This window comes from Persicobacter psychrovividus (assembly GCF_036492425.1).
GTDB lineage: Bacteria > Bacteroidota > Bacteroidia > Cytophagales > Cyclobacteriaceae > Persicobacter > Persicobacter psychrovividus.
Genome location: NZ_AP025297.1, coordinates 57,672 through 115,342 on the forward strand (window position 1 = coordinate 57,672; position 57,671 = coordinate 115,342).

Consider the following 57,671-nt stretch of genomic DNA (forward strand, 5'->3'; position numbering starts at 1 on the left):
ACGGATTGAACCTTGGCGCGGCTTACAAAAACTGGGATATGAATGCTTTCTTCCAGGGAGCAGGCGGGCATAAAATCTATTCTCAGATTAATACCGACATTGAAGGTTTTTACCGTCCGTTTAACGTTACCAAGCGCTATTACGACGAGCGATGGACTGGCGAAGGCACAAGCAACACCCAGCCAAGAGCCTCATGGAAAGGCAAAGCCAACAATACTTTACCTTCGACAAGATTCCTTGAGGATGGCGATTATTTAAGACTGAAAAACATTCAAATCGGCTATACTTTCCCTAAAGCAACATGTGAGAAAATGCACATCAGCCGCCTGAGAGTATATGCTTCTGCCAATAACCTTTTCACCATCACAAAATACTCAGGGCTTGATCCTGAAATGACCGTGAGCAGAAACAGTGCTTCGGAAGGCGATATCGCTGCAGGTATCGACTGGGGAACTTATCCTACTGCAAAGTCATTCGTATTTGGTGTTCAACTTGGATTCTAAGAAACTATGAAAAAGGTAATTAAATTATTGATCATTGTTGCGCTGGGATTCGGAGCAACAAGCTGTTCAAACTTTTTAGACAAAAAAATGGAAGGTGTTTATAACTCTGACACCTTCTTCAAAACGCAGGCACATGCCGAAGCCGCTCTGGCTGGAGCATACAATAGCCTGTTGTACAATAACTCCGCGAACGCCCTTTGGGTGTTCGGAGATATTGCCTCTGATGATGCCGTAAAAGGTGGATTACCTGGAGATCAGGCGGATATTGAGTTCATTGAAAAACACCAGGTACTGCCCAATAATGGTTATGTGGAGCTGTACTGGAAACACTGCTATGAAGGTATCGCCCGAGCAAATAATGTGATTGCCCGCACACCTGCGGTAAAAATGGACGATACGGATAAAGCACAGATTATTGCTCAGGCAAAATTCCTGAGGGCTTATCAGTATTTCAATTTGGCTCGGGTTTATGGGGCTGTGCCATTAAAATTGCAACCAGCAGACAATCCCGAGGAAGTGCACACGCCACTAAGTGCTATCGATAAAGTTTATGCGCAAATCGAGCAGGACCTTATGGAAGCCAAGGATGAGCTGCCAGAAAGCTGGCCAGGTGCACAGCTTGGCAAAGTAACCAAAGGTGCTGCATCGGCACTTTTGGCAAGAACATTCCTCTATGAGAAAAAATGGCAACAAGCTTATGATGAAGCCGCTGCCGTTGAAGGAATGGGCTACCAGCTTGAGCAAGTTTATGGTGATAATTTCAAGGTAAGCCACGATAACAATCAGGAATCCATTTTTGAAGTTCAGCAGGTTGCTGGCATGAATCCAATGATGGGAAATATCCTGAATCAGTGGTTCGCCCCTCGCGACGAAAATGGTTACGGTTTCAATACCCCTACCAAGAATTTTGTTGATGAGTTTGAACAAACGCCTGACGGTGTGGCAGACCCTCGCCTTGATTATACCCTTGGTCGTGATGGCCAGAAATGGTTCGATGGCGTGGACTTTGACCCTTCATGGTCGGCTACAGGTTTTGTAGGTAAAAAATTCTTGCAGCCATTGAGTGAAATTCCAAAAGGAACCAAGCAGGACGCTGATCTTGATGTGAAGCTGATCCGTTTGGATGAAGTGATTTTGATCAAAGCCGAAGCGGCAAATGAGCTGGGCAAAATAGCCGAAGCGGCAACGGAATTGAATAAGCTCCGAAAAAGAGCCCGCGAGGCATATTTATTCGATGAGAACCTCCCTAACCATGGCGCGGTACCTTCGAATCTTTTGCCTGATGTGGTAGCTTCTTCACAAGAGCAAATGCGTGAAGCTATTCGCCATGAAAGACGTGTGGAGCTCGGAATGGAGTCGCAGCGTTATTTTGATTTGATGCGCTACGGAAAAGACTATGCAGAAAAAGCCCTTGGCGAAAATCAGTTCAACTTTGAAAAAGACCGCTATATGCCGATTCCACAAAGTGAACGTGATTTTAACAATAATATTTAATTCAATTTTTTTAATTTTAAATAATCAATACAATGAAAAATTTATTTTTCGCTTTTATCGCCCTCATGTTTGTTGTGGCAGGATGTTCAAAGAGTGACGATGCTGCTCCAGCGCCTAAAGCCGACAAAACCGAATTGGCAAAAACCATTGCTACTGCTCAGGACCTTTATGACAATGCCGTTGAAGGAAACAAAGAAGGAGAGTACATGAAAGGATCCAAGGACGAATTGAATGCCGTTTTGGAGCCAGCAAAAGAAATCAATGCCAAAGAAGACGCTACGCAAGCTGCAGTTGATAACATGGACACCAACTTGAAGGCTGCCATCGAGGTTTTCGAAACTAAAAAAGTTCAGCCAATCGCTGCGGAGGATTTGGTAGCTTACTATACTTTCGACCAGGGTGAAGGCACCACGGTAAAAGACATGTCTGGTAACAAACATGACGGTACATTCCAGGTAGGACCAAAAAAATCAGGTGAAGGTACAGTACAATGGGCGGAAGACCACAATGGTGAAGCTGGTAAAGCGGTATCTTTTGATAAAGGTGCCAACATTACAGTTCCTTACAGCACATTGTTGAACCCTAAAGAAATCACAATCTCTATGTGGGTAAAATATACTGAAAGTGCACCAAGTAACTACCTTATTTCTTTGAACCGTTGGAATGGTTACAAATTTCAGTTGCAAGAAGCCAACAAGCCTTTCTTTACACCAGCAATTGAGCCAGAAGGTGCCATTGACAAAGATTCTGAATCTATCACTTTGGAAAAAGATACTTGGTACCAAGTTGCAGTAACTTTCGGCGAGAATGGAATGGTATTCTATGTGAATGGACAGGAAGCTAAAAACTGGACAGATGCTAAAGGTGTTTTGAGAACTTTGAAAGAGCAAAAAGACCTTATCATTGGTCAGGATATGCTTTCAAGTGAAGTTCAGGCAGACGATAACTCTACTGGCGAGGCTTACTTCCGTGGATCTATGGACAATATCCGTATCTACAAAAAAGTATTGACAGCCGCTCAGATCGATCAAATTTACAATACAGAAAAATAAGCATCGCTGATGCTTTAAATATAGCGCAGTCAGTAGAATGGCTGCGCTTTTTTTATTTAAACGGTTAATCAATGAAAAAGCCTGCTCTACTATTTTTTGCGTTGCTCCTGATTTCTTTTTCAGCCATGGCGCAACATGAACCGTGGTGGAAGTCCACTGTTTTTTATGAAATTTATATGCCCAGCTTCAAGGACAGTAACCATGATGGCAAAAGTGATTTTAAAGGCATGACCTCCAAGCTTGACTACCTGCAGTCGTTGGGGATCAAAGGGGTGTGGCTTACCCCATTTCTTAAAAGCCCAAAGGTGGATAATGGCTATGATATTGCAGATTATTACCAGATAGACCCTGATTACGGTGACCTGAAGGACTTCAAAAACTTCATTAACGAAGCACACCGCAGGAATATTAAGGTGATCATGGACATGGTGATCAATCACACCTCAACAGAATGCAAATGGTTTCAGGAATCCCGAAAGTCGAAAACAAACCCCTACAGGGATTACTATATCTGGAGTGATCAGCCCAACAACTGGGACTCCTTTTTTGGAGGCAAGGCATGGGCTTATGATTCCACAACTCAGCAATACTATTATCATAAGTTTGCAAAAAAAATGGTGGATCTGAACTGGGCAAATCCCAAGGTTAAAACCGAGGTGGCCAAGGTTTTGAGGTTTTGGTTAGAGCTGGGGGTAGATGGCTTCCGCATGGATGTTATCAATTTTCTTTCCACTGACCCTGATCGTAAAGATAACCCTGTTAAAAAAGGGCAGCAGGTGCACAAATTCGATGTGGATCAGAAGGGAGTGAAAGAGGCGATCGGCATGATAAAATCGGTATTGAATGAATATCCTGACAAGTTTTTGGTAGGAGAAGTAGGGAGTGATCAGCTAAAAGTCCTCAAACAATACCAGTCGCCGAAAATGCTTGATGTGCCCTTCAATTTCAATTTTGGCAGTATTCCCCACTTTGATGCCCACCGTATATTTCGGGAGCTGAAGGATATGGAACGGCAGATGCCAGGGTACCCCACCTTGTTTTTTGGCAGCCATGATATGCCTCGGTTAATGAGTCGCCTTGCCAATAATGACCCTGACCGTGCGAGTTGCCTTGCCGCTCTGATGCTTACAGCCAAAGGCGTACCCTTTATTTATTATGGTGAGGAAATCGGCATGACCAACATTATCGCCAAGGACACCACGGAAATCAGGGATATTCAGGCCATGACGCACTACCATTTAGCACGCAGCGCAGGTAAAAATGAAAAGGAAGCCATGCAAGTGGCCAACGACAACAACAGGGACAAATCCCGCAGCCCAATGCAATGGAATGATTTTAGCCATGCAGGCTTTTCAGATCATACCCCCTGGATTAAAGTGGGGCAGGATTATCGACACACCAATGTAGCGGAAGAGGAGCGAAATGAGCAGAGTCTCTTGCACCAGTATAGACAATTACTTCAACTGAGGAGTAATCATAAAGCATTACAGTTCGGCGAGTATAAATACCTCAAAATGAATGCTGATTGTATTCTTTTTTCAAGAGAATACCAGGGGGAAACCATTCAGGCAATTTTTAACTTTTCTGATCACGCCCAGTCGATCAACATTCATCATCAAAAAGTGCTCATCGGAAAAACTGACCTTCAGCCAAATACTTTTTTAATCATTCAGGGAAATAAAAAAATAAAATTTAATCATGACTAAACGTTTATATTCTACCATCGCTTTGGCTTGCCTTGGGTTTTCCTGTTTTGCTCAACAGATTGATATCAATAGGATTGAACAATTTCCTAAAGCAAAGATGACCCCCTACCTGAGTAGGGACTGGAAGCAGGTGAGCAAAAATTATGACCACCTCGTTTTTGACCTTCAACAGTCGGGCCCATATCTGCCTTTGTCGTCGGTAAAAGGCACAGGTTATAATTTCCCTGATATTTCACCCATTTATTTGGATACTTACGTGGGGTCGAGCCATCAGGGGGAACAGGCCGAAGCCATTAATATTTTACCAGCCGTGGTTGGGGCCTCATTGGTGGGCATCGATAAGTCGGCGAGTAATGGCATAGACTGGGTATCGAAAACCAAAGAGTTTTTTAATGAGAAAAACGGTGAATACGTTTACCTGAATAATTATGCATCAAACAGTGGGCATGATTGGTGGTATGAAACCATGCCCAATGTGTTTTTTTACCAGCTATATGATCTTTACCCTGAAGATCAATCAAAATTCAGCACTCAGTTTACGGATATTGCAGACCAGTGGTGTTCGGCAGTGTCCGCTTTGGGCGGAAAATATCTGCCGCAATATAAAATTCCTGATATGGACTATCGGGCGTATAACCTGAAAACCAAGCAGCCTTTGCACACGGGTGTCAAAGAACCAGAATCAGCAGGGGCAATTGCCTGGATTTTATATAATGCCTATCACCAAACGCATCAGTCAAAATATAAAAATGACGCCATGCTGGCCATGGATTTTTTGAATCAATACAAGGGGAATCCTTCCTATGAAATTCAGTTGCCTTATGGGGTTTATACGGCTGCACGGATGAATGCCGAGGAAGGTACTCATTACGACATTGAAAAGATGGTCAACTGGTGCTTTGATCGGGGACCCTTGCGTGGTTGGGGATGTATCTCGGGTGTTTGGGGCGACTATAATGTTTCTGGATTGATAGGAGAAGCCAACGATGGAGGTGATGACTATGCCTTTGTAATGAATGGTTTTCAACATGCTGCCGCATTGGTGCCCATGGTGCGCTACGACAAACGCTTTGCCAAAGCAATTGGTAAGTGGGTATACCATCTTGCACATGCCTCGGCACTGTTTTACCCGACCATCATGAAGGCACAAAATAATGAATCAGCTTCTTTGGCGTGGTCGAAATCACATGATTTTTCGGCAGCTATTCCATATGAATCTATTAAGGAACAGTGGGGTAGCCAATCGCCACTTGCCATGGGAGATGCCATAAAAGGCGGATGGGCAAAGACCAATTTATCCTTGTACAGTGGGTCAAGTGTTGGCTATTTGGCTGCGGTACTCAGTCCTTCAACTGTTGAGGGAATCAATATCCTGAATTTGAACAAAACGGATTTCTTTACGGATACCAAGTTTGAAAGTCGATTGATTTACAACCCCTTCGGAACAGAACAATCCATCACTGTTAATGTGCCTCAGCCTGGCTCATTTCAGGTTTATGATGCCATTTCGGAAAAGTTCATCGCTAAACAGGTCAGCGGCAACATGCAAATTAACCTTCAGCCGGACCAGGTGGTGCTATTGACTTTTGTACCGAGCAATGAAACACTGAAGGAAAATGGAAATCACCTGCTCGCAGGAAATCAGATCGTTGATTATCAATATAAGGGGTTCCCCGCTGAGACGGCTAAAATAATTACCGTGGCCGTGGACGATCCTGAGTTGGTGATGGGAGAACAGATTAAAGCTACAGCCGTGGTCAAGCACCCTGAAGAGGGGACAACTTTTCATTGGCAATTGGGAGACCTTGCAGCAACAACAGATGAGCCTCAATGGCAGTTTGAAGTGCCAAGAGTGCATGGCCTGCAACATTTACAGGTAAAAATGATGAAAGCCCATACTTTACTTTCTCAAAAGGATTTTTCATTTTCAGCACAGCGAAAACTGATTACGGGTATCGAAAGCAAGCTCGAAAGTCCTGTGGCCGTAGGGACAAAAGGGCATTTTGTGGCTAAAGTTCCCGAGGATTTTAAAGGGGAAGTCCATTGGAGAATTCAGGGAGAGCTATCGTCCCATATCGGTACAGAAATAAATATCGATATGCCAAAAACCGCACAGGTGGTGAAGATTGAGGCGATTGCCAAAGAAGGAGATCAGGAGGCCACAGCGGAAGAGCAATATTTGGTTAAAGGTTTATCGACAGATACTCCAAAGCCCGTCTTATATTACTCTTTCAATAATGGGTCCGTGGAGAATCTCGGCAATGCAGGTTCATCGTTTCAGGGGGAAAAGCATGGACTTTTTGCTTATGTCGATCCAACGGGTAAACCCCGACAGGCCTTTCGCTTTGGGAGTACCGATGATTTTATAAAAATACCCAACGGCTCACCGATAAATTTTGATCAACCATTTGCAGTAAGTTTCTGGATAAAGCCATCGGCGATTAAATCTGAAGAACAGTACATTATTTCCCACGGTGATTACAGCCAGCGGTTTAAGGTGTCCATCATTCCAGGGAATATCCTGCGGTTTACCATAAAAACAGCGAAAGGAATCAGTGATCTCGACAGCAAACAGCCATTGGAAAAAGATCAATATCAACATGTTGTCGTTCAATATACGGGTTCAGCCATGGAAATTTATATCGATGGTAAACTGAATCATTATCAGCCCTTTTCTGGCGCATTGCATTCAAGCAGCTTACCACTAATTATCGGGAAAAGTAATGAGCATGCTGACCGTTACGGACTAAAGGCGGTACTTGACGAGGTCAAAGTTTTCAATCAAAACCTGTCGTTGAAGGCCATAAAATCACTGATGTCATTTGATGAAAAACCACTGGAAGCAAGTCGTCCGACCATGAATATAAAAATGTTTCCTGTCCCAACATCAGGTGAATTGAATATCGTAGCAAAGGATCAAATCCAGCGGGTGACGGTCTTTTCCTTAATGGGTCAAAAGGTTTTTCAGACTGAAACAGCACTCAGCCATGAGGTGACCGTAAACCTTGCCCACCTTTCCACGGGAACCTACTTTGTACAGGTTCATCTAAAAAATGGAACCATCATCAGCAAATCGATGATGAAGGTGTAGGTGACAAAGAAAACTTCAGTTTCAAGCCAAAATTTAATGGGTTTGATGCTGGAGTTTTTTAATACTGATTCCGTGGTGAAGGGTTAGCCCAACAACTAACTGTTTTTCTGAGGTAACAACCTCTCTAACTTATCTTTAGGAGTTGATCGGATATTTTCAAGAACATGGGTAAGCCATTGGGTCGGGTTCACGCCATTGAGTTTACATGTGGCAAAGAAGGAATAGAACATCTCGGCCCATTGTCCATCACTTTCTGAACCTACGAACATATAGTTTTTGCGTCCAATGGCGATTGGTCGAGTTTGATTTTCTATTAAGTTATTGTCAGGCAGCAACAGCCCATCTTGCGCATAGTTGATCATTCGGTCAAACATGTTGAGGAAATATTGAAAAGCATTGCCTAAATCCTTTTTTGGGGTGGTAAATATTCCATTTCCCCTTCATCCTAAGGTAAACAATTTCTGGAAGCTGACCTCAAGGGTAAAGTGAACGGTCTCGCAAGCTCGACAGTCCCTTGACCTCAGCCACCAAAATCGGGATATTCTGCCAAGAGATGAGTGGAAAAAAATAGGGTCATATCAAGCGATTGGTACCAAAAATGTAAACGTATTTTAGTAGATTGCACCTTCACCTCACTCCAAAAACTTTAATTTCAGGATATTTCTTTTGGTACCAAGTCTCATGTACGGGCGAGACATAATTGATGCTTATAATCCTTGCGAACATATAGCGAAATTCGAGCTCCGTCATTTCAACTCCGTTGCCCTGAAAAACCTCCCACTTACATCTATTTCTATCATTAATCATCCGGTAAGGTAAAACTACTTTCTCCTCAAAATCATAATCTGACATTCGTATCCATCGGTCGATATTTTGGTTGTAGGGGATGGTTCCATAACGTAAGGCTCCCTCATTATTATCATAATTTATTCCATTTTCACATTCAGCAAGATATTTGAAATCTTCGCTATCAGGAGGTGTTCCAATATTTGCTTTTGCCTTCTCAATGAGCGGAGTTTTGTAGTCAGTAAAGTTGATCGGTTTATGAAATTCAGCTAAATCCTCGTAAGTGAAGAACCCTTTTTCGGTGGGCGTTATCTTTACGGTGACTGAGGAATTTTGAGTATGATCCGATGGAGGTTCTTTTAAATTTTCAAAAGGGTCAATCTGAACATTGGTGGTATTGTGATTATTTATATCCTTTTGACGATTATTCAGTTTAACTAATTTTGATGGCTTAGTTAAAACACCATTTTTTGACTTTATTTCGGTAGTCCCTTTAGCCTGATAGCTCAGCGTGTTTGGTGATGTAGTAGTCATTTCCAATTCCTCTTTCAAGTTCTGTTTCAGCTGTTGAAGGTGCCTGTTATTTTCATTGACTTGTTGCTCTTCAAGTACTTCTTCGATAATTGCGATGCGTTCATTTAGTAATCCGTTGAACATTACTTCGTGATGGCGAAGGCGTCGGTAGAAGGTGTCTATTTTGACCCCGATTGGAATAACACCTTTTTCGGTCATCCTTTCAAAAAGCTGTTTCCTTTTCAGCTTTCCCTTCCCGTTAAAACACAGATGATAGGTCTCAATATTGATTTGTTCAATGATATTTTTGAGAATTTCTTTCCAGTTGAGCTTCGCCATTCTGATTGGAGGTTGATGTTTGATGGATAATATATGAAAATCAGTATAATTATTCGAATAGTTATAAATTTTTGTTTTTTATTCAGACAGGTGGGCCCCTCAAAAAAGGACATTGAGGGGACATTTTGAGGACAATTTGAGGATGTTTTAGGGACAATATTTTAGGTTAAAGGGACAAATTAAAATTATTACTTAGGTTAAAGGAAGGAAAACACTTTTTGTGATTAATTGGCTAAGTACTATTTATAAATCCATTTTACCCTGATCCTCTTTTTCAACGGATGGAAAAGGCTCTTTTTAATTGTACAGCTAAACGGAAGCCGGTCAGTTTGTTGTAATGTTTAAAGGCTTGCTTGTTATTTAAAAAGATTGTACATTATACTGCAGAGCAGGAGCGAGCCATGTTTAATTCCGGAAAATATATTTCCGGCTTTAAACCACTCGATTTTTTCGGTTCCCTTAAAAATTAAATTCATCGCTTCGCTTTTCATTATAGTGATCGCTTTGCTCAATATTAACCTTATATTTTTATGCCACGAACAAAAACAATTAACAACAAAGAACGCCGGGTAGAGGTGTCATTTTCACCGGAAGAATTCACTCGTTTGGAGGATTATGCCAAGCAGGGAAAATGTAAAAAGCAGGACATCCTACGTGCACTGGTGATGGAGGAAGGAGCCTTGAAAATCGCTAATCATTCTGAGACTATTGCTTTGGCCAGAGAGCTGGTAAGTATCGGTAACAACCTGAATCAGGTCGCAAGAAAACTGAATATGAATGAGTTTTATGCACCCGAAGGAGAGGCATTGAAGACTGTCCGATCAGAACTGATAGAGTTACTTTGTGAAATCCGAAAGCATTTTAAGTTGAGCTGATGATTGCAAAAACGAACTTAGGAACCAACTTTTTGGGAGTCTTCAATTACTGTTTGCAGGAAGGTAAAAATGCCGAAATCCTTTTGGGCTCAGAGCTGGTAGTATTATCTGATATACCAAATGAATTAGCGATGCAATTCAATGCTCATATTGATGGCTTTCAGCATTCGTTGAGCACAAGACTACAAAAAGTGGTGGATCATACCTCTTTGAGTTTTGCTCCTGAAGACGAGGTAAGCAATGAACAAATGGCAGAGATTGCAAAGGCCTTTATTCAGCAAAAAGGGTATAGGGATTGTGACTATGTAGTGATCAAACACAACGATACAGATCATCAGCATGTGCACCTTGTTTTGAGCCGAGTGGATAAAAATGGGAAGGTGGTCAAGGACTCTTTCAACTACCTTGATAACAGCAAAATTACCACGGCATTGGAGCAAGAATTTGGCCTTCACCCTTCGAATGATTTATCGCAGGAAGTGGGTTTTGACTTCGAAGTCCGAGACCGTAATCCTAAGATGATGAAGGCGATGCAATCCATTAAAAGTACAATTGATGGATTAGTTGGTAGTCAGTTGGTAAGGAATGAATTTGAACTGGCAAAAGCACTGAAAGATCAGGGGATTGATGTTCAGCTGAAGCAGGAGGACGGGCAGTTTCAAGGCTTGAGTTTCAAAGTGGACGGCTTCGCTTTTTCGGGCAGTAAAATTGGTTGGTCGGCATCAACGATTGACCACTATTTGCACGGAGGGGCAGAGAAAGGCGAGAGCCTAAAACCATTTTTTGAGCAGGTAAAAAAAGAGATTGTCCCTGAATGTAAAAGTTTGGATGATTTTGTGGCATTGATGAAAATCCGTCATGAAGTTGAGGTAAATATTTTGGTGCAGTCCAAGACCCAAAAGCCTTATGGAATTTCTTTCAAAATGGCAGACGGGACTAAGGTCAAGGGTAGCGAAATGGGATTTAAGATTGGTGAATTAGTCGAGGCAATCCACAAGAACAATGACGGATTGACGGTAGATACAACCAATGCAAAGGAAATTGTTCAGCAGATTTTCAAATCCTCAAAGGATGAACATGATTTTTTTACCCGCTTGCAGGAAGTTGGGATAAAAGGAGAGATTTTAAAGCATTCTAAGACAGGGAAAGATTACGGAGTGCAATTCCTCCTACCGAACAGCGATAAGCCCGTGAAGGGGAGCGCAGTGGGTGTATCGTTCGGAAAACTACGCAAGCAGTTCCCCAAAGTGTCAAAAGAAGAACGGGCGATTAAGGAAGTAATGCGGGAAGCCGAATCGGTGGGGCAAATGGCGCAGGAATTAAATCAAAAATACGGCATTCAGATGAATGCGGTAACCGAAGCGACCACAGGGGAACTGTCAGCCTTTTCATTTACCCTTGCAGACGGCAGTACAATTTCGGATAGCGATATTGGGTTGAATGCACAGCAGATTCAGACAGGGGCGAAACAAACTCAACCGCAGGAGGAATCCCCGCTAAACTCAAAGGTTCAGTTCGAGTTGTTGGTAAGCAATCTAATCAAGGAAGCCGAATCCCTTACCGACTTGCGGGGAGTTCAGACCAAGCTGAAAGATGACTACGGCATTGAAATGAATCTTTCCTATGACCAATATTCAGGACAGCCTGACGGGATAAACTTTGTACTGCCTAACGGTCAAAAATTCCGTGGATCGGACATGGAGGCGACCACTCAAAAAATCCTTAAGGATATGTTCCAATCCCCTATGAGGAAAGCAATTGATTTGGCGATGAAGGCGACGGATAATCTGTATGACTATAATCTCATTTTGGAGAAGGACAATATATTCGTTGGTTATGAAACCCATTCCAGAACACGGGAAATCAATGGACTGAATTACAAAGTCGGGAATACACAATTTAAAGGATCTGATTTACAGGCAAGTTATGGCGTGGTGAATAAGGCTTTGGTTTCCAATGCCACGATGAACCAACTTGTAAAAATAATCCGTGGGGAGAAGAAAGAATGGAACAACACCATTCGGGCAATGGTCATGACCCAATCCTTGGGCAAGCCACATTGGGCGAAGATGATTCCTTTTTTCAGAAAGCGGGGCTTTGAGGTGGAGAAATCAGCAAAAGGGGACTTGAAAATCTCCAACCACACTCAAAGTTTCAAGCTATCTGAATTGATGAATGCCCTTGGTGAAGAGCGTTTCAAACAGGCGGTGAAGGGGCAGAAGCAGGAAATGATTAAGTATGACAAAATGTTTCTCAATACTTTTTTGTGCAGTCAGACCACCAAGGATTTCAATGGAGCATTGGCGCAAACGGGCATTGAACTAAAGCAAAACAAAGTCCTTGGCGATACTGAATTTTGGAAGGATGAAGATAAGCAGATGTTCAATCGGGGGGATTTCAATATTTCCGACAAGCAAATGAAAACCATGTTTGAACATCAATTGCTACGCTTGCAGATCACCAACGCCCTGTATCTGAACCGCAGGTTTGATGGGTTTGAGAAACAGATGCAGATTTATGATGTGAAGGTAGAGCGAACGGAAAAGCAATTAAGTAGCGGGAAGGCAGTCAAGGGGATGAATTTCATCCTTGCGGACGGGCGACAGGTGAGCGCACGGGATTTGGGAATTTCCGACTTTGCCTTTAGCAAGAATCTTCAGTGCAAAAGTGAGCAATTGGGGCAGGTATTTAATGCTTTTGTCAAGGCGGTAGAAGCCACGGACAATTACATGGATATGAAACATTGGCTGATGAACCGACACCATATCAAAATTGGGGTGGACGAAAAGCACGGATTTTCATTGTTTGATGAAGAAAGCAATATCACCGTGCCGTTGGAGGATTGTGGAATAGGCTTGAAGCCGTTGGGCTTTGACAGTTTTGAATTGGCAGTTAGTGAGAGCCGAAGCGAAGAGCAGGAGTATTCATCTGCCTACCCAATGGAATGGAGTGCGGGAGGTGGATCATCGGGAGGCGGTGGCTTTTGGGATGATCTGATGCAGAGTTTGGCAACCTTGACCCAAGGCGGGGGAGGCGGTGGCGCAGGTCATGGCGGTAAACAGCGTGATGACGATGACGATGATGATTTGTTTAAGAAAAAGAAGCGGCGAGGTATGGATTTTGGGATGGAGATGTAGTCTTATGCTGAATTATTTTTGATATAATTAATTAAAACGTGTACTTTTGCGTATGTTAAAGAAGAGAAATAGGATTATTAGTAAAAAGCGGATTCATGATTTCGCACAAGATCATCCGGATAGCTTGGTACCTCTTAAAAAGTGGATGATTACGGTTGAAAGTGGTTCATTCTCTAATTTTCATGATCTAAAAAGTGCATTCAGGGCACCAGATAAAGTGGGAAGGAATGTGGTATTTAATATTGGTGCAAATAAATACCGGTTGGTAGCCAAGGTAGAATTCTATGAAACAGGGGCTACCTTTTTCATTCGTGGTCTGTTTACGCACAAAGAATATGATCAACAAAAAATAGAAAAGCTATGAGAATAAAAAATGACAATGAGCTTGATATTGCGATTGCTCAGCTTGATTTATTTTTGGAAAAAGAGGAGCTCAACACCGTCGAGCATATTTTCAAGGATGCGCTGACCGATGCAATTGAAGCCTATGAAGACGAGCGTTTTTCTGATTTGGGCAAATTGTCTGTTCAGGAATATTTATTATCTGAACTTGAAGAACAAGGCTTACAAAAACAGGATTTGATCCCTTATTTTGGTTCAAAACAAAGCATATCCAACTTTTTTGCAGGAAAGCACCCTTCAAAAGATATTATTGCGAGATTAGTTCAGTACTTCAATGTGCCAGCTACTTTGTTTTTCAATCAGGATAATTACCCGATACAACCTATCACTCCAACAAGTTCTGGGCATTCAAAGGGAATGAATTCCTAAGTTTAATTCGAAGGTATGGAATCACCCAAAATTCAGTATCTTTAACCACCATACAAAAAAATGGACAATCCCATGAGCCAAAGACAAGCATTGCCGATCGGAATACAGACCTTTGAGGACCTTCGAATAGGAGGGGCTGACTACCTATATATAGATAAGACAGCCTATATTCATGAAATGACAAAACTAACAAAAGGTTACTACTTCCTTTCCCGTCCTCGTCGTTTCGGTAAGTCAATGTTGTGCTCAACGATGCAAGCTTTATTTGAAGGAAAGCAAGAGCTGTTTGAAGGTTTGTATATTCATGATAAATGGGATTGGTCAGAGCAATATCCGGTGGTAAGGATTGATTTGGGAGCGACAGAGTATAAGGATATTGATGATGTAGAAGCAAGAATTTGGAAGGTTTTACGAAATAATGCACTATTGTTTGAGATCGAATTGGAACCTCAAACCAGTCTTGGGAGCGCATTAGAAGAGTTAATCTTCAAGATTCATCAAAAGTGCAACTTAAAGGTAGTGGTTTTAATCGATGAATATGATAAGCCTGTTCAGGATACGCTATCGAATGATGATGATTTAGCGGCAAGGTCATTAAGTGTTTTGCGAGGGTTTTACTCAGCCATCAAAGCCTCAGATCAACATATCCGCTTTTGCTTCATGACTGGTATTACCAAGTTCACGGGTGTTGGCTTATTTAGCGGTGCGAATAACTTCAAGGACATTACCCTTAGCCCAAAATATGGGTCGGTTTGTGGTTTTACCCAGCAGGAATTGGATACCTGTTTTGGCGATTATTTTGAAGATATCGATATGGAGGAGGTAAAAGCCTGGTACAACGGGTATAACTATCTTGGAGACCCTGTTTATAATCCATATGATATTTTATTATTCTTGAGTGAAGAGGGTAGGGTGGACAATTACTGGTGGGATTCAGGTCAGCCGAGTTTTATTACCAAGATATTTTCTCAAGGAAAGGTGATGCCCTATCAGATAGATAATTTGGTGTTGCCGTCGGAGGAGTTGAAGCAATTTGATTTGAATCACCTGAATTTGGTTTCGCTATTGTGGCAGGCGGGTTATCTGACGATTGCCGAGCAGATAAAAATTCCGATGCGAGGGTACCGTTACAGAATGGCGATCCCGAATAATGAGGTTCAGGTTTCTTTGAATAAGTTATTTTTCAGTGATTTAACCACCCTAAGACAAAGTAGTCAGCATCATAATTATAAGGCTTATGATGCGATCATTGATAATCAATTAGGTGATTTCGAAAAAGCCATCAAAGCGATGTTTGCATCGATTCCATATAACAATTATGTGCAAAACAATATCAATAAATTTGAGGGGTATTATGCTTCTGTTATTTATGCTTATCTGATGGCATTGGGTTTAAAGACCCGAACCGAAGAAGCTATTTCCTCAGGTCGGATCGATATGGTGCTGGAAACTTTCACTCATATTTATGTAGTGGAATTTAAGGTGAATGCTCCGAAGCCTAAAGACGGCGAAAGAGGCGAGGCATTAGATCAGATTCATGAGAAAAAATACTATAAGCCGTATTTGAATGACGGTCGGAAGATTGTACTGATTGGGATGCATTTTAGTGATGAGGAGAAGAATTTGAATTGGTTTAAGCCGGAGGAGTTGAAAATCGATTAGAGAGGTATTGAGTGAACCCTCTCGAAAATATGATAATGGTTTTTGGATGAGTAAGCCGAAAACCTTTTTGGTAGTGGGTCAATTCGGTTGATCCACCCTTTTTATTCTAAGCTGATGCGGAGTATTTACCATGTTTGAAATAATACCGCTCAATATACATACTAATCACCTTGTCATGAATATCTTCCCTCTTTGAAAAGCATATAGTTCTGCGAGCCAGACGTTTAATGTGTTGTCTGAAGTTGAGATTCTTGCGTTCTATTCTCCAAGTTTCATCCTTACCAATTAAGTGCAGATACTCTTCAGGGAAAAGTCTTTGGTAGGCTCCCCAGTCATCGGTATAGCATATCTTGATAGGGAATTTAGCAACCTTGAGTAATAGCTCTTTTAGAACGGAGTCTTTGCGCCTTCCATTTTCCCAAGCAATGATTATTCCCGACTTTTTCTCAATCAAATACCAAGTCCAACGTTGATTCGCTTTATTCCCTACATAGCTCCAAAACTCGTCCCATTCGGTTGAATAGCCTATTTCTACTTCCAATTCACTCAGAGTATCTCGCTCCAACTGATCTAATAAATAAGGGTTTATTTTGCAGACGTTTTTTTTAGATGACTCATAACTTTATACTTACTTATTTTGAGAACTCTAGCAATATCTCGCACACCAGAGGAATTAAGAGTCATTTCATCAATTTTATCTTCAACGCCTGGCTGATAAGCATTTGAACGATAAGTTACCTGAAAACTTTTCTTGCAACTTTTACATCTCCACCTTTGGTCTCCATTAGGACGGTGCCCATTTTTCACAATATCATTGCTTTGACAATGCTTACAAGTAATTTCGGTATAATGTCTCATGACATGTAAACCATGCTGCAGCGACGATGTTATAAATATACCCTAATCAACCTGTTTAGCCCACTACCACCTTTTTTTGTCAAAAGGTGTAACTTATTCAAATTTTGACAGGTTATGTGTGCCATAGATAAAGCTACAAGTTAAGTTACACTTTTAAGAAATTTTGCAAGTAGAAATAGGAGTGTTGTACAAACCATCGTTTAATTGACACATAAACCCTTGACCTAAATGCACTAAAATGCACTTTTTGGTAATGCTTGCTTTGTGTAAGCATCATTTTATAACATATAGATTGCCACATACCTAAAAGAAGAAAAAATATGCAAATCGCTTATATACGTGTATCCAAGGCAGATGGGGAGCAGTCGCTCGACCTGCAAATTGATGCCATGAAAGAAATTGGGATTGGTGAAGATCAAATTTATACCGATAAAGCTTCTGGAGCCAAAGAGGATCGGCCAGGGCTGCAGGCTTGCATGAAGGCCCTGCGTGATGGGGACACCCTTGTGGTTTGGAAACTCGATCGGCTTGGTCGGTCACTGAGGCACTTGGTTGAAATTGTACAAAACCTATCCGACCGAGGTATTGGCCTGAAGGTACTTACCGGGAAAGGAGCCAGTATTGACACCACTACCGCCAGTGGAAAGTTCGTCTTCAGTATTTTCGCTTCCTTGGCAGAATTTGAGCGCGAACTTATCCGTGAGCGCACCATTGCTGGCTTGGAATCTGCCAGAGCCCGAGGGCGAAAAGGTGGACGGAAGTTTGCCTTAACCCGTCATCAAGTACACTTGGCTTGTGCGGCGATGAAAGATAAATCTACCAAAGTGAGTGAATTGTGTAAAGAATTAGGCGTTTGTCGTCAGACCTTATATCGCTACGTGGGGCCGAATGGTGAACTGAGAAATGCTGGCCGAAGAGTGTTGAGTGGCAAGAAATGAGTTTGTTGCAAAGTGTATTTTACAATATATGATATGTTTTGTGAAATTAATTTTACAATTTTTACTATATTTGTGAAATTAAATTCACAAATTAAACCATGCAGACGCTCAGAAATAAGATGATGCTCCTGTTAAGAGGAGTAAACAGCGACTTTATTCGTTATTTGGATCAGGAAATTAACTGGGAAAACCAAATGACAGCCATTGTTGGAGCAAGGGGGGTGGGAAAAACAACCTTGCTTTTACAGAAAATTTTGCAGCATGCCGAGCTTAAAGAAGTCTTGTATGTAAAGGTGGATGACTTATATTTTGCTGAAAATAAATTATTGGACTTGGCTATTCAATTTGAGGCTAAGGGTGGGAAGTATTTGTTTATTGATGAGGTGCATAAATATCAAAATTGGTCACAGGAACTGAAGGATATTTATGATTACATTCCATCACTGAAGGTGGTGTTTACAGGTTCTTCAATATTGGATATTTACAAGGGAAATGCTGACCTCAGCCGTCGGGTGATTACCTATCATATGCATGGTTTATCGTTCCGAGAGTACCTAAGTATGGTCACCAAAGAAACGGTACCTACTTTTACATTGGATGATATTTTGAACCATCGATATCAGGCCTGGCTACTCAAATCAAAGGTTCGACCTTTAAACTATTATCATGATTATCTTGCACATGGCTACTACCCATTTTTCAAGGAAAATCAATTTTCTGATCGGTTAAGTAATGTAACCAACTTGATCATGGAAGTGGACATTCCCCAGTTTGCTGGCTTACAGGTAGGTACCATTCATAAATTAAAATCCCTGCTTTACATTATTTCCAAGAGCGTGCCGTTCAAACCGAACGTTTCCAAGCTATCAGAGTTGATTGGTGTAAGCCGACCAGTTTTTTCTGATTTGATGATCTACCTTGAGAAAGCAGGCCTAATCATGAGTCTGAAAAATCCAGCAGAAGGAATTAAAACCCTTCGAAAAGTAGAAAAAGTGTACCTTCAAAACCCGAGTCTGATGAACGTAATAGCCGAACAATCACCAGATGTTGGCAATCTGAGAGAAACGTTCATTATGAATCAGCTTCAGGTAAAACACCAAGTAGAAGCCTCCTCCAAAGCAGATTTTTTGATCGATGGAAAATGGACTTTTGAGGTCGGTGGGAAAAATAAGAAAATGAAACAAATCCAAGGTTTAGAAGATGCCTTTGTCGTCAAGGATGACATCGAATATGGTGAAGGTCAGGTGATTCCCTTGTGGGTTTTTGGATTGACCTATTGATGACTGGGGGCGTAGTTCCGATTGTTTCAGTTTGAGAAATGGTAAAAGAGATAAGATGATCTGAGAATTCCTATCCACGGAAGTGAATAGAAGCAAGGGGGGACAGGGTGAAATATTTTGAAAAGTCATACTAAAACGTCACGCCTATAATATACCTTATCGGGTATAAACACTCCTTTTAATTTCATATTATACCCTAAAGGGTGTATATTGAATTCAGTTGATGTTTTTACACCTTATCGGGTATAATATGAAAGATTTGATCAGTTTTGTAAAAGGCAAGCGGAAAGAGCTTGGTTTAACACAGGAGGACCTTGCGCTGAAAGCGGGAGTGGGTTTGCGATTCGTTCGTGAAATGGAACAGGGAAAAGCTACTTTGCGGATGGACAAGGTTAATGAAGTTTTGGCTTTGTTTGATCATCAAATGGCTCCTGTACCTCAAAAAATGATTGGTAATGAATAGGTCGGCGAAGGTATTATATCACAAAACCGAGGTCGGGTTATTGAGTGAAACAGATGATGGTTATCTGTTCCAATATCATGAGGCCTATTGTGAATCCAACACATGGGGGCCAATCAGTCTGAGTTTGCCTGTTCAAAAAGCCCCATATCACGCTAAAACCCTTTTTCCATTTTTTGATGGATTGATTCCTGAGGAACTGGCGGATGTCTTAGCCTATGCCTTTTATTGGCTGAGAAAAATGACCTTGACATTGAGTAAATTATGCTCAATAAGATTGACAAAAACGATCAAAAATATCCCGCTAATAAAGCTAAAGGAACGGCTAAAAAGTATAATGAATTATGATCGTATATCATGCGACAAAGAAGCAATTTTCAACCGATGTTTGCGATGCGAGCATTGATGATATAATTACTGAATCGGTAAAATATAGTTAGGTAGGCTGTGCTTAAAATGGTCGATGAGGTTGTAAAAAACACCTATCAAACTTTATGTCTCGCGGGATGAAAGGTTGTTATATCTTCGTGGAAGACCTCGAGCTGAGGAAGTTGTTCAAATCAAGAGTGCATTAGCTGAAACTTTAAGTGTTTTTGATACTTATATGCTAACTCAATAATTCTCAACCCTTATGGATATTACCCTCCAATCTGATCAAATCAGGGTCAGAAAGATTACCCAATCTGACATCGCCTCTCTTTTAGTAATCTATCAAAATCCGATAAATATGCGGTTCATACCCAATTCTGATGGCGAATGGACAGCACAGCGCCTGAAAGAGAAACTCAAAAGGTTCAATGCCGATTATGACAAAGGCATTGGGGTTTTCGCAGTTGAAACTTGGGATGGAAAACTGATCGGAGAGGCGGGCTTGTTTGATTCGTTTAAGAAAGCGGATCATCTTGAATTGGGCTATATCATCGATCATGTGCACTGGGGAAAAGGCTACGGGGCGGCTGTATGCAAGGCGTTGATGGACTATGGTTTCAATCAGTTGTACTTATCAAAATTAACCGCGCGGATGTATCAAGGAAATATTGCTTCAGTCCGACTTTCTCAGAGGTGTGGAATGAAAAAGGTGAATGAGGGAATAGCCAATGATTGGGGGTTTTATGAGTATGAAATGAAGAGGGAAGATTGGCTTAAATTGCACTGCTAAAATCGTCGTCAGATTGTTCTTCTTTTGGCATGGGATTAAGGATTGTTTTGATAATCTGTTGCAGGAAGTACATTTTTAGCCGTTGTAAATCAGGGTAAACATGTTTTTGACTTTCATGATGAATTTTGTGGGGTTCGGACATTATATCGAGTCAATCATCTGAATTAAAGATTTTTTTTCATCGTCAGATATAGTACTAATGCTGTTGATATATGCTTTGTAATCAAATGGCAAATGCTTAACTGTTTTAGCAGGAAAACCTCTATTTATCAATGCTTTGAATGTTTCAAAACCGCTTTTATTGTTATAGTAATCAGAAAATGCACCGAAAATCACAGGAACGTCCCCATATTCTTCATTGGAAGAATATTCATTTTTGTCCGCCCCTCCGTGGATAAGAAGGTCAATAATATCAATGTTTTTTTGCTTGATGGCTACTGCAATGGGCGTGTTACCTTCCAGATCCTTTTGATTAACATTGATGCCTGCATTGATCAGCAACTCAATTTTTTCATAAACAGGATTTCGCATCGCTAATAGTATGGCATTCAGGCCATCTCGGTCAATTTGATGAATGTCTTTGATTTTTGGAAGCACATAGGCTAAAGCCTCTGCAGAGGGATTTCTCCATGCCACGGAAAATAGGCTTGACTCATTTGCAAAACCGATACTTTGATCCAAGTCTATATCAAGCTCCTCCCCAATCAACTTAACAACGTCAATATCGGCATTTGCCAAAAGCACGAACAGGTCAGTGATTTTAAGCGGTATGGTATGATATTGATTAGAACACTCGACAAGCAGTTTCATCGCTTCAAAATCATGATTATGATAAGCTACAACCATGGGCGACCTTCTTTTGTAAGCGACTGCATGATCATCAGCGCCATGAGCATGAAGAATTTTGATCATATCTAATTTATGATTTTGAACAGCATGACAAAGGGGAGTAAAATGGCGGCTGTCCATATGATCGATATCTAATTTAGAACTGGTCAAGAGCGGGATAAAATTGAATTTTTCATTTTCTACAGCATAAAAATACATGTTTTGACCCATGCGATCGACGGTATCAATATCCGCACCCGCATCGATCAAATGATTCACTATCGTAGGCGTTTCGGCCATACCAAAAGCCAGCATCAGTGGACTTACCTCCATTTTGTCTTTAGCATTTACATCAAAGCCCTTATTGATCAACTTCTGGTAATAATCCTTATCCGCATTTATAATTGCACTTTGATAAAGGTAAAAGGTCTCAACTTTCTTGATTTCATCGATATTACACTCTTTTAGCATTTTATCAAGCAAAGACTCACGGTTGAATCTCATCGCAAAATTCATGATCTGGACTTGATCGCTTGGGCTATGGTTATGGGATTGAGAAATAATCAAGTCGATGATTCTGGTATCATATTTCTTTTTGGGTTTTGATGAAGACCTCCGTTTCATTCGTTGCTCATAAAGCGATTCAGCCTCAAACATATAATCGATCACGGATTGATCTTTACCTATTTTAGTATTTAATTCAACTCCCTCAGCGATCAATAAGTCAACCATCTTAAAGTTGCTGATACGTAATGCAAAAGGCAAAGGACCTATCGTATGATTTGGGATAATGCTATCCAACTGAGCCCCATGCTTCAGTAGTAAATGAAGAGCTTTTTTATTACCACAGAACAGGGAAGTGCGTATTGGAGTCCCAATTGAGTTGGGAAATTGCTTCACATTGAATTCAGGATGATTAATTATTCGCTTATAAAGCTTGTTATGTGATCGCCGGCAAGACAGTGTCCATAATTTTTCGAGCTCCTTACTTTTGAGGTATTGGGAATAATGATCGAATAGGTAAACCGATGATCTTTGGTTGGATTGATATTCAGCACAAATTAATAGCTGTTCGGGAGTGAACTCATGTGATTTAAGATATCCTTTGATCTCTTTGAGTTGACCATGAAAAAACACGCTATCTGTTTGGGCGAGAACAGCGAACCCATGTCCCAAAAAAATGAATAAAAAACTTAGGCTGAGGTATCGATACATAAAGGTTATTCGAGTAAATATATTTTCTCTCAAAAATCAATTGGGCAATATGTTACATTACTTTGACTAAAACCCAATGATTTGTGCAAATTGTCCGAACTAATACAGACTTTAGCAACCTTAACCCAAGTCGGAGGAGGTGTTGACACAGGTCATGGCGGTAAGCAACGTAATGATGATGATGATTTGTTTAAAAAGAAGCGGAAGCGGAGAGGAATCGATTTTGGGATAGGGATGTAGGTATACTCCATCATTCAGGAATCGTAACAACATCATTTCCCCAAAATTCAGTATCTTTAACCACCATACAAAAAAATGGATAATCCCATGAGCCAAAGACAAGCATTGCCGATCGGAATACAGACTTTTGAGGACCTTCGAACAGGGGGGGCTGATTATCTATATATAGACAAGACAGCATACATTCACGAAATGACAAAACTTCCAAAAGGTTACTACTTCCTTTCCCGTCCTCGCCGTTTTGGTAAGTCGATGCTGTGCTCAACCTTGCAGGCGCTTTTTGAAGGAAAGAAGGAACTCTTCGAAGGCTTATATATTCATGACAAATGGGATTGGTCGGAGAAATATCCAGTAGTTAGAATTGATTTGAGTGGGATCAAATACACTTCCATAGAAGATCTGGAAAAGCAACTGACAAATGCTCTGATTGATAATTGCCATAAGTTCGAATTGGATTTGGACAATTTTAAAAAATCAGGGCATGGTCCACAATTATCGGAATTGATTCGCACCTTGTATGAAAGGTATCAAAGTAAGGTAGTGGTCTTGATTGATGAATATGACAAACCAATTCAAGATACGCTATCGAACGATGATGACTTGGCTTCAAAATCGTTGGATGTTCTTCGTGGGTTTTATTCAGCCATCAAAGCCTCAGATCAGTATATCCGTTTTTGCTTCATGACCGGAATAACCAAATTTACTGGAGTAGGTCTTTTTAGTGGGGCAAATAACTTTGAAGACATTACCCTGGATAGTTCATATGCATCCATTTGTGGGTTTACGCAACACGAGTTGAATACCTGTTTCGGAGATTACTTCGACGGGATTGATATGGAAGAAGTCCAAGCTTGGTATAATGGCTATAATTACCTCGGGGAGAAGGTTTACAACCCATATGACATTCTGTTATTTCTAAAGAAAAAAGGGAAATTTGATAATTATTGGTGGGATTCAGGCCAGCCATCTTTTTTGACCAAGATGTTTGAGAAAGGTGCATATGAAACTTACGATTTGGAAAACTTGGAATTGTCTTCACAGGAATTAAAGCAATTTACACTAAGTAATTTTAATTTACCTTCTTTGCTCTGGCAGGCAGGTTATTTGACGATTACGGAAGAGATTCAAGAGCCTTTTGGCGGGAGCAGCTATGTACTTGCCACCCCTAATCGTGAAGTTCGAATGACCTTGAACATGCTCTTTTTAATCAGTCTGACTTCGGTAGAATCTAACCGCCTTTTGAAACGAAATGAAGCTGCACGTAGCTTATTCAAAAATGACTTAGAGCAATTCGAAGCCAGTGTCCGTGCGATGTTTGCCGCCATTCCTTTCAATAATTATGTTCAAAACAACATTCAAAAATATGAGGGGTTCTACGCTTCGGTGATGTTCAGTTTCATGGCTGGGCTTGGGCTAAAATGCAGAACGGAAGAATCGATCTCCACCGGTCGGATCGATATGACGATGGAAAGCCCAACGCATATTTATGTGATCAAATTCAAGGTTAATGCACCGCAGCCGAAAGATGGCGAAAGAGGTGAAGCCTTGGATCAGATTCATGAGAAAAAATACTATGAACCGTATCTGAATTATGGCCGAAAGATCGTTTTGATCGGGATGCATTTTAATGAGAAGGATAGGAATTTGGATTGGTTTAAGACGGAGGAGTTGTAGTTAGACCAAAACACTAACATTTTATTAAAAATCGTTGCTAAAAAAACCGCTATTGTTTTGATTGTCAGTAACGCACAGCAGGGATTTTCTTTATTTCTTTACTTTCATTTGAGCTAAAGACTTCCAGCGTGTTTTAGGGGAAAGGCTCATTCTCTTCGTAATACTCATAGATTTTTTAAAATTAAACATAAACCTATGCGTAAACGTGGACCCAAAACTTTCTGGGCCTTGCTATTGCTATGCCTATTTTTTTGCAAGCATACAGCCAATGCCCAAAATGACCCCTTTCAATTTTCTTCGGTAACCATCGGTGGTGGTGGATACATCACTGGAATTTTTCAGCACCCGACTGATGCATCTTTATTGTATGCCCGCACCGATGTGGGGGGATGTTACCGATTCGATCATCAACAACAGGAATGGATTCAGTTGATGAATGGCCTGACCGTCGAACAAGTCGCTTACAATAATGTCGATGCGATTGCCCTTGCCAAGACGAATCCGGATTTGATTTTTATCGCAGTCGGTAATGCGATTGATGCGGTGGATCCGAACGATATTTTGAAATCTACCGATCAGGGAGGACACTGGACTCCTTTGAATTTTCCTGTGGAGAAAGCTTTCGAGAGTAATCAGCGCGATGTCCGTTATATTGGCGAGCGCCTGGCGGTAGATCCGCAGCATGAGGACATCATTTTTGCAGGAACGAAAGAGGCTGGCCTGTGGATCAGCCGTGATGGCGGAGCAAGCTGGCAACAGAATGCCGACATTCCTCATGGCACCAAAAACTCGGCTTCCTCGGCCAAGATCGTTGGGGTGAGAAACATTGTTTTTGATGAAAGCACAACAACTACCATCGATGGAAAAACAGTCAGCGGAACAATCTATGTAGGTGCTTACGAAGAAGGTGTTTACAAAAGTACCGATGGCGGTCAGACTTTTGAAAAGATGCCCAACAGCCCTGAAACGCCAAGAAGGCTGTTTTTGAATGCCTCGCAGGAACTGTGGGTGAGCACAGGCTACCCGATCGGGAGCAACCCGCAACAGCAGGGCGGTGGTCGTGTTTATCATTACCAAAACAACGAGTGGGTAGATAAATCGCCGAACACCAATATGGCGAGCCGTCCATACGGAGCGATTGCCATTTCAGCGGATGACGATAACAAGATTATTGTTGCCGAAGGGAAAAACCGCTCGAATCAGGCAATGTACCGAACCAACAATGCCAATGATGCCGAGCCTCTATGGGAGAAGTTCAACCCGACGCCATCAAGCGACAAAAAAATACAACCTCAGTGGTGGAAAGATCACTTCTTTGCTACTGGACCGAGCAGTATTTTCTTTGACATCACCGATGACAACCAAATTTGGATGGCAGATGGTTTCGGCATCTGGCATACCGAAAATGTTTGGGACAATAACAAGGAGATCATCTGGGAAGCGAAAGTGAAAGGCGTGGAAGAGTTGGTAATGATGACCACACTAACACCTCCTGCACCAAATGCCGTTTCGCTGTTCAGTGGGGCTGCCGACGCCGATGGCTTCGCACACCACGACCTGAACGACTTCCCGACTCAACCGCTTCAGCCTTCAGACTGGGCATCAACCGCTTTGGATTATGTCGCTTCAACGCCTGAACACATGATGCGTCTATTGACTTCCAAGACCTCTGGCGGAGAAATTTACTGGTCGGAAAACAGCGGTGAAACTTGGACCAAAACCACAGCGAATCCTATTGTAAGTCCCATGACGCTCGGCAAGGCTGCGGTGTCGGCGCAGTCGTTGGACAATATGGTGATTGTTCCTGCATACAATGCCTGGGAGATTGAACCGCAAACCGTACCCCTTTATTTTACTCAAGATCGGGGAGCAAGCTGGCAGGAAACTAACATCAGTTTTAATCCTGGACCGATTGATAACTGGTGGGTACATGACCATATCATCGTAGCGGATAAAGTTCAGCCGAATACCTTTTATTTCTTCTACAAAAGAAAATCAACCCTGTACCGTTCGACTGATGGCGGTGCCAATTTCGAAGCGATTTATCAGTTCCCTAATCATGAAAATATCTGGGGAAAACCGAATAAATACTGGGCGCAATGGGTGCATTTGGTTTCTGTGGACGAAAAGGCTAGAGAGTTGTGGATCAGTTTACCACAAGATGGTTTGTTCAGAAGTTTGGATGGTGGCGACACTTGGACGAAGATGGGTGGATTGTCAAATCCGAAATCAGTAGCGGTCGGTAAGCCACAAAACGAGGGCGACCCGATGGTGATCTATACCATTGCAAGTGTGGATGGCGATCAGGGCTTGTTCATGTCTTTGGACGATGGGCAGCAGTGGCGCCGTTGCGATGACAATGAGTATAATTTTGGAATGATTCTGAACCACATGAGTGCAAGCCGTCAGACTTTCGGTGAGGTGTTTATTGCCACGGGTGGCCGAGGAATTGTTCGGGCAAATGTGGGTGCTAATCTTCCTCCTGTGGTAACTTTTAAGCCTGTGGGAAAGATTGAATATTCTTTTCCCGAAGAAGGAAATGACCACAAAGTACGTTTTGACGCTTCAAACTCCGAAAACCCAAATGGTGGGCAGGTGACCTTTCACTGGGATTTTGGTGATGGAACGACAAGCAACGGGGCAGTAGTTGATCATACTTACACAGACTACGGAAATTATACTGCAGAATTAACCATCACCGATCGATTAGGGTTGGAGCATGTTTCAAGCACTGAAATTTTGATCAATGCCAAGCCAACAATCAGTTGGCTTTCGCCGGCGGACAGCACGGAATTTCCTTTGGGGTCCACGGTTACTTTGTCGGTAGCTGTGGCAGATAACAATGGTGCCGAGGACATTGATCGGGTGATTTTCTGGTCGGGCAATTGGCAGTGGTTGCATACCGATCGGGATGGTCCTGATTATACCTATGAGGTGGATTTGTCTTTGGGGAAAAATACCTTCATCGCGGAAGTTTATGACAAAGCTGGGTCCAAAACGGCGACCGAGGTTTTGACCCTTTTCAGTGGCAGCGTTAGTGAAGGCGATTATGTGATTGGACTGAACTGTGGTGGTGGAAATTATCAGGATGCAGCAGGCAATCTATTCCTCTCGGATGATTTGTTTACAGGCGGAAGTACTTACAGCGTTTCAACAGATATTGCAGGAACAGACGATGATGTTTTGTATCAAACCGAAAGGGTAGGAGAAAATTTCAGCTATCAGATCCCTGTAGAAAATGGGATGTATAAACTGACTTTCAAACTGGCAGAATTGGGATGGCAGGAAGCAGGAAAACGCATTTTCAATGTAGATGTGGAAGGCAATCGCGCGCTATCGGATCTTGATCTTTTTGCCGTTGCGGGTTATCAAACTGCATACGATGTGGATGAAATCGTTACGGTTACTGATGGCACTTTGGACATTGCCGTAACGGGTGTTGAGCGTTCGGGGAAAATCAACGCTATTTTGGTGCAGACCGTCGAAGCGGAAGAAACATTGCCTGTGCCTCAAAATTTAACAGCCAATCAGGACCTGACGACGGTGAACCTTCAATGGTCATCACTTGACGATGCTTCCCTGAATTTTAATATTTATAAAAAAGTAGGAGTAGACGGGACGCCCGTTTTAGAAAATGGGGTACCTGTGGCTGGCAATAATTGGTCGGGTGAAATTACCCAAGGGCAGGACTACACCTATTTTGTAAAAGCAGTCAATTCGGAAGGTCAAGAGTCTGAGGCTTCGGAAGGTGTTCAAGTGTACGGAACGTTACAGGAGTTTTCTGTTCGACCGTTTGGGGATACCTATATCGACCTTCAGAAAGCAGATCAAAATTTCGCTTCGGAAAAAGAATTACGTGTGCAGTACAAGCCTGCCGATCAGTATCCTGATCCTGCCGAACGCGTGGCGTTGTTGCAATTTGATTTGAGTGATTTCGAACAAGTGGTAGCGGTGGATTTTCAGATCAAAACCAAAGTACAAAAAGTGGGGGTGCACCAACTGAGCTTGATTGAATATACATTTGACCCTGCAACTGTAACTTGGAATAACTTCAACGAAGGAACATCCGATGGTCTTGCTGTTTTCGATATGCCAACTGATGGTGCATGGGCGACCGTTAGTATCCCTCAGGAGAAAGTCAGTACACAAATGGCTTTCAAGGTATCAGCGATTACGGCTACTTCGGGATACGGACAATATTGGTCCAATGATGGAAATGCTTCGAATGCGCCGAATCTGAAGGTGGTGGGGAAATGTTCGAATTGCCGAGTATTGAATGCACCTGTCAAGCAATCGACAGGTACCGTATTTCCAAATCCATTTACCAATCAGTTGCAGGTAAATTGGAAGGGTGATCTTACAGAAACAATCCTACAATATAAAATTTTCAGTCTGACAGGTCGATTAATGTTGGAAGGGGAATCAAAGCAAAGCAACTTTAAGATCAATACCGCTTCGCTTGCTGGTGGTCAGCTGTATTTTATTCAGTTGTCTGATGGAGCGAATCAGCAGATGACTAAAATGATCAAGCGATAATCATTAACAATACTGTGGCGGCAGGGCATGTATTGTAGCCCCAAGGCATGCCTTGGGGCTACAATATTAAATATTGATTTCATTCCCACTTGGGTCCGTTACTTTATAAACAAACAAACCATCTGGGATCTGATCATATTCCATATATTTCGAATGAATTCCCACCTCAGGCGTTTGTGCCTGATCAGCAGTATAATAAATTTCCATCGGGAAAAAGCCTGGCTGCATATATATGGTGCTGTCCATTGCATCGCCGTTAGCCTCCAATAATGGATTATCAATTACAAACAAAGAAGCATCCTTGCTGTGTCCCAAAGTGAAGCGATAATCTCCTGCTGCAGGAATATAAATCAATCCTTTTACTTTGGTGTAAACCTCCTCCTGGCTTTTCTCAAACAAATGTTTTGTAGCTACTGGCGTACTTTCCTTTAGCTTCGAAGCGCCTTCCTCTTGCTGAAAAGTAGTTTTCAATACACCGTGCGCCAATTTCACGGGTCGGACGAATTTGGTGAAATAGGCTCGTTTAATTTCCGAAGTATCCTGTTGTGCATTGACTTCCACAAAAGAAACAATGCGGTTTTCGCCCAATGTCAAAGCACCTTTGTAGGGCACAAATTTATTGCTCGGCACAAAAGGGTTGAAGGTGTATAATAACTGATTTCCCGTTGGAGAAATGATCTCAAGGGCAGTGGTGTCCGAGGTAACATAGGCCATGGTGGTGTCTTTCTGGTTGAAAACCACATAGGCAGCTTCGTTCGTTTGGGTCGCTTGTTTGGTGATGTTGGGTTGGCAGGCAGCCACCGCAAAACCGCTCAATAGTATATAAAAAAATCGTTTCATCATGATTATTAGTTGATCGTTAATGATACGATTTTTTTCCTTTTTTCCCCCAAGCCCAATGGGGGACAATCGCCTTTTGCTCGTATGATTTCATATTTATTGACATCACTATATACACCATGAGGTATTTTTTTACTTGTATTTTATGTCTTTGGGCAAGCATGTTGCTGGCTCAAAATACCTTCAAAATCAAAACCAATATTGAGAACGACAGCCTGGTCATGGGCTTCGATATTGCCATGAAGGATTTGAACAACAACCTCAGAAAGGGAAAAACCCGACTCACCGACCGCATGAGCGAAGCGCCTTTGCTGGAAGCTGGAGCTGATTATGACCAACCCTGGACACGCGATATTTCCATCAATACGATCAACGGAACAGCCTTCTGGCAACCCGAAGCCATCAAGCGTACCCTTTGGGCCGTTTGCGAGCATTCCCCTGAAGGCGATACCCTGATTGGTGGGCAGTATTGGGATAATATGATCTGGGCACTCGGCGCTGATGCCTATTACCGTGCATCGCAGGATGAGGAATTTTTGAGCCGTGCATGGCCTGTGATTACCCGAACACTAAAACAGAAAGAAACACTGGAGCTTGATAAAGAAAAAGGACTTTTCCGTGGGGGCGCCATTTACGGGGATGGCATTTCGGCATATGATGCTCGCTATACCGATACGGGCGAATACACAGGAACGGAATGGAACTGTACGATCACCAAGTGGGTGGAGCACAATCCAAGCCTGAAAAGTGAAGGTGGCGGTTTGCCAATGATGGTGCTTTCCACCAACGTGATGTACTATCAGGTGTATCAGACCTTGGCGACTTTATCCAAGGAAAAAGGCCTTTCAAATGATCAATATCAGAAGAAAGCCAAAGCACTGAAAAAAGCCATTCAACAGTATTTCTGGAATAAAGAGCAGCAGAGTTTCAATTATTATATTGATCCTTGGGGCGTGAATGACCGTCAGGAGGGATTGGGTATTTCGATGTTATTGCTCACTGATATCCCGACTCCAAAACAGCGTCAGGCTATTTTTGATAATATTCAAATCACCACTTTTGGACTGCCTTGTGTGTATCCTTCCTATGATCGATACAACAAAGAAGGACATTACAGCAGACACGCAGGAACCGTATGGGGGCATATCCTCGGTTTTTGGGGAAGTGCTACTTTACATAATGCACAAGAGCAACTGTTCATTGACAATATGAAGATCATGGCGCATTGGTTTGTGCGTGATGGTGAATGTCGGGAGATTTATCATCCTGACACAGGATTGCCTTATGGCGGTTTGCAGGAAGATGGTTTTAAAAAAGGTTGGATCCGTGAGTGGGAATCCACGCACGAACAAACCTGGACGGCAACGGGCTATTTGCGATTATTTCTGTTTGATATTTTCGGCCTTACAGTGAAGGAAAATGGGCTGTACTTTAAACCAAATCAATGCTTGGACCGCAGCTTTGTCGAATTGGATGGTCTTCGATTTGCTGATGCTGAACTGAATATTCGCCTTCAGGGCAAAGGTCAAAAGGTGAAGGCTGTTTTACTTGATGATCAGAAGGTAGATTTTATCCCAAAAAATCTGAAAGGGAAACATCAGGTGCGGGTTGTGCTTGAGGGCGATAAGGGTATTTCGGGTTAAAACCCGAAGCTATTACAAAATGTACCTTCGGCACATCAGCCCTGAAGGGGCTTTTTGCAAAAGACATGGAATTTATTCCATGGACAAGTAATGTATTAACATTAAAAAAAACACATTAAACATAAACCTATGAGATTTTTTAGTCTATGTTTCAGCCTGTTGCTGATCAGCTCCATATCCTGGGCAAGCAAGGTGTCAAGTGTCTCCTTTGTAACCAACAAAATCATCAAAGTGGAATTTGTTGATGGTTATGTTGAGTATGCGGGTGAAGGCAGTTGGTTTGGTCAGGATAAAGTGCACCAAACGCCACTAAATGTGGATCAGGCAGTTATGCTTGATAAATATCAACTCAAAAACCTTTCTGACGATCAGGTGTACAACCCGATAGTGATCGGTAGAAAATCCAAAATTCACCGCGCCACATGGAAAGGGCACACGCCAATCTACCACCACACGCTTTATCTTCAGTTCGAGCAGCCTTTGGTAACAGGACAGGATTATCAGTTGATGATTGAAGAAAGTTTGGTTGAAGAGGATCATACTTTTGATTTGACTTTTGCCAATAATCAGCTTTCATCGAGTATTCACATCACCCAACAGGGTTTTGTGCCCGATGCAAATTTTAAAGTTGGATACATTTATCAATGGATGGGCGATCAGCGCATGGTCGATTTTGCAGATTACGCAGGGAAGAATTTCCATTTGGTAGATGCTCAAACAGGAGCGGTAGCTTTCACTGGAAAGGTACAATTGCGCACCACGCTTCAGGAAGCAACAGACAACGTAGAGAAAGCCGACAGCAAGATTTTCGAGGATGGAAAATTGTTTTCCCGTGCAGATGTTTATGAGTGTAACTTCTCGGATTTCAGTACGGCTGGTGACTATATCTTGCAGGTGGAAGGTATCGGACAATCTTACCCTTTCCATATCAAAGCTAATGCATATGAGGAAGCATATTATGTAACTACACGTGGGCTTTACCATCACCGTAGTGGTCCTGCCCGCACCACAGAACATACCCAATGGACCAAAGGCGTGGATCACATGCCGGGCGTTGATAATTTCAAAGTGCATTATTCGGATTTCCGTTTTATGGACATCCGCAAGGGACATAACAGCTGGTTTGAGGATTTGGTAGCCAATAAAACCAATGTGGAGATGCCTGAGGCATGGGGCGCATGGATGGATGCGGCGGATTTTGACCGTCAGGCACGACACATGATCGTCAGCAGCTTGTTTGCTTTGCATTACCTTTTGGCTCCTGAGAAATTTGTGGATGGTGATCTGAACATTCCTGAAAGTGGCAACGGCATTCCTGATATTATCGATGAAGCAATTTGGGGAATTGATTTGTTTCGTCGATGCAAAGGTCCAACGGGCGGAATTATCGGTGGGGTGGAAGCCAATGATCACCCGAGTAGCTATGGATCAGTGAAAGACAGCAGCGACCCTAAAATGCAGTGGTTTACCTATGCCGAAGACCCAATGTCATCCTATACTTATGCGGCGGCGATGGTTCAGATTGCAGCGGCTTTGGAGTTGTCAGGTAACACTTTCAGCAGCCAAAGTTATTACAATGAAGCAGCGGAAGCGTATCAGTGGGCAGAAAATAACTGGAGAGAAGGCGATTACAATAAGCTGAAAGATCGTCGTTTGCGTGCCTCGGCTTGGATGTATTATTACACTGGATTGGATTACTTCCAGCAACACTTTAAGGCGGATTATGAAGCCCGAGCAAGAGATGAAGGAACCAAAGGTTACCATATGGGATTGTTGGGGTATTTGATGGCAGATCATGCGAACAAGGATGAAGCCTTGAATCAAACGGTAAATAACTTCATTTTTGATTTGGCAGATGAGTTGGTAACGACAGGATCGCAGCGTGCTTCACGTTTGGCCTCTTTCGATAAAAATACTTATCACGCCGTAGGACATGGAACGACGCCTTATAATACCTTGTTGAACTTCGCTTATGCGACCACAGGTCAGCAGGAATATTTGGACTATGCCCGCACCACAGCCGATTATTTCTTGGGAGGAAATGCAGTAAATAAAACATACGTTACGGGTCTTGGTGCTGATCCTGTTACCGAAGTATTCCACCTGGACAGCTTCTACGATGATCAGGAAGAGCCTGTTCCTGGCATCGTCCCTTACGGTTATCACACCTGGGGACAGTGGATGAAATCGGGTGAAAACAGCGTCAACCAGCCTGGATTCAACTATAAAAATATTTACCCTGAACGCCACTTATGGCCGAGTCACGAATGCTGGTTCCCGAACCGATACACCATCGTAACGAACGAATATACGATCTGGCAGAATATCGCTCCTGCGGCGATGGCATACGGTTTCTTGGTTCCGAATAAAGAAACGGTGGATCGCAACGCTACTCAAAGAGTGGTGCTGACCGCCCCGATGATGAACCAAGTGATTGAGAAAAATAAAGAGGTTCAGCTTCATTATCTGACACAAAACAAGCAACAACAAGCTACCGCTGTTCGGGTATTTGTGGATGGTGAATTGGCGAAAACATTGACCGCCGAGGAGATTGCTCAGGGCTTTTCGGAATTCACATTTGGCGAAACAGGTACGCACGAAATTTATATGGAAGTAGATTTTGGCAATGAGCAAATTTCCACAGAGGAAGAAGCCGTAACCGTAGAGATAGTGGATACTTTGGCATTGGAGCTTTCTTTTTCAGAAGATATTGAGGAGGAAATTCATCAGGATACTACTTTGATCGTTGTTGGGAATTTAAATGCTACCACAGGGATCAAACAGGCGAACTTGTATTTGGATGATCAATTGGTTGCACAAAAAGCGGCATTGCCGATTGAGTTTGAGTTGAAGGAGCTGGAAGTAGGCGAGCATCAGGTGAAGGTGGAAGTGATCACCAACGTCCTTACCGCCTCATCGGTGAGCAGTGACGTTTACAGCCTGAACATTACCGATCGGGTTTTGAACAATGATCCATTGAATCGCCTGGCGGTTTATCCCAACCCTGCTACCTCCGAAATTTTTTTTTCGGGTGTCAAATCAGTTGATCATGCCGCATTGATCGACCTTCAGGGACAAACTGTAAAGCAGGTTTTCAATGCCTCGGAAATGCACCTACAAGGCGTGGCCAATGGGCTATATATCCTGCAGGTAGCCGTGGGATCAGAGGTTCATTCCCAAAAAATAATGATTGTTCGGTAGTTTTCACCTGGTCGTAGGCTCTAACTGGTCGAAGCGTCCCGCTACGACCCAAAACCCCGCAAGTGTCCGCTTGCCACATCAAAAAACAATCTGGTCGTAGGCTCCTGTCTACGACACACATTACTGCAATCTTCGGCTTACACACAACAAAAAATTAAATATTAACACACCATGTTTCAAGATAAAATCAATCAACTTTTAGAAAATCACCAACAGTTGGTGTCCAAGCAAAATCAGCCCGACAACGGCACAGAAGGATATGTACAACGTTACCAAAATGAGGTATTTACGCCTGCACATTTCCCTCCGCACTGGGTTTATGATTTGAATGAATCGACCAACCCGCATTTAGCAAAAAGACTCGGCATCAATGCAGTTTTTAATCCTGGGGCTATCTTCTTTGAGGGGAAATTCTACCTGATGATGCGCGTGGAAGGCTACGACAGAAAAAGCTTTTTTGTTTTGGCATCAAGCCAAACGGGCGTTGATCAGTTCGAAGTAGAAGGGTTGCCAATCGCCATCCCTCAACTTGAGGACCGCGATGTGAATGTGTATGATATGCGCCTGACCCAACATCAGGACGGCTATATCTATGGGACTTTTTGTGTGGAAAGAAAAGACCCTGATGCCAAATCGGGCGACGAATCTTCGGCGGTGGCAGCCTGTGGTATCATCCGTTCCAAAGATTTGAAAAGCTGGGAACGATTGCCCGATTTGATTACCTATTCGGGACAGCAGCGTAATGTGGTGCTACACCCCGAATTTGTTGATGGCAAATATGCGCTTTACACCCGTCCGCAGGATGGATTTATTGACACTGGTAAAGGTGGTGGTATTGGTTTTGGCTTGAGCGAAAGCATGGAAAATGCGGAAGTGAAGGAAGAAATCATCCTTGACCCGAAAAAATACCACACCATCAAGGAAGTTAAAAATGGGCAAGGTCCTGCACCGATAAAAACCGACAAAGGGTGGTTGCACTTGGCACACGGCGTACGAAATACAGCGGCTGGTTTGCGTTATGTACTCTATATGTTCATGACTGATTTGGAGGATTTAACCAAAGTGATCGCCCGTCCTGGTGGCTACTTTATGGCACCTGAAGGTAGCGAGAGAGTAGGCGATGTAAGCAATGTATTGTTTGTTAATGGATGGATCGAGCAGGAAGGCAAAATATTTATCTACTACGCTTCTTCCGATACCCGCATTCATGTGGCGACTTCCTCGGTTGATCAATTAGTGGACTATTGCCTGAATACGCCCGAAGATCCATATTTTAGTTCGGATTGTGTAGCGCAACGTATTGCGTTGATTCAGCAAAATGAAGCGGTGTTGGTTTAATTTATAAACATTATGCAGGGACGTTGCATGCAACGTCCGTACCGTCAGGTACAAAAATATAAATCTGGTCGCGGCAACATGCTTCGACCATTTTTTGTGTGCGCCGTGCATGGCGATTAACTAATCGGTGCAAGTCCGTAGTGGGGGTTAGTAGTGTCAACCACATAGCAGAAGGCAGGGGTGTTTACCGTGAGGTATAATCTGAAGGAAGCCGTATGCAAATCTCTGGCCTGAGGGACACGAACATCATGAGGCAGTATTGTTTGGATAAGCTTGCATAACAAAGTAAAGTCCGAAACTACTCGGAAGGCAATGCTGTAGATGGTGCAGGTAGATGGAGAGAAAGTTAATCGTCTTACCGCGGGAGATCTCGCAGGGGTGTCTACTAATAGTAAAGGGCACGTTCGAAAAAGGTTTACTGCGAGAAGTCAGCCGAAGTCATAGTAGTCGAGACCGATGGCGAAGGACTGAACTTTAATTAGGAATCATTATAGAAAGTTACCGAATGAAAGGTAGAAAGCAGAAAGTACGAAGAAACAGTAGCTTGTTCGGAAAAGCACCTGCAGAACAGGAGAAAGCCGATCGAGTGCCGACTTTTGTTTGGATAACTGAAGCGGATGATTTCACAGTTACACAGAGAAAGGAAGGATTGTTAGACAAAATCTTGTGTCCTTATAATTTGAACCGAGCTTATCAGCGAGTGGTCAAGAACAAAGGGAGCCATGGAATTGATGGAATGAAGGTCGGCGCTTTGGCGTCATATCTGCAAATTCATGGAAGGGAAATTGTACAATCCATACGTCAAGGGAACTACCGCCCGAACCCAGTCCGACGTGTAGAAATACCGAAGGACAATGGGAAGACACGCCCTTTGGGGATACCAACGGTAGTGGATCGTTGGGTACAACAGGCGATCAGCCAAGTTTTAGTTCCGATTTACGAAAAGGAATTTTCACCTCATAGCTATGGATTTCGTCCTGGTCGCAGTCAGCATCAGGCATTACTTCAAAGCCAAGAGATTTTATCAGAAGGCTATCGCTATGCGGTGGACTTAGATATGGAGAAGTTCTTTGACACGGTAAATCATAGTTATCTTATCACTTTACTGTCAGAACAAATCAAGGAAGGATCGGTGATTTCACTCATTCACAAATATTTGAATGCAGGTGTTGTGATCGGTCATAAATTTGAAGCAAGCACCGACGGCGTACCGCAGGGTGGACCATTGAGCCCATTATTGAGCAATGTAATGCTTAATGTGTTGGATCAAGAACTGACCAAGCGGGGACACCGATTCGTGCGCTATGCTGATGATATGATTATCTTTAGTAAAGGTAGAAAAGGAGCGGAACGACTCAAAAGAACAGTTACCCGATTTATTGAAGGTAGGCTGTATTTGAGGGTGAACAAGGAGAAAACGCAGGTAGTACCAAGACGGCAAATCAAATTTTTGGGATACTCCTTCTACATGTGGAAGGGAAAAGCACGTTTTCGAGTTCAAGCCAAAAGTATCAATCGGCTAAAGGATAAAATGCGTGCTATCACCAATAAAAGTAATGGTCTGGGCTATCAAAGGCGGAAAACCCTGCTATCTCAAACGATAAAAGGGTGGATCAATTACTACAAATTTGCCGAGATGAAAACCATCATGCAACGACTCGACGAGTGGTTACGCCGACGAATTCGGGCATTTACTTGGAAGAATTGGAAGCGGGTAAGAACACGGTTCAAGGAACTAAAGCGACTGGGTGCCGATACATCGAAAGCCTGGGAACACGCCAACACAAGAAAAGGACATTGGCGGATCGCAAAGAGCCCTGTATTACACAAAACCCTGACTGATGAAGTGCTTCGAGAACAAGGCTACGTCTCTCTAAAGACATACTATCTCTCTGTACACTGAATTAAGGAACCGCCCTGTACGGATCCGTACGCAGGGTGGTGTGGGAGGTGCACTGGTGAAAGAGGAAATTCTCTTTCACCAGCCATCTACCCTATTCACCCAAATCTGGTCGTTGCATCTCGCTGCGACCATTTTTTATTCACATAATTTCCCTTCCCCCTTGGGAGTAACCCCGCTTCCAATCGTATCATTTACAAAAATTATCATTTTTGAAATATGCGATATCTATTTTTTATTCTCAGCTTTTGCAGTGTTTTTTATGCCACTGCGCAGGAGCGAATTATCAGTACGGAAAACCAACAGTGGCAAGTTCAACCTGCCGAAAAAGTTAAATTCCCAAAAGGAGTAACTGTTGAAAAAGTAAAGGTCAATATCAATCAGCCTTTGCAGGAGATCCATGGCTTTGGTGGGTCATTCAATGCACTCGGTTATAAAGCATTAACTATTCTCCCCGAGGAGGAGCAGCAGAAGGTAATGGCTGATTTATTTTCGGATGAAGGAACAGCTTTCAATCTATGTCGTATGCCTTTAGGTGCCAATGATTTCTCTGAAAGATGGTACAGTTTCGATGAGGTCAATCAAGACTTTGATCTAAAACACTTCAACATCGAAGAGGATAAAAAAAATCTGATTCCATATATCAAGTTCGCTAAAAAATATGCACCTGAATTACAGGTTTGGGCATCACCGTGGTCGCCACCGATGTGGATGAAACATAACCGTCATTATGGTGGACGTGCCACCAACATGCAATGGGGGCCATTGTACGGGGATAATATGGAAGAGATCTTCGCCAATAACCGATTCATCATGGAGGATCGTTATTTGACAACCTACGCCAACTATTTCTCTAAATTCATCTCTTCTTATCAGCAGGAGGGGATTGAAATCTATTCTGTGCAGCCACAAAATGAGGTGCAGGCGAATCAGTTTTTTCCAAGCTGTGTATGGACGCCTCAGGATTTACATCGCTTTACAGAAGAATATCTGATTCCTACATTGTCTGAAGATCACCCTGAAGTGAGTGTACTTTACGGCACTTTGAATATGGATTCAGTGGAGTATGTGGATGTATTGATGAAAAACTCAAAAGCACAGGGTATTGGTGTGCAGTGGGATGGTATTGAAAGTATTGAGTATATCAAAAATAACTATCCGAATATTGAGATTATGCAAACAGAGTCTGAATGTAATAATGGATTGAATAACTGGTTTACGGCAGAGCATACTTTTGATCTTTTATATACTTCCTTCAAGCAGGGAGCGAACAGCTATATGTATTGGAACATGATTTTGGATGATCTGGGTTTGAGTACCTGGATGTGGCGACAAAACAGCATGATCTCTATAGATCGATATACACAAGCCGTTACGTATAACCCAGAATATTATGTGATGAAACATTTTTCTAACCTTATTCAGAAGGGAGCACATATGCTTTCTGTGGATTCAAACAAAGACTTGAAGGTGTTGGCATTCCAAAATACAGATGGGTCAATTGCAATTATTGGAGGAAACACAACCGATGAGGATCAGTACTTCAAATTAGACATGGACGGGAAAACTGAAAAAGTGATTCTGCCATCACACAGCATATTGTCGATTCCATTCTCTCAAAAAATCAACCATTAATCATGGCGATTCAACAGTTAGACCTATTCATTATCCTGGTGTATTTACTCTCCACGGTAGTGATCGGGCTGGTGCTCAACAAACGGGCAAAGGCCAGTAAAGAAAGTTACCTCTTAGGGGGAAACAGTGTGCCCTGGTACATGCTTGCGCTCTCCAATGCTTCAGGTATGTTTGATATTTCGGGAACTATGTGGATGGTCTCGATCCTGTTTATTTATGGACTGAAAAGTGTTTGGTTGCCGTGGCTATGGCCAGTATTCAATCAGGTATTTTTGATGGTTTATCTCTCCATCTGGTTGCGCAGATCCAATGCCACCACAGGAGCAGAATGGATAAAAAGTCGCTTTGGTGGTGATAAGGGGGCAGAGCTATCTCATTTGATTGTCGTGATTTTTGCCATCATCAACTGCCTTGGCTTCATGGCCTATGGTTTTGTTGGACTCGGTAAATTCGTTGAGTTGTTCATTCCATGGTCAGTGGTGAGCCCTTATGTTCCTTTTGATGTAGCACCTGCTTATGTGCCTCATTTTTATGGCATCTCATTGACTATTTTTGCGATTTTCTATGCGCTCGCAGGGGGAATGTTGTCAATTGTTTGGACAGATGTGATTCAATATTTGATCATGACGGTGTCTGGAATTGTCATTGCGTTGATCGCGATGAACAAGCTGATGGACAGTAGTTTATTAGTGCCCGATAGCTGGTGGTCCCCGTTTTTCAGTTGGAATTTGGAGATGGACTGGCGTCCGCTAATCCCTGCGGTACAGGAGAAAATCAAAAGCGATGGCTACGAGTTATTCTCCATCATCTTTATGATGATGCTGTGTAAAGGATTTTTGGTTAGTGCTGCAGGACCTGCACCGAATTTCGACATGCAGAAAATCCTTTCTACCAAATCACCAAGAGAAGGAGCACTGATGAGTGGACTGGTATCGGTGATTCTTTTGCCTACCCGCTACCTGATGATTACTGGAATTGCGGTCTTGGGAATCTTGTACTTCGATGACCTGAACCTGATGGTCAATGGCGCGGTGGACTTCGAACAACTATTGCCTTCGGCGATCAGTCTTTTTGTCCCAACAGGTTTGATGGGACTCTTGTTGGCAGGATTGCTTGCCGCTTTCATGAGTACCTTTGCAGGAACGCTCAATGCGGCTCAGGCTTATATTGTCAATGACATCTATGTTAAGTATGTGGAACACGATCCGAAACCGAAAAAAATTGCCTTTCTGAACTATATGTCAGGATTATTGATCGTTGGGGTCAGTGTCTTCTTTGGCATTTTTGTCAAAGACATCAACAGTGTGTTGCAGTGGTTGGTATCGGGACTTTGGGGTGGATACATCGCCGCCAACGTGCTGAAATGGTACTGGTGGAGATTCAATGGTTATGGTTATTTCTTCGGAATGATTGGTGGAATAATCCCTGCCTTAACCTTTCCTTTGGTATTGCCAGGCTTTTTCCCAGAGCTTCCTGAAGCGATTTTGATGCTTTATTTCTTCCCTGTTTTGCTTGCAATTTCTTTTGTAGGTTGCTTGATCGGAACATACATGTTTCCTTCTACGGAAGCTTCGGTGCTTATCGACTTTTATCATAAGGTCAGACCATGGGGATTCTGGCAACCTGTTCGACAAATGGCAAAGTCCAAAGGTATTTCTCTTCAAAAGAATGATGATTTCAAGCGTGATATGAGTAATGTCATCATCGGAGTTGTATGGCAAACCGCCCTGACCATTGTTCCGATATATTTGGTGTTAATGCAGTGGACGGCTATGGGTATTGCTTTAGGTATTGCAGCGGTATTATCTATTGTTTTGAAATACAGTTGGTTTGATAGACTGCCTTCAGAAAAAGAAAAATCGACTGAGTTGTCCGAAATAGACATGAAAGAAGAAGTGATACAATAGACCGACTCAGCAACTGAATTATAGCTCAATAAAAAGCAGGACTTTGGTCATGTTTGAAAAAAATATTCATTATTTTTAGGCTTCCCTTAGGGGGAAGCCTTTTTTTGTTCGTATCACTGATGTATTTTTTGATCTATATTTTTGTAAATGGCACAATTACTACCCGAAAGTGAACTGGTGTTGAACCTAAAGAATGGCGATTCCAAAGCCTTTGACCGCTTGTTTTCGATTTACAACAAGCAGGTGTATTACTTTGCGCTTTCCTATGTGAAGAATGCATCCAAGGCTGAGAACCTTTTGCAGGATATTTTTCTGAAGGTCTGGAAAAATCGTGCACAGCTTGATCCAGAAAAAAACTTTAAGAGCTTTCTGTTTACCATGACCAAAAACTTGATTTTGGATGGATTCAAAAAAGAATCAAGTGAAAGAAAATATCAAGAGTTTGCCAGCTACAAAAACATGAAGGAAAGCACCACCTACAACGATGTGGTGATGTCCGAATTGCAGGACTTACTCAAGGATATTGAAGAAGAGATGCCCGCCAAAAGGAAGAGCATTTATAAAATGAGCCGTTACGAGCATCTGAACAATCGCGAGATCTCTCAAAAACTTGAAATTTCCGAGAAAACAGTCGAGAATCAAATTACGCTTTCCCTGAAGCATATAAAAAATCGCTTGAAAGACCTTTATAATTTACCAAAACACAAATTACAATAGGGGGCAGTTATAGTTTAATCGTATATATTTAAAATACATATATTATGCATACGAATAAACTTATTTTATTTATACTGTTTCTATTTCCCCATCTTGTTTTTTCTCAAGAAAATAAACCAAATATCTTATGGATAACCTGCGAGGATATTTCATGTAATGTCGGGGCATATGGCGACTCGGTAGCGATAACGCCAAATATTGACCGCCTGGCATCCGAAGGAATTCGTTTTGATAATGCCTGCTCGGTGGCAGGAGTATGTTCCCCAAGTCGTGCGGCGATTATCACAGGCGTTTATCCAACCAAAATTGGTGCACACAATATGCGGGTAAATTGGTTTACCCCTGAGGGAATAGATCCTTATGAGGTTGTTGCTCCAGATGATATTCATTGCTTCACGGAATATCTACGAAAAGAAGGATATTTTTGCACCAATAACTATAAAACCGATTATCAGTTCAAAGCACCATTTACCGCATGGGATGAAAACGGAAAACAAGCGCATTGGCGACACCGGGAAGAGGGACAGCCATTCTTTTCTGTTTTCAATATCATGACCACCCATGAAAGCATGTTGTGGAAAAATGCGGATCACGAACTTATTGTCCCTGCGGAACAGGTGAGTGTACCTGCCTATTTCCCAGATACCAAAACGGTTCGGAATGATATTGCACGGAATTATGCCAATATTTTCGAGATGGATCAAGAGGTTGGTAAGTTGCTTGCTCAGCTTGAAGCCGATGGCTTGATGGACAATACCATCATCTTCTTTTACAGCGATCATGGTGGACCCTTACCCAGACAAAAAAGAGAGATCAACAATGGAGGTCTTCAGGTTCCTTTCCTCGTTCGTTACCCTGATCAACACGGTGCGGGAACAACCAACGATGAATTGGTAAGCTTCCTGGACTTGGCACCAACGGTTTTGGATTTGGCAGGAATAGCACCTAAGAAATACATGGATGGACGTGTATTTTTGGGGGAGCAAAAGCAGCCCGAACCTACTTATCTTTTTGCCGCGCGTGACCGAATGGACAAACAATACGATCGTTCAAGAGCGGTTAGGGATAAGCAATTTGTTTATATCAAAAATTATCATCCTGAAAAGCCGTGGTATATGGATGTGGCCTATAGAAAGAGCATCCCGATGATGCGGGAAATGCTTGAAATGAAAGAGGCGGGAACACTGAATGATATACAGATGCAGTGGTTCAATCCTACCAAACCTGCCGAACAACTTTTTGACTTTACCAAAGATCCCGATGAGGTTCACAATTTGATTGATGATCCAAAATATAAAGCCGTTGCCGACCGAATGCGGAAAGCTTTGGATAGATGGGAGCAGGAAAATATTGACCTTGGCGCTACGCCAGAGCCAGAGATCTATCAAGAGATGTGGCCTAACCGCGAACGTCCGTCATCAGGAACCGTTCGATGGGTTTATAAAGAAGGGAAGGGGTTTGAAATTGAACATAGCAAACAAGGAGTTTCACTCGGATACCAGGAAATAGGGGCCGAGAGGTGGCAAATTTTCACCAAAGCGATTACCTTTGATCAGTTGGGACATTACCGCGCCAAAGGCATTCATATTGGCTGTGAGGAAAGCCCAACCACTTTACCCTTAAAAGGAAATCCGTTGATGACCAAAAATGTCAAAAAACTTCAATTGGAGGTCGAAGGACAAGTTATTTCCGGGAAAAACCCTTTTGAAAAACTTTTTATTTTTTCTGATCAAGGCCAATTATTAGGTCAAAGCAATGATAAAAAGTTCACCTTTGATATAGGTGAGAATGAGCAAGTTATTCTTGCCTTCGTAGATGGGCAGGAGCTGTTGATTCAGGAAGTTTCTTTGAACGGAAACAAAAAGAATCAAAAAAATATTTTTTTTACCGAGCCGCTTAGGGGGAAGTAACGAGGCGGTCGTACTATTGATGTAAATTAATGATTATGGATTTAAGAGAAAGGCCTGACCTGTTAATAAATTTTTACACTGGTAAGTGCAGCTACGAAGAGTACCTGATGGTGATGGAGTGGCTGAGCGATCCAGTGAATGAAGCGGCAGCTGATCGCATCATGAAGGATCATTGGGCCTTGATCTCAGGTATCGCCATGGATACGGGCTATGATCAGGAAGGAGTTTTGAATAAAATCAAGGCAGTGCAGGCGGAAGAGGTAAAGGCTGAGGGTAATGAGCAATCAGAAATTTCGGTAAGTGAACCCGCTGCAAAGGTGGTTAAAATGAGTCCGAAATGGTGGTATGCAGTTGCAGCAAGTTTGATATTTATTTTTATAAGTATTGGAGTTGTTCAGTTTATTTCTCCTGATCAAATCCAAACCTTGGCGGTTACGACACATCGGGGAGAACAGCGCACGATTGTATTGCCGGATAGTTCAGTGGTTACCTTAAATGTAAACAGTGAATTGACTTTCCCAGAGGAATTTGAAACACCTGAGCGCATTGTGTACCTGAAGGGGGAAGCCTTTTTCAAGGTGAATGCGAACCCAAAACGACCTTTCATTGTTAAGGCAGGTGGTTTGGATGTTACAGCGCATGGCACAGAGTTTAATGTTAATTTTTCGGATAAAAATAAAGTGATCGTTGGTTTGATGGAAGGTAAAGTGTTGGTGAAAGATGGCTTTGACCAGCAGATCAATATGAAACCGAACGATAAAATAGCTTATTCGGATAAGACGCAAAAATTCACTACTTCTAATATCGACGAGCTGACTGATGCCTGGAGAAACAATATATTGGTGATCAATCAATTACCATTCAAACAGGCAGTGGAGAAAATAGCCGACTGGTACAATGTGGATATTGAAATTAAAGGAAAACCCTCTACCAAATGGTTGGTAAGAGCGAGTTTTAAAGGCAATGATATTACTAAATCTTTAGAATCATTATCCTTTTTATATGGTATAAGATACCATAAAAACAAAGATAAAATTATTATAGAAATATAATTTACTACCTATGAATCGTATTTTTTTACGAACTACAAGTACACTTTTTTTATGCTTGTGGGTCTTGCTTACGCCTAAACTTTTTGCGGGAAGCTATCAACTTGACAACATTAACCTCCAGGGAAAACGCACGATGGAGGAGGTAATCACTTATTTAGAGGATAAAACAGATTACTATTTTGCATTTGACCATTCTCAGGTCAATCCCAAACAAAAGATCCAGATCAATCAATCGTTCACCGAGGTCAGTGAAGTGATGAGATTTTTATCGGATCAGTTAAATATCGAATATGTAATTAAAGACAAGCTGGTTACCTTAAAACCAAAAAAAGTAAAAACCCAAGCTCCTCGAAAACCCATAGCACCGGCACAAAAAGTTACTGTAAAAGGGAAAATCGTGGACACTGACGGTTCCGAGTTAATCGGCGTTTCAGTGGTCATCAAAGGAACTACTCAGGGAGCGATTTCTGATGTAATGGGTAATTTCAGCGTCGAGGCTCAACCATCCGATGTGTTGGTTTTCTCCTATGTAGGTTATAAACCACAGGAAATCACTGTCGGAAATCAAAGCCAGTTGAATGTTGTACTTGAGGCGGATGTCGTTCAGATGGACGAAGTGGTTGTGATCGGTTACGGTACACAGGAGCGCAAGGATGTTTCTTCAGCGGTGGATATCATCGGAGCCGAGGACCTTGAAATGGCTACTTCCAATGTACTGAACAACATTCAGTCAAAATCAACGGGGGTCATTGTTACCAGTGCTTCTTCAAGCCCTGGTTCAGGAATTAACGTGAACATTCGTGGTGTCGGGACGGTGGGTAACTCCAACCCCTTATACATTATTGATGGGGTGCCAAATTTCGATGCCAACATGTCGAACATCAACCCAAATGATATTGAGAGTTTTACCATCCTTAAAGATGCCTCAGCAGCAGCGATCTATGGTTCGCGTGCCATGAATGGGGTAGTGTTAATCACCACCAAAAGGGGTAAAAAGGGAGAGCCAAAGGTGAGTATCAAAACTACCTACGGTGTTCAACAGGCTTACAGTCAATTGGATTTATTGAATGCAAATGAATACCGCGACTATAAGCGTACAGTATTTGCTTCTCAGGGAATTACAGGAAAAGATTTACCAGATTTCATCAATAATCCAACCCTGGTAAATACTGACTGGCAATCAGCGGTATATCAGACGGCTCCAACGGTCGAAACGACGGCTCAGTTTAGCGGCGGTAGTGAGCATGGAAATTATGCTATTTCTGCAGGATATTTGGATCAAACGGGTATCGTTAAAACCACTGGATACGAGCGGATTACCATGCGTGTGAACTCTGACTGGAAGAAAGGACGCCTTAAAATTGGGGAGTCAATGGCTTTCACCCGTGCAAGCCGTAACCCAGGAGTGGGGTCTCCGGTAAAGGGAACTGGTTTCGCTTCTCCATTGATGCCGATCTATGACCCGTTGAATGCACAGGGATATGGATCTCCTCAAACATTGATCACTGGGGCGGACACTTATTCAAATCCTTTAGCTATGCTGGAAGTTAGGGATTATGATCACTTTAATAATAATATCTTGACCAACGTTTACGGACAGTTGGATCTGATGGAGGGATTGAACTTCAAATCTTCCTTTTCTTCGATCATCAACAGTGGTCGTGTTTCCAACTTCTTACCTGAGTTAGACCAAAACAAATCTGCCGATACGAGAAGCAACACAAGAAAAGATTTGACCAAGACATTCTCGACACAGTGGGTTTGGGAAAATACATTGAACTATAAAAATACTTTCGGAAAGCACTCTGTTGAGGGGATTTTGGGATATACCGCTCAGGAAAATGAATTGAGAAGGACTCGAAATGTGGCTGTCTATGATGATTATCTTGGCGCTCCATCCTTGGATAATGCAACAGACGTTCAAGCATTGGAGGATTATGATGCCTTCACTTTCTTATCTACTTTCGGACGAGTGCTCTATAATTTTGACAGCAAATATTACCTGACTTTTACCGTTCGCCGGGATGGTTCTTCCAGATTTGCACCGGCAAATAAGTTTGGTACTTTTCCAGGAGTTTCTGCTGCATGGCGGGTCTCGGATGAGAACTTCTTTCCGGTTCCAAAAAATGTGATTGACGATTTCAAATTACGATTAGGGTACGGTACGCTGGGTAACAGTGAGTTCGGAAATAATTTTGAGCAATATTCAACGATCAATTTGCAGCCAAAAGGTGTTTATGGTGGCCCGGGGGAGAGCATCATCGATGGTGCGGCGATCACTAATATCAGCAAAGGGCAGTCTTTAAAGTGGGAGACGGTAAAGACGCTTAACGTAGGTGTGGATGTATCTTTTATGGAAGGGCGATTGAACTTTACAGGAGATTATTATGTGAAGAACTCTGAAGATATTCTGATCCAAATGGCGCCGGTATTCATTAGTGGTATTTCTCAGTCGTTTACCGCCAATGGTGGTGCGATACGAAATTCAGGTTTGGAATTGGCCCTGAATTACAATAACAACTTTGGCGAGGTCGGGTTCAATATTGGTTCTTCAGTTTCTTTTTACAGCAATGAAGTTACCTCTTTGAATAATCAGGAGTTTCTGGTTGGTGGAGACAATTTCGCCTCCGCAGCCTATTGGGGTGCTACCAGAACCGTTGAAGGCGGTAACATCGGTGCATTCTATGGCTATGTGCAGGAAGGGATCTTTCAGAACCAAACGGAAATCGATGATTTGAATAACCAAACAGGTGAGGGCATTGAATACCAGAAAGGTGCTCGACCTGGCGATGTTCGCTTTAAAGATTTGAACGGTGATGGTGTGATCAATGAAGAGGATAGAGAGACCATCGGCAGCCCAATTCCAGATATGTCATTGGGAATTAACTTCTCGATTAATTATAAAAACTTCGACCTGTCTGTGATTGGATCCGGATTGTTCGGATATCAAAATTTCAACACCGTAAGGGCCGGTTTGGAATCTGTGAATAGCCGGGAGTTGTACTCAAATAAGATGACTACAATCCACAATTCATGGACGGGCGAAGGATCAACCAACACTTACCCGATCATTCGTGCGGACGACACCAACGGTAATGACCGGCGCTTCTCCAGCCGATGGATTGAAGATGGGGATTTCTTCCGAATTCAGACCGCAAGATTATCTTACAATTTCCCACAGCAACTAATCGAAAGATGGAAATTATCAACCCTACAATTGTTTGTTTTGGCGGAGAACCCATTGGTATTTACCAAATATTCAGGACTTGATCCGATGGTTGGTTCAGACTCCTTCAATGATGCAAGCGGCCCAACACTTTCAAGAGGGGTAGACAAAGGACGCTATCCGATGGTCAGAACTTTCCAGATTGGTTTCAACCTTGGCTTCTAAAATTTAGGACAATGAAAAGATTATATTTTTTAGCAATTACAGTGGCCATGATGTTTTCTACGGCCTGTAATCCAGATACTTTTTTGGAACGTGTTCCTGAAAATGAAATTACTACTGGGGTGTTTTTCAAAAATCCCCGAGATATAGAAATGGCAATGGCCGGTGTGTATGGTTCTTTCAGCCAGGGGGCATACAAAGTAGCTGTACATACCACAACGGATGTGATGGACGATGACCAGGAGACGGTTTCTGAATTGCCTTTCAACCGTTTCATCATTCAGGCAGCCAAGCAACCCAACGCAGCCTATGATGAGGCTTGGCAGTGGTTCTTTGAAGCGATTTTCAGAGCCAATGTGGTATTGTATTATATGGAGGATATTGAATACCCATCAGCAGAACAAAAACTGAAAGTTGAGGCTGAAGCAAGATTCCTTCGCGCATTGGCTTATTTCAATCTGGCGAATACCTGGGGCATGGTACCGATTTATACCGAGCCATTGATCTTGCTGACAGAGGATTATATCCTGCCACAATCCACTCCTGAGCAGGTATATGAGGGAATCATTTATCCAGATTTGAATTTCGCCAAAGAGCATTTGCCGGATAATGACATTGCTGCCCGAGCAGATCGTGGTGCTGCAATCGCACTATTGGGAAAGGCATTTTTGTATGAAGGAAAGTATGAAGAAGCAAAGACGGCTTTTGCAGAGATTGTACAGAACGAAGGCAAGTATGGATATGGGTTGGTGAGTGATCTCGATGAGATCATCAGTAATCAGAGTCAGTACAATGAAGAGTCAGTTTTTGAATTGGCTTATAAATACGAGAGTGCTTCTAATGCCTGGACCAAGGATTTTCCTAATTCGGGTACAGGATCTCTCAAGACACAATATTTTGCGCCAGCACAAATCAACGGTTGGGAAAACACCTGGCCAACGCTTGATTTGGTAGCGGAATTTGAGAATGGTGACCCAAGAAAAGAGGCATGGATGTACCACGATGGAGATATACTTTTGGTGAAGCCTTTGGGAGAATCGGAGTATCGTCCATTTGAAGATACTTATGATGTGTCGGAAAATCGAAAAAATCAAGATAACCGAAACGGTGTTTCGATCCGAAAAGGATTGGTTTACTACCCGGGTTATTATGATGTGGCCGGTTATGAGGATAATAGAATTTTGATCCGTTATGCCGATGTATTGTTGATGTATGCTGAAGCGCTTGCGATGACAGGGCAGGAGGGCGAAGCAAAAATGTTGATCAACCGCGTACGTCAGCGTGCTTTTGGATCAGATACTTTCCCAACCATTGAGCAATATATGGCCGAAAGTGGTAAAGATTTGATGGAAGCGATTAAGCATGAGCGCCGCGTAGAATTTTGCTTTGAAGGCACAAGGTTTTTTGACCTGAAACGCTGGGGAGATGACGTAGAGCGTTTGAGCCCAAGAGGATATAAACCTTATATGGAATACCTGCCAATCCCACCGAATGAGATTGTGGCAGCGGGCGGTATCCTAAAGCAAAATCAAGGATATAATTAATTATACAAGGAAAGAATAATTGGAACTATCGCGAGAGTCCTCTCTCGTGATAGCCTGCCAATGACGACTGCCATTTCGCAGTCGCCTGGCTCCTTATTGCCTTTTCAATAGCAATACCAACAAAATAAAACCTATAATTTTTAAACTTTTATGTTAAATATGTCAACCCAGAGAATTTTTTCAGCAATGATGGCCATGGTGCTGTCAGTAGCTTTCTTGTCTTCCTGTTCAGAGTCAGAAGACAACGCACAAGTATTTCCTAAGCCTGTAATTGTGGCAGAAGATGGTGAAGCTTTCAAAGGCTTCGAATCTACTTTTGATATTCAGGTGAACGCACAGGGAAAAGTAGCTTCTATCGCAGCGACCGCAGAAGGTGGTGAAGTGGAAGTCGCTAATATTGAAGGATTAAATGAAACTTCAGCAACAGCAGATTTGAAATTCACGGCTGAAACTGAAGGTACAGCAACCATCACGATCATGGCCAAAGACGGTGCTGATCAGATGACAGAAGAAACCATCACTATTACGGTTGCTGCTGAGCCAACGGCTGTTGTTTTGACAGAAGTGAAAGCAGTTCCTGTAACAGCGGATGCCCCTGGTAAAATCATGTTGAAAGTAGAAGGCGGGGTAACTCCTTACACTTACTACTTGAATGATGAGGAGAAGACGATGGAAGACCTCGCAGATCTTCAGGCGGGTGACTATACCGTTAAGGTAATGGATGCTATCGGTCAGGAAGTGATGGAAACTGTTGAGATCGAAGATCTTTCAGCAGAGGTTACAATGGTCGATATGGACGGTAACGTTTACAAAACGGCTCTTTACGAAGGTTATTACTGGACAACAACAGATGTTATCGCATTGACGGATCGTGATGGCACATCTTTGCCTACCCCTGAGGTGATCAATGTTACTTTGGACGCTGGTGAGGTAACGGTCGATAACGAAGTAGCTGTAAATGCTGGTAACACCTTTGAAACAATTGATCAAAAAGTATTCGACGTGAATGTTTCTTTCAAAGATGTTGAAGGTAATATGCATGAAGTAACGACTCGTTCTTATACTTTGTCTGCAGCAGATAAATTGTGTCCTGAAGGATGGACTTTCCCTGTGAAAAGTAACGTAGGTGGTACTTGGGAGAAAACTTGTACTTGGGTACCTGCAAGCGAAGCAGCTTGGTCTGGGTATGCATGGACAGGGGTAGCCAGTGAATTGTCCCCAATCCTTGAGTTGGACGACCCTGCATTCTTCGTAGGTCAAAAAGAGAAAAATTCAGAAATCGAAAAAGGTAAAGATTATTGGGTTTCTGGTAATGGTGCGAAAAATATTTGGGCAGGTTATATGGAAGGTTCAGACCCTGCTAAAACTACCCCAGGCGGTAACTTCATGAATATCGGTGGTAATGGTAACGGTAACCAAATGTTTTTTGACAACACTGGTACTTATAACTACCAAGGTACTAATCCAACGATGACCGGTAACTGTCGATGCGTGAAAAAAGCGAACTAATCCTTTTATTAACTAATTTATAGGTACTGTCTGAGGAAATATTCTGCCAAGGGCAGTACCTTTTTTTGATTATGTTTCGATCAATCTTTATATTTTTTGTAATCCTGACCACCGCCTGCAGTGTCAATAATGGTGCAGAGCAACGGTCATTGTTGATAGATGCCTTTGACCATGGGTCTTGGAATGGTTTGGTGATGTTGGATCAGAAATCGAAACAATCTGCCGCCTTCCGATTCAATTCTTATTATCTGTCAGAAGGGGAATTTTCTTATTTTGCAGGTAAGGCATTGGATGCCCCTGTAAGTTACGCCAACAACGGCGACAGTATTTATCACCACATCAAAAAGGTAGGGCTGAAGTCCTCCAATAACGATTACGCCAGCTTGCAATGGCAACAAAAACAGGCCACTTGGCACTTACAATGGGGTAAAACCAATAGCGAAGACCTTTACGGGCAGTTGGTCAATGACCATGCGAACGATCATGGATTGATTGTCGAATGTTACCTTCCTTTCGAGCAAAAGGGAATCATGCACTTTGAAAACAATCAGCTCAAGGCCAATACCTTCCATTTGCTCTTTGATCAGCAACCTACCAAAATAGTTTCCTCTTCTGTGCCTTTGAAAGAAGAACAGGTGCGGGAATTCATTGAAAAAGGGTATGCGAAAAGCAAGCAAATCAATGGATCTTATCTTTATTTATTATATAGCAATATCAATAGCCTAAAGTTCAAACTGAATAACAACAGTGGATTGGGCTGGGAACAATTTGATCAGCTTTTCCAAAAGCTTGAGGCAAAGACCATCAAAAACCGCGTGCGGGTGAGCACTGCTCATGGCAATGTGGCTGATGCGCTGATTGACAACCTCAACTGGATGCGGGCTTATATCCCTGATGCAGGCAAAACCTATGTTCCTGCAGGAAGAACCTGGGATTGGGGCGGTTGGGCGATCTTTGAATGGGATGCCTTTTTCAACTCACTGAGTTTGTCGATTGACAACCCTGCTTTGGCCAAGGAAAATTTGGATGCGCTTTATTGGGCACAATACGAAAATGGGAACATGCCCAACTACCGATGTGGTGATAGTGGCAGTCTTGATCATTCACAGCCGCCGATCGGTCCGTGGGTGGTTTGGAAAATGTATCAGCGAACGAATGATATCAGTTTGTTGAAAGAGGGATACCCAAAGCTGAAAAAATGGTACGACTGGTGGTATGCTGAAAATACCAATGGTAACCCGCGCCGTGATGGCAACAAGGATGGGCTATTTGAGTGGGGAGCTGATGCCGATAAGGCGAAAACCAAGTTGAAAATGGCCATGTACGAAAGTGGTGCCGATGACAGCCCGCGATTTGATTCGGCGAGTTATTCGCATCAGACGTGGACAATGAACATGAATGCCATTGACCTGAACTGTCAGATGGTGAGCATGAATGACCATATGGCCAAGATTGCCAAAGTCATTGGTTTGGCCGATTCTTTAGGTTTTGAATCGGAAAAACAACGATTGACCCATTTGATCAATGCACAACTTTGGGATCAGCAAGATCAACGCTATAAAGACCGCTATTGGGATGGTCAATGGAGTCAGACCTATGGACCAGAGCATTTTTATCCACTGTTTTCTGGGGTCGCATCTCAACAGCAAGCCGATGCAATCGTCAAGGATTTAATGAATCCCGATTTGTTTTGGGGGGAGTATATTTTGCCGACGGTTAGCAAAAATGATCCACGTTTCCCTGATCAGCAATACTGGAGAGGGTCGATCTGGCCACCGACCAACTACCTTATTTTTGATGGATTGGTAAAATATGGATACGATTCATTGGCAACAGTTTTTGCTGAAAAAAGCATGGCGATGTACATGCGCAATCTCAAGGAGAAGCAGACCAGTCAGGAGAATTACGATTGCCGCAGCGGTTGGGGTGATGGACAAAAGTTCCAGAGCTGGGCGAGTTTGTTCAACTTTATGTGGTTGGAAAACAAGGTGGTCAAAACAGAAGAAGGCTATCGTTTTGGTAATTTGGATAAAGGTGATTTTGCCATTGAAGATCTTTTGGTTTCGGGTAAATCCTTTAACCTGAACCAATCGAAAGGGCATCTGAACATTCAGATCAATAATCGGGATTTTCTTCTGAGTGATGTACCGATCTTATGTAAGGGTTTTGTTTTTGAAAATAACCGCCTTTATGGGAAAATCATCAGCCACCATTTTGGCGAGGTGAAATTCCCGACTTATGAGGCAACGCAAAAAATTAAACCAGGAGAAAATATAATTGACTTAAAAAATATCAACCTGTAATGAAAAGCATTTTTTTATCTTTAATAACTGCCTGCGCCATCGGATTGAGCGCCTGTGGTGAACAACAATATCAAGTCAATAGTCCAGACGACCAATTGTCGATAGGCGTGATAAAGCAGGACGATGCCATCAAATATTATGTGTTGGCACAAAAGGATACGGTAGTATTTCCATCGGCGCTTGGGCTAAAAACTTCCAATGGACAGGTTGTGGCAGGTAATATTGTTGATTTCCAAAAACATGAAATCAATGAAAGCTACCCACTGGTTGTGGGTAAACATCAAGAAGCACTGAATCATTGTGTAGAAGGGGTTTTGACGGTTGAAAACGAACAAAATCAGCAGACTGAAATCTACCTTCGTGCTTACCCTGAAGGTGTAGCATTTCGCTTGAATGCTCAATTTTCTCAGGCGGTCGATTTGATGGAAGAAACAACGACCATTGAACTGCCGACCGAAGATTTAAAATTGTGGGCAGGAAGCGATCGTGGTGTAATGGAGCATCCTTTTACCCATTCTTATGAATTTAAATTTCAACACAAACAGTTGTCGGACTTCACGGATAGCAGTTTTGTGCATACGCCACTGGCTTTTGAAACCAAAAATCATGTGGGAATCATCACCGAAGCGAATGTCAAATCTTACCCGCATTGGTATCTGAAACCTGAAGCCAATGGTTTCTCAAGCATCAATACCCCGCTTCCGAATACAGGCGTTCTGTTGAAAAACACAAAGCAGATCACTACGCCATGGCGCGTGGTGATGATTGCCGACGATTTTTCTGGATTCATCAACAGCGACCTGATCACCAACTTATGTGAACCATCGGTCATTGAAAATACCGATTGGATTCAGGCAGGAAAAGGCGCTTGGGACTGGTGGAATGATTACGAAGTGGATGTTGAAAATCCTGGTAAAAATCAGCATACCATGAAAGCCTATATTGATTTTGCTGCTAAGAATAAGCTGGAGTACATGCTGATCGATTCCTTTTGGTACGGCGATGAAATGGATACCACTTTATCAATTCTGCAAACCACAGATTCCCTAAATATGCCTGAATTGGTGCAATACGCCACCGATCGAGGCGTGGGCATACACCTTTGGGTGAACTGGAAAAACATGAGCAAGCAGTACAAGGAAGCTTTGCCTTTGTATAAAAAATGGGGCATCAAGGGTATCAAGATGGATTTCATGAAGCGTGATGATGCTGAGATGGTGGACTTCTATCATGAGATTTTGCAGTCCGCAGCAGATAACGAATTGATGGTGAACTTGCACGGTTGCTACAAACCAACGGGTATTCGTCGTACTTATCCGAACCTGGTTACCCGTGAGGCCGTTCTGGGATTGGAATATTACAAATGGGATGAGCAGGCGGGGCCTGAGCATGCCGTTACCGCACCCTATATTCGTCAGATCATCGGTCCGATGGATTACACGCCAGGAGGTTTCCGCCAGGTGAAAGAAGAAGATTTCGAAGCTCGTTTCCATGCGCCATTGGTTTTGGGTACACGAGCTCATCAATTGGCAATGTTTGTGGTTTTTGAGAGTCCTTTCCAAACCGTAGCAGATGGACCCAAAGCGTTTGAAAATCAGAAGGGATTAGACTTCATTGCGCAGGTACCTGCCACTTGGGACGAAACCAAGTTTTTGTCTGGTAAAATAGGAGAGTCGATTGTATTGGCAAGGCGCTCAGGAAAAGATTGGTACATTGGCGGAATGGTTGGAAATGAAGCGAAAGAAGTTGAGCTTAAATTAGACTTTTTGACGAAAGGTGATGATTATAAAATCAGCCTTTGGGAAGATGCTTCCACTTCAGAAGATCAACCGACCGACTGTCAGGAAATCAAGTTGGACAAGTTGCCGGACCTGTTGAAAATTAAGATGGTAAAAGGCGGAGGTTTCGTGGCTGTAATCAGTCCATCAACCTCAAATGAATTGATTGCAGAACAATAATTTTTTAGATATGATGAACAAGAGCAGATATTTTATTATCGCAGTTTCATTTTTTGGTTGGCTGGCTTGTAACAGGGTCAGTAACACGAATGAGGAAGCAAAAGCAACAAAGAAACCTAATATTCTAATTGCCATCAGTGATGATATGTCATGGATAGATATGAGTTTCATGGGCAATGAAGCCGTGAGTACGCCTAACATTGATGCACTCGCCAAAGAGGGGATGGTATTCGAAAATGCCTATTGTTCTACCCCTTCCTGTACGGCCTCCCGTGCTGCATTTCTGACCGGTAGAAATGGCTTCGAATTGGAGCAAGGCGCTGTTTTGTGGGGTTTCTTGCCCGATAAATTCAAGACCTACACCGACTACCTTGAAGAAGCAGGCTACAAAGTAGGCTTCACAGGAAAAGGTTGGGCGCCTGGCAAACTGCATGCTACCAACCGTAAGCATAATCCGGCAGGTGAAGAGTTTAACGATTCGAAATTTTTGCCTTTCGTAGAGTTGGGTAATGAAGGGTCAATTTGTGATATCGATTATATCGCCAACTTCAAAACTTTCCTTAAAGGCAAGCAGGAAGATCAGCCTTTCTGTTTCTGGTATGGATCCAAAGAACCACACCGTGGTTACGTGCGTGGTATTGGCGAAAAAGCAGGGATGCAGACCTCGAAAGTGAAGCTTCCAGACTTCTATCCTCAGGATGAGGGTATGCGCTCAGATGTATTGGATTACCTGTTCGAAATTCAGTGGTTTGATACCCAAATTGGGAAGATTGTCAACCACCTGAAAGAGATTGGAGAATATGATAATACCTTGATCATCGTTACGGCAGACAACGGTATGCCTTTCCCAAGAGCGAAGTCGAATTTGTATGAAGCAGGTACACACATGCCTTTTATCGCTGTTTGGAAAAATAAAATTATTCCTGGAAAGAGTATCTCCGATTTAATCAGTCAAATTGATGTGGCACCGACCGTAATGCAAGCAGCAGGATTGGAAATCCCAAAAGAAATGACCGGTAAAACGTTGATGCCTTACTTTGAAAAAGCAACCAATCAGGTAGCGGCTAAAAGCCGTTCGATCATTACCTACCGTGAGCGCCATGCGTGGAGTTATGCCGATGGCAAAACCTACCCAAGCCGTGCGATCCGCAAAGGAGATATGTTACTGATTTGGAACATGGAACCACAGCGCTTGCCTGCAGGTATTGAGGACGGAAGCGTTTCTTTCAATAATTATGCTTTCGGGGATGTGGATAATGGGCTATCAAAAGACATTTTGATGTCTTACAAAAACCGTCAGGGACAAAGTCACTTCTTTGATCTGAGTTTCGGTTTACGTTCAGAGTATGAATTGTATAATGTGAAAGAAGATCCCTTCCAGTTGAAAAACTTAGCGGCTGAAGCGGCTTATCAAAAGCAGTTTGAAAACCTTAATACCGAATTGGTAGATTACCTGAAATCACACAATGACATGCGCGTTTTGGGCAAAGAAGAGGTTTATATCAACACACCTTATTACAGCACCAAAGGTATCGAGTCAGGTGGAATTGATCCAAGCGCTTTCGAGAAATTATCAGCCGAAGAGCAACAAAAACTGCAAGATGCTGAGCGTCAAAAACTGAAAAAGAATACGCATAAGATAGATAGTTTATTTGGGATGGGAGCATCATATTGGGGGATATGATGCTTGTGTGAAAGCACAATGATCA

At 42.5% G+C, this 57,671-nt stretch carries 38 protein-coding genes (1 of these 38 only partly in view); 32 read left to right on the forward strand and 6 right to left on the reverse strand.

Annotated elements, in window-relative coordinates; all coding sequences use genetic code 11:
- The 5 genes from AABK40_RS21175 to AABK40_RS21195 form a co-directional block, all read left to right on the forward strand.
- A protein-coding gene (locus AABK40_RS21175) for a SusC/RagA family TonB-linked outer membrane protein (protein ID WP_338399263.1) crosses the window boundary here: on the forward strand, nucleotides 1-503 show its final stretch. The gene continues 2,569 nt to the left of window position 1, outside the view; the window shows 503 of its 3,072 coding nt (coding positions 2,570-3,072); its start codon lies off the left edge, out of view; its stop codon occupies nucleotides 501-503.
- Nucleotides 504-509: 6 nt separating this feature from the next.
- A complete protein-coding gene (locus tag AABK40_RS21180) occupies nucleotides 510-1,997 on the forward strand; it encodes a RagB/SusD family nutrient uptake outer membrane protein (RefSeq protein ID WP_338399264.1) in 1,488 nt (495 codons plus the stop codon).
- Between the two features lie 32 nt (nucleotides 1,998-2,029).
- Nucleotides 2,030-3,049, forward strand: coding sequence for a LamG domain-containing protein (locus tag AABK40_RS21185; protein ID WP_338399265.1), 1,020 nt, complete (start codon nucleotides 2,030-2,032; stop codon nucleotides 3,047-3,049).
- Between the two features lie 71 nt (nucleotides 3,050-3,120).
- Nucleotides 3,121-4,755: an alpha-glucosidase gene (locus AABK40_RS21190; RefSeq protein ID WP_338399266.1), complete on the forward strand. Its 1,635-nt coding sequence runs from the start codon at nucleotides 3,121-3,123 to the stop codon at nucleotides 4,753-4,755.
- Nucleotides 4,748-7,846 (forward strand): LamG-like jellyroll fold domain-containing protein, encoded by a 3,099-nt coding sequence (locus AABK40_RS21195; protein ID WP_338399267.1) that lies wholly within the window; start codon nucleotides 4,748-4,750, stop codon nucleotides 7,844-7,846. The genes AABK40_RS21190 and AABK40_RS21195 overlap by 8 nt, the downstream gene beginning before the upstream one ends.
- A 95-nt stretch (nucleotides 7,847-7,941) precedes the next feature.
- Here AABK40_RS21195 and AABK40_RS21200 read toward each other — a convergent pair whose 3' ends face one another.
- Nucleotides 7,942-8,274, reverse strand: coding sequence for a transposase domain-containing protein (locus tag AABK40_RS21200; RefSeq protein WP_338399296.1), 333 nt, complete (start codon nucleotides 8,272-8,274; stop codon nucleotides 7,942-7,944).
- Nucleotides 8,275-8,473: 199 nt separating this feature from the next.
- On the reverse strand, nucleotides 8,474-9,364 hold the full coding sequence (locus tag AABK40_RS21205; RefSeq protein WP_338399268.1) for a hypothetical protein: 891 nt from the start codon (nucleotides 9,362-9,364) through the stop codon (nucleotides 8,474-8,476).
- Nucleotides 9,365-10,014: 650 nt separating this feature from the next.
- Between AABK40_RS21205 and AABK40_RS21210 the strand changes: the two genes are divergently transcribed.
- From AABK40_RS21210 to AABK40_RS21230, 5 genes are all read left to right on the forward strand, one after another.
- The gene (locus AABK40_RS21210; protein WP_338399269.1) at nucleotides 10,015-10,359 is read left to right on the forward strand and encodes a plasmid mobilization protein; all 345 of its coding nucleotides are present in this window, start codon (nucleotides 10,015-10,017) and stop codon (nucleotides 10,357-10,359) included.
- Nucleotides 10,359-13,496 (forward strand): relaxase/mobilization nuclease domain-containing protein, encoded by a 3,138-nt coding sequence (locus AABK40_RS21215; protein ID WP_338399270.1) that lies wholly within the window; start codon nucleotides 10,359-10,361, stop codon nucleotides 13,494-13,496. The genes AABK40_RS21210 and AABK40_RS21215 overlap by 1 nt, the downstream gene beginning before the upstream one ends.
- A 52-nt stretch (nucleotides 13,497-13,548) precedes the next feature.
- Nucleotides 13,549-13,860 carry a type II toxin-antitoxin system HigB family toxin gene (locus tag AABK40_RS21220; RefSeq protein WP_338399271.1) on the forward strand — a complete coding sequence of 104 codons (312 nt, stop codon included), beginning with the start codon at nucleotides 13,549-13,551 and terminating at the stop codon, nucleotides 13,858-13,860.
- On the forward strand, nucleotides 13,857-14,267 hold the full coding sequence (locus AABK40_RS21225; RefSeq protein WP_338399272.1) for a helix-turn-helix domain-containing protein: 411 nt from the start codon (nucleotides 13,857-13,859) through the stop codon (nucleotides 14,265-14,267). Before AABK40_RS21220 ends, AABK40_RS21225 begins: the two co-directional genes overlap by 4 nt.
- A gap of 72 nt (nucleotides 14,268-14,339) precedes the next feature.
- The gene (locus AABK40_RS21230; RefSeq protein WP_338399273.1) at nucleotides 14,340-15,929 is read left to right on the forward strand and encodes an ATP-binding protein; all 1,590 of its coding nucleotides are present in this window, start codon (nucleotides 14,340-14,342) and stop codon (nucleotides 15,927-15,929) included.
- A 106-nt stretch (nucleotides 15,930-16,035) separates the two neighbouring features.
- Here the strand turns inward: AABK40_RS21230 and AABK40_RS21235 are convergent, their stop codons facing one another.
- Nucleotides 16,036-16,470 (reverse strand): IS1 family transposase, encoded by a 435-nt coding sequence (locus AABK40_RS21235; RefSeq protein ID WP_338399274.1) that lies wholly within the window; start codon nucleotides 16,468-16,470, stop codon nucleotides 16,036-16,038.
- A 44-nt stretch (nucleotides 16,471-16,514) separates the two neighbouring features.
- A complete protein-coding gene (locus AABK40_RS21240; RefSeq protein WP_338399275.1) occupies nucleotides 16,515-16,787 on the reverse strand; it encodes an IS1/IS1595 family N-terminal zinc-binding domain-containing protein in 273 nt (90 codons plus the stop codon).
- A 320-nt stretch (nucleotides 16,788-17,107) separates the two neighbouring features.
- Between AABK40_RS21240 and AABK40_RS21245 the strand changes: the two genes are divergently transcribed.
- The 5 genes from AABK40_RS21245 to AABK40_RS21270 all read left to right on the forward strand — a co-directional run bounded on the left by AABK40_RS21245 (nucleotide 17,108) and on the right by AABK40_RS21270 (nucleotide 20,624).
- Nucleotides 17,108-17,725, forward strand: coding sequence for a recombinase family protein (locus tag AABK40_RS21245; RefSeq protein ID WP_338399276.1), 618 nt, complete (start codon nucleotides 17,108-17,110; stop codon nucleotides 17,723-17,725).
- Nucleotides 17,726-17,823: 98 nt separating this feature from the next.
- Nucleotides 17,824-19,005, forward strand: a complete 1,182-nt coding sequence (locus AABK40_RS21250; protein ID WP_338399277.1) for an ATP-binding protein — start codon at nucleotides 17,824-17,826, stop codon at nucleotides 19,003-19,005.
- Between the two features lie 250 nt (nucleotides 19,006-19,255).
- Nucleotides 19,256-19,468, forward strand: a complete 213-nt coding sequence (locus AABK40_RS21255) for a helix-turn-helix transcriptional regulator (RefSeq protein ID WP_338399278.1) — start codon at nucleotides 19,256-19,258, stop codon at nucleotides 19,466-19,468.
- Complete coding sequence (locus tag AABK40_RS23900) at nucleotides 19,461-19,871, forward strand: HipA N-terminal domain-containing protein (RefSeq protein ID WP_421953330.1); 411 nt, start codon at nucleotides 19,461-19,463, stop codon at nucleotides 19,869-19,871. The genes AABK40_RS21255 and AABK40_RS23900 overlap by 8 nt, the downstream gene beginning before the upstream one ends.
- Before the next feature lie 225 nt (nucleotides 19,872-20,096).
- Nucleotides 20,097-20,624: a GNAT family N-acetyltransferase gene (locus tag AABK40_RS21270; RefSeq protein ID WP_338399279.1), complete on the forward strand. Its 528-nt coding sequence runs from the start codon at nucleotides 20,097-20,099 to the stop codon at nucleotides 20,622-20,624.
- A 141-nt stretch (nucleotides 20,625-20,765) separates the two neighbouring features.
- On the opposite strand, the gene AABK40_RS21275 is transcribed toward AABK40_RS21270, so the two are convergent.
- Complete coding sequence (locus AABK40_RS21275; RefSeq protein WP_338399280.1) at nucleotides 20,766-22,700, reverse strand: ankyrin repeat domain-containing protein; 1,935 nt, start codon at nucleotides 22,698-22,700, stop codon at nucleotides 20,766-20,768.
- Nucleotides 22,701-22,994: 294 nt separating this feature from the next.
- On the opposite strand from AABK40_RS21275, the gene AABK40_RS21280 reads away from it, so the two are divergent.
- Both AABK40_RS21280 and AABK40_RS21285 read left to right on the forward strand, forming a co-directional pair.
- Complete coding sequence (locus tag AABK40_RS21280) at nucleotides 22,995-24,581, forward strand: ATP-binding protein (RefSeq protein ID WP_338399281.1); 1,587 nt, start codon at nucleotides 22,995-22,997, stop codon at nucleotides 24,579-24,581.
- 195 nt (nucleotides 24,582-24,776) lie between these two features.
- Nucleotides 24,777-29,117 carry a malectin domain-containing carbohydrate-binding protein gene (locus AABK40_RS21285; RefSeq protein ID WP_338399282.1) on the forward strand — a complete coding sequence of 1,447 codons (4,341 nt, stop codon included), beginning with the start codon at nucleotides 24,777-24,779 and terminating at the stop codon, nucleotides 29,115-29,117.
- A 66-nt stretch (nucleotides 29,118-29,183) separates the two neighbouring features.
- On the opposite strand, the gene AABK40_RS21290 is transcribed toward AABK40_RS21285, so the two are convergent.
- Nucleotides 29,184-29,960 (reverse strand): hypothetical protein, encoded by a 777-nt coding sequence (locus tag AABK40_RS21290; protein ID WP_338399283.1) that lies wholly within the window; start codon nucleotides 29,958-29,960, stop codon nucleotides 29,184-29,186.
- A gap of 116 nt (nucleotides 29,961-30,076) precedes the next feature.
- Between AABK40_RS21290 and AABK40_RS21295 the strand changes: the two genes are divergently transcribed.
- The 15 genes from AABK40_RS21295 (at nucleotide 30,077) to AABK40_RS21365 (ending at nucleotide 57,646) form a co-directional block, all read left to right on the forward strand.
- Entirely contained in the window at nucleotides 30,077-31,600 is a 1,524-nt protein-coding gene (locus tag AABK40_RS21295; RefSeq protein ID WP_338399284.1) for an MGH1-like glycoside hydrolase domain-containing protein, read from the forward strand.
- A gap of 129 nt (nucleotides 31,601-31,729) precedes the next feature.
- On the forward strand, nucleotides 31,730-34,801 hold the full coding sequence (locus AABK40_RS21300) for a glycoside hydrolase family 9 protein (RefSeq protein ID WP_338399285.1): 3,072 nt from the start codon (nucleotides 31,730-31,732) through the stop codon (nucleotides 34,799-34,801).
- A 171-nt stretch (nucleotides 34,802-34,972) separates the two neighbouring features.
- On the forward strand, nucleotides 34,973-36,139 hold the full coding sequence (locus tag AABK40_RS21305; RefSeq protein WP_338399286.1) for a glycoside hydrolase family 130 protein: 1,167 nt from the start codon (nucleotides 34,973-34,975) through the stop codon (nucleotides 36,137-36,139).
- 505 nt (nucleotides 36,140-36,644) lie between these two features.
- Nucleotides 36,645-38,042, forward strand: coding sequence for a group II intron reverse transcriptase/maturase (gene ltrA / locus AABK40_RS21310; RefSeq protein ID WP_338397344.1), 1,398 nt, complete (start codon nucleotides 36,645-36,647; stop codon nucleotides 38,040-38,042).
- 216 nt (nucleotides 38,043-38,258) lie between these two features.
- Nucleotides 38,259-39,674: a glycoside hydrolase family 30 protein gene (locus AABK40_RS21315; protein ID WP_338399287.1), complete on the forward strand. Its 1,416-nt coding sequence runs from the start codon at nucleotides 38,259-38,261 to the stop codon at nucleotides 39,672-39,674.
- 2 nt (nucleotides 39,675-39,676) lie between these two features.
- On the forward strand, nucleotides 39,677-41,581 hold the full coding sequence (locus AABK40_RS21320; protein ID WP_338399288.1) for a sodium:solute symporter family protein: 1,905 nt from the start codon (nucleotides 39,677-39,679) through the stop codon (nucleotides 41,579-41,581).
- Nucleotides 41,582-41,728: 147 nt separating this feature from the next.
- Nucleotides 41,729-42,298: an RNA polymerase sigma-70 factor gene (locus AABK40_RS21325; protein WP_338399289.1), complete on the forward strand. Its 570-nt coding sequence runs from the start codon at nucleotides 41,729-41,731 to the stop codon at nucleotides 42,296-42,298.
- Nucleotides 42,299-42,342: 44 nt separating this feature from the next.
- A complete protein-coding gene (locus AABK40_RS21330; protein WP_338399290.1) occupies nucleotides 42,343-44,208 on the forward strand; it encodes a sulfatase family protein in 1,866 nt (621 codons plus the stop codon).
- Between the two features lie 35 nt (nucleotides 44,209-44,243).
- Complete coding sequence (locus tag AABK40_RS21335) at nucleotides 44,244-45,260, forward strand: FecR family protein (RefSeq protein WP_338399291.1); 1,017 nt, start codon at nucleotides 44,244-44,246, stop codon at nucleotides 45,258-45,260.
- A 10-nt stretch (nucleotides 45,261-45,270) separates the two neighbouring features.
- Nucleotides 45,271-48,651 (forward strand): SusC/RagA family TonB-linked outer membrane protein, encoded by a 3,381-nt coding sequence (locus AABK40_RS21340; RefSeq protein WP_338399292.1) that lies wholly within the window; start codon nucleotides 45,271-45,273, stop codon nucleotides 48,649-48,651.
- An 11-nt stretch (nucleotides 48,652-48,662) separates the two neighbouring features.
- Nucleotides 48,663-50,192 (forward strand): RagB/SusD family nutrient uptake outer membrane protein, encoded by a 1,530-nt coding sequence (locus tag AABK40_RS21345; protein WP_338399187.1) that lies wholly within the window; start codon nucleotides 48,663-48,665, stop codon nucleotides 50,190-50,192.
- 159 nt (nucleotides 50,193-50,351) lie between these two features.
- The gene (locus AABK40_RS21350) at nucleotides 50,352-51,701 is read left to right on the forward strand and encodes a hypothetical protein (protein WP_338399188.1); all 1,350 of its coding nucleotides are present in this window, start codon (nucleotides 50,352-50,354) and stop codon (nucleotides 51,699-51,701) included.
- 71 nt (nucleotides 51,702-51,772) lie between these two features.
- Nucleotides 51,773-54,004 (forward strand): amylo-alpha-1,6-glucosidase, encoded by a 2,232-nt coding sequence (locus AABK40_RS21355; protein WP_338399189.1) that lies wholly within the window; start codon nucleotides 51,773-51,775, stop codon nucleotides 54,002-54,004.
- Nucleotides 54,004-55,962 (forward strand): glycoside hydrolase family 97 protein, encoded by a 1,959-nt coding sequence (locus AABK40_RS21360; RefSeq protein WP_338399190.1) that lies wholly within the window; start codon nucleotides 54,004-54,006, stop codon nucleotides 55,960-55,962. Before AABK40_RS21355 ends, AABK40_RS21360 begins: the two co-directional genes overlap by 1 nt.
- Nucleotides 55,963-55,972: 10 nt before the next feature.
- The gene (locus AABK40_RS21365; protein ID WP_338399191.1) at nucleotides 55,973-57,646 is read left to right on the forward strand and encodes a sulfatase family protein; all 1,674 of its coding nucleotides are present in this window, start codon (nucleotides 55,973-55,975) and stop codon (nucleotides 57,644-57,646) included.
- Nucleotides 57,647-57,671: the final 25 nt, after the last annotated feature.

What these genes read in the sequence shown, in the direction of transcription:
- AABK40_RS21325 (WP_338399289.1), top strand. Translation starts at nt 41,729, where the DNA reads ATGGCACAATTACTACCCGAAAGTGAACTGGTGTTGAACCTAAAGAAT.
- AABK40_RS21205 (WP_338399268.1), bottom strand. Translation starts at nt 9,364, where the DNA reads ATGACCGAAAAAGGTGTTATTCCAATCGGGGTCAAAATAGACACCTTC.
- AABK40_RS21320 (WP_338399288.1), top strand. Translation starts at nt 39,677, where the DNA reads ATGGCGATTCAACAGTTAGACCTATTCATTATCCTGGTGTATTTACTC.
- AABK40_RS21280 (WP_338399281.1), top strand. Translation starts at nt 22,995, where the DNA reads ATGAGCCAAAGACAAGCATTGCCGATCGGAATACAGACTTTTGAGGAC.
- AABK40_RS21350 (WP_338399188.1), top strand. Translation starts at nt 50,352, where the DNA reads ATGTCAACCCAGAGAATTTTTTCAGCAATGATGGCCATGGTGCTGTCA.
- AABK40_RS21355 (WP_338399189.1), top strand. Translation starts at nt 51,773, where the DNA reads ATGTTTCGATCAATCTTTATATTTTTTGTAATCCTGACCACCGCCTGC.
- AABK40_RS21285 (WP_338399282.1), top strand. Translation starts at nt 24,777, where the DNA reads ATGCGTAAACGTGGACCCAAAACTTTCTGGGCCTTGCTATTGCTATGC.
- AABK40_RS21360 (WP_338399190.1), top strand. Translation starts at nt 54,004, where the DNA reads ATGAAAAGCATTTTTTTATCTTTAATAACTGCCTGCGCCATCGGATTG.
- AABK40_RS21250 (WP_338399277.1), top strand. Translation starts at nt 17,824, where the DNA reads ATGCAGACGCTCAGAAATAAGATGATGCTCCTGTTAAGAGGAGTAAAC.
- AABK40_RS21230 (WP_338399273.1), top strand. Translation starts at nt 14,340, where the DNA reads ATGAGCCAAAGACAAGCATTGCCGATCGGAATACAGACCTTTGAGGAC.
- AABK40_RS21245 (WP_338399276.1), top strand. Translation starts at nt 17,108, where the DNA reads ATGCAAATCGCTTATATACGTGTATCCAAGGCAGATGGGGAGCAGTCG.
- AABK40_RS21180 (WP_338399264.1), top strand. Translation starts at nt 510, where the DNA reads ATGAAAAAGGTAATTAAATTATTGATCATTGTTGCGCTGGGATTCGGA.
- AABK40_RS21215 (WP_338399270.1), top strand. Translation starts at nt 10,359, where the DNA reads ATGATTGCAAAAACGAACTTAGGAACCAACTTTTTGGGAGTCTTCAAT.
- AABK40_RS21195 (WP_338399267.1), top strand. Translation starts at nt 4,748, where the DNA reads ATGACTAAACGTTTATATTCTACCATCGCTTTGGCTTGCCTTGGGTTT.
- AABK40_RS21330 (WP_338399290.1), top strand. Translation starts at nt 42,343, where the DNA reads ATGCATACGAATAAACTTATTTTATTTATACTGTTTCTATTTCCCCAT.
- AABK40_RS21295 (WP_338399284.1), top strand. Translation starts at nt 30,077, where the DNA reads ATGAGGTATTTTTTTACTTGTATTTTATGTCTTTGGGCAAGCATGTTG.
- AABK40_RS23900 (WP_421953330.1), top strand. Translation starts at nt 19,461, where the DNA reads ATGAATAGGTCGGCGAAGGTATTATATCACAAAACCGAGGTCGGGTTA.
- AABK40_RS21225 (WP_338399272.1), top strand. Translation starts at nt 13,857, where the DNA reads ATGAGAATAAAAAATGACAATGAGCTTGATATTGCGATTGCTCAGCTT.
- AABK40_RS21255 (WP_338399278.1), top strand. Translation starts at nt 19,256, where the DNA reads ATGAAAGATTTGATCAGTTTTGTAAAAGGCAAGCGGAAAGAGCTTGGT.
- AABK40_RS21290 (WP_338399283.1), bottom strand. Translation starts at nt 29,960, where the DNA reads ATGATGAAACGATTTTTTTATATACTATTGAGCGGTTTTGCGGTGGCT.
- AABK40_RS21270 (WP_338399279.1), top strand. Translation starts at nt 20,097, where the DNA reads ATGGATATTACCCTCCAATCTGATCAAATCAGGGTCAGAAAGATTACC.
- AABK40_RS21335 (WP_338399291.1), top strand. Translation starts at nt 44,244, where the DNA reads ATGGATTTAAGAGAAAGGCCTGACCTGTTAATAAATTTTTACACTGGT.
- AABK40_RS21345 (WP_338399187.1), top strand. Translation starts at nt 48,663, where the DNA reads ATGAAAAGATTATATTTTTTAGCAATTACAGTGGCCATGATGTTTTCT.
- AABK40_RS21365 (WP_338399191.1), top strand. Translation starts at nt 55,973, where the DNA reads ATGATGAACAAGAGCAGATATTTTATTATCGCAGTTTCATTTTTTGGT.
- ltrA (WP_338397344.1), top strand. Translation starts at nt 36,645, where the DNA reads ATGAAAGGTAGAAAGCAGAAAGTACGAAGAAACAGTAGCTTGTTCGGA.
- AABK40_RS21300 (WP_338399285.1), top strand. Translation starts at nt 31,730, where the DNA reads ATGAGATTTTTTAGTCTATGTTTCAGCCTGTTGCTGATCAGCTCCATA.
- AABK40_RS21305 (WP_338399286.1), top strand. Translation starts at nt 34,973, where the DNA reads ATGTTTCAAGATAAAATCAATCAACTTTTAGAAAATCACCAACAGTTG.
- AABK40_RS21210 (WP_338399269.1), top strand. Translation starts at nt 10,015, where the DNA reads ATGCCACGAACAAAAACAATTAACAACAAAGAACGCCGGGTAGAGGTG.
- AABK40_RS21185 (WP_338399265.1), top strand. Translation starts at nt 2,030, where the DNA reads ATGAAAAATTTATTTTTCGCTTTTATCGCCCTCATGTTTGTTGTGGCA.
- AABK40_RS21240 (WP_338399275.1), bottom strand. Translation starts at nt 16,787, where the DNA reads ATGAGACATTATACCGAAATTACTTGTAAGCATTGTCAAAGCAATGAT.
- AABK40_RS21315 (WP_338399287.1), top strand. Translation starts at nt 38,259, where the DNA reads ATGCGATATCTATTTTTTATTCTCAGCTTTTGCAGTGTTTTTTATGCC.
- AABK40_RS21220 (WP_338399271.1), top strand. Translation starts at nt 13,549, where the DNA reads ATGTTAAAGAAGAGAAATAGGATTATTAGTAAAAAGCGGATTCATGAT.
- AABK40_RS21340 (WP_338399292.1), top strand. Translation starts at nt 45,271, where the DNA reads ATGAATCGTATTTTTTTACGAACTACAAGTACACTTTTTTTATGCTTG.
- AABK40_RS21190 (WP_338399266.1), top strand. Translation starts at nt 3,121, where the DNA reads ATGAAAAAGCCTGCTCTACTATTTTTTGCGTTGCTCCTGATTTCTTTT.